Annotated in this window: 53 protein-coding genes and 4 pseudogenes (2 of these 57 only partly in view); 30 read left to right on the top strand and 27 right to left on the bottom strand. The window is 60.1% G+C overall.

Annotated elements, in window-relative coordinates:
- The 4 genes from rsmI to OEG84_RS17920 all read left to right on the top strand — a co-directional run.
- Positions 1 to 227, top strand: partial view of a 16S rRNA (cytidine(1402)-2'-O)-methyltransferase gene (rsmI, locus tag OEG84_RS17935; protein WP_267654996.1) — the 3' portion only. 736 nt of this gene lie to the left of the window's left edge; the window shows 227 of its 963 coding nt (coding positions 737-963); its start codon lies beyond the left edge, outside the window; its stop codon occupies positions 225 to 227.
- Complete coding sequence (locus tag OEG84_RS17930; RefSeq protein WP_267654995.1) at positions 224 to 592, top strand: YraN family protein; 369 nt, start codon at positions 224 to 226, stop codon at positions 590 to 592. The genes rsmI and OEG84_RS17930 overlap by 4 nt, the downstream gene beginning before the upstream one ends.
- Positions 593 to 941: 349 nt before the next feature.
- Positions 942 to 1889, top strand: coding sequence for a glutathione synthase (gene gshB, locus OEG84_RS17925; RefSeq protein WP_267654994.1), 948 nt, complete (start codon positions 942 to 944; stop codon positions 1887 to 1889).
- Between the two features lie 293 nt (positions 1890 to 2182).
- The gene (locus OEG84_RS17920; RefSeq protein ID WP_267654993.1) at positions 2183 to 3715 is read left to right on the top strand and encodes a YifB family Mg chelatase-like AAA ATPase; all 1533 of its coding nucleotides are present in this window, start codon (positions 2183 to 2185) and stop codon (positions 3713 to 3715) included.
- Between the two features lie 124 nt (positions 3716 to 3839).
- Here the strand turns inward: OEG84_RS17920 and cysK are convergent, their stop codons facing one another.
- The 3 genes from cysK to dut form a co-directional block, all read right to left on the bottom strand.
- Positions 3840 to 4814: a cysteine synthase A gene (cysK, locus tag OEG84_RS17915; RefSeq protein ID WP_267654992.1), complete on the bottom strand. Its 975-nt coding sequence runs from the start codon at positions 4812 to 4814 to the stop codon at positions 3840 to 3842.
- Positions 4815 to 4964: 150 nt separating this feature from the next.
- On the bottom strand, positions 4965 to 5981 hold the full coding sequence (locus OEG84_RS17910) for a proline racemase family protein (RefSeq protein ID WP_267654991.1): 1017 nt from the start codon (positions 5979 to 5981) through the stop codon (positions 4965 to 4967).
- Entirely contained in the window at positions 5978 to 6496 is a 519-nt protein-coding gene (gene dut, locus OEG84_RS17905) for a dUTP diphosphatase (RefSeq protein ID WP_267654990.1), read from the bottom strand. The genes OEG84_RS17910 and dut overlap by 4 nt, the downstream gene beginning before the upstream one ends.
- 93 nt (positions 6497 to 6589) lie before the next feature.
- On the opposite strand from dut, the gene OEG84_RS17900 reads away from it, so the two are divergent.
- Positions 6590 to 8179 (top strand): peptide chain release factor 3, encoded by a 1590-nt coding sequence (locus OEG84_RS17900; RefSeq protein WP_267656242.1) that lies wholly within the window; start codon positions 6590 to 6592, stop codon positions 8177 to 8179.
- A gap of 618 nt (positions 8180 to 8797) precedes the next feature.
- Positions 8798 to 9840, top strand: a pseudogene (locus OEG84_RS17895) (IS3 family transposase); the annotation flags it as partial.
- Positions 9841 to 9875: 35 nt separating this feature from the next.
- Here the strand turns inward: OEG84_RS17895 and OEG84_RS17890 are convergent.
- Positions 9876 to 10168: pseudogene (locus tag OEG84_RS17890) on the bottom strand (transposase); the annotation flags it as partial.
- A 53-nt stretch (positions 10169 to 10221) separates the two neighbouring features.
- On the opposite strand from OEG84_RS17890, the gene OEG84_RS17885 reads away from it, so the two are divergent.
- Together OEG84_RS17885 and OEG84_RS17880 are read left to right on the top strand one after the other, a co-directional pair.
- The gene (locus OEG84_RS17885; protein ID WP_267654989.1) at positions 10222 to 10836 is read left to right on the top strand and encodes a hypothetical protein; all 615 of its coding nucleotides are present in this window, start codon (positions 10222 to 10224) and stop codon (positions 10834 to 10836) included.
- 59 nt (positions 10837 to 10895) lie between these two features.
- Entirely contained in the window at positions 10896 to 11399 is a 504-nt protein-coding gene (locus OEG84_RS17880; RefSeq protein ID WP_267654988.1) for an ImmA/IrrE family metallo-endopeptidase, read from the top strand.
- 362 nt (positions 11400 to 11761) lie between these two features.
- On the opposite strand, the gene tnpC (OEG84_RS17875) is transcribed toward OEG84_RS17880, so the two are convergent.
- The 4 genes from tnpC (OEG84_RS17875) to tnpC (OEG84_RS17860) all read right to left on the bottom strand — a co-directional run bounded on the left by tnpC (OEG84_RS17875) (position 11762) and on the right by tnpC (OEG84_RS17860) (position 15545).
- Entirely contained in the window at positions 11762 to 13321 is a 1560-nt protein-coding gene (gene tnpC / locus OEG84_RS17875; protein WP_267653393.1) for an IS66 family transposase, read from the bottom strand.
- Between the two features lie 68 nt (positions 13322 to 13389).
- On the bottom strand, positions 13390 to 13743 hold the full coding sequence (gene tnpB / locus OEG84_RS17870; protein ID WP_267653392.1) for an IS66 family insertion sequence element accessory protein TnpB: 354 nt from the start codon (positions 13741 to 13743) through the stop codon (positions 13390 to 13392).
- Entirely contained in the window at positions 13740 to 14126 is a 387-nt protein-coding gene (locus OEG84_RS17865; protein ID WP_267653391.1) for a transposase, read from the bottom strand. The genes tnpB and OEG84_RS17865 overlap by 4 nt, the downstream gene beginning before the upstream one ends.
- A 141-nt stretch (positions 14127 to 14267) precedes the next feature.
- Complete coding sequence (gene tnpC, locus OEG84_RS17860) at positions 14268 to 15545, bottom strand: IS66 family transposase (protein ID WP_267651873.1); 1278 nt, start codon at positions 15543 to 15545, stop codon at positions 14268 to 14270.
- Positions 15546 to 15551: 6 nt separating this feature from the next.
- Here tnpC (OEG84_RS17860) and OEG84_RS17855 point away from each other — a divergent pair, with 6 nt between their 5' ends.
- Complete coding sequence (locus tag OEG84_RS17855; protein WP_267654987.1) at positions 15552 to 16475, top strand: beta family protein; 924 nt, start codon at positions 15552 to 15554, stop codon at positions 16473 to 16475.
- Here OEG84_RS17855 and OEG84_RS17850 read toward each other — a convergent pair.
- Positions 16472 to 17122, bottom strand: a complete 651-nt coding sequence (locus OEG84_RS17850; protein ID WP_267654986.1) for a sce7726 family protein — start codon at positions 17120 to 17122, stop codon at positions 16472 to 16474. The genes OEG84_RS17855 and OEG84_RS17850 overlap by 4 nt on opposite strands.
- Positions 17123 to 17479: 357 nt before the next feature.
- On the opposite strand from OEG84_RS17850, the gene OEG84_RS17845 reads away from it, so the two are divergent.
- Positions 17480 to 18520: a zinc-dependent alcohol dehydrogenase family protein gene (locus OEG84_RS17845; RefSeq protein WP_267654985.1), complete on the top strand. Its 1041-nt coding sequence runs from the start codon at positions 17480 to 17482 to the stop codon at positions 18518 to 18520.
- A 147-nt stretch (positions 18521 to 18667) separates the two neighbouring features.
- On the opposite strand, the gene OEG84_RS17840 is transcribed toward OEG84_RS17845, so the two are convergent.
- Entirely contained in the window at positions 18668 to 19153 is a 486-nt protein-coding gene (locus OEG84_RS17840) for a cytochrome b (protein ID WP_267654984.1), read from the bottom strand.
- 359 nt (positions 19154 to 19512) lie between these two features.
- Here OEG84_RS17840 and nirK point away from each other — a divergent pair, with 359 nt between their 5' ends.
- Positions 19513 to 20658, top strand: coding sequence for a copper-containing nitrite reductase (nirK, locus tag OEG84_RS17835; RefSeq protein ID WP_425602867.1), 1146 nt, complete (start codon positions 19513 to 19515; stop codon positions 20656 to 20658).
- A 97-nt stretch (positions 20659 to 20755) separates the two neighbouring features.
- Here the strand turns inward: nirK and OEG84_RS17830 are convergent, their stop codons facing one another.
- Positions 20756 to 22147 carry an HD-GYP domain-containing protein gene (locus OEG84_RS17830; RefSeq protein WP_267654983.1) on the bottom strand — a complete coding sequence of 464 codons (1392 nt, stop codon included), beginning with the start codon at positions 22145 to 22147 and terminating at the stop codon, positions 20756 to 20758.
- A gap of 153 nt (positions 22148 to 22300) precedes the next feature.
- On the opposite strand from OEG84_RS17830, the gene OEG84_RS17825 reads away from it, so the two are divergent.
- The 4 genes from OEG84_RS17825 to OEG84_RS17810 all read left to right on the top strand — a co-directional run bounded on the left by OEG84_RS17825 (position 22301) and on the right by OEG84_RS17810 (position 24917).
- Positions 22301 to 22600 (top strand): ArsR/SmtB family transcription factor, encoded by a 300-nt coding sequence (locus OEG84_RS17825; RefSeq protein WP_267654982.1) that lies wholly within the window; start codon positions 22301 to 22303, stop codon positions 22598 to 22600.
- Positions 22597 to 23631, top strand: a complete 1035-nt coding sequence (locus OEG84_RS17820; RefSeq protein ID WP_267654981.1) for a permease — start codon at positions 22597 to 22599, stop codon at positions 23629 to 23631. The genes OEG84_RS17825 and OEG84_RS17820 overlap by 4 nt, the downstream gene beginning before the upstream one ends.
- Positions 23632 to 23832: 201 nt before the next feature.
- Entirely contained in the window at positions 23833 to 24381 is a 549-nt protein-coding gene (locus OEG84_RS17815) for a helix-turn-helix domain-containing protein (RefSeq protein ID WP_267654980.1), read from the top strand.
- An 8-nt stretch (positions 24382 to 24389) separates the two neighbouring features.
- Positions 24390 to 24917: a GNAT family N-acetyltransferase gene (locus OEG84_RS17810; protein WP_267654979.1), complete on the top strand. Its 528-nt coding sequence runs from the start codon at positions 24390 to 24392 to the stop codon at positions 24915 to 24917.
- Positions 24918 to 25184: 267 nt separating this feature from the next.
- Here the strand turns inward: OEG84_RS17810 and OEG84_RS17805 are convergent, their stop codons facing one another.
- From OEG84_RS17805 to OEG84_RS17785, 5 genes are all read right to left on the bottom strand, one after another.
- Positions 25185 to 25538 carry a hypothetical protein gene (locus OEG84_RS17805; RefSeq protein WP_267654978.1) on the bottom strand — a complete coding sequence of 118 codons (354 nt, stop codon included), beginning with the start codon at positions 25536 to 25538 and terminating at the stop codon, positions 25185 to 25187.
- A gap of 201 nt (positions 25539 to 25739) precedes the next feature.
- Positions 25740 to 26363: a hypothetical protein gene (locus tag OEG84_RS17800; protein WP_267654977.1), complete on the bottom strand. Its 624-nt coding sequence runs from the start codon at positions 26361 to 26363 to the stop codon at positions 25740 to 25742.
- 150 nt (positions 26364 to 26513) lie between these two features.
- Positions 26514 to 26951, bottom strand: a complete 438-nt coding sequence (locus OEG84_RS17795; RefSeq protein WP_267654976.1) for an SRPBCC family protein — start codon at positions 26949 to 26951, stop codon at positions 26514 to 26516.
- Entirely contained in the window at positions 26944 to 27279 is a 336-nt protein-coding gene (locus tag OEG84_RS17790) for an ArsR/SmtB family transcription factor (RefSeq protein WP_267654975.1), read from the bottom strand. Before OEG84_RS17790 ends, OEG84_RS17795 begins: the two co-directional genes overlap by 8 nt.
- A gap of 186 nt (positions 27280 to 27465) precedes the next feature.
- Positions 27466 to 28377, bottom strand: a complete 912-nt coding sequence (locus OEG84_RS17785) for a pirin family protein (RefSeq protein WP_267654974.1) — start codon at positions 28375 to 28377, stop codon at positions 27466 to 27468.
- Positions 28378 to 28577: 200 nt separating this feature from the next.
- Here OEG84_RS17785 and OEG84_RS17780 point away from each other — a divergent pair, with 200 nt between their 5' ends.
- The gene (locus tag OEG84_RS17780; RefSeq protein ID WP_267654973.1) at positions 28578 to 28784 is read left to right on the top strand and encodes a hypothetical protein; all 207 of its coding nucleotides are present in this window, start codon (positions 28578 to 28580) and stop codon (positions 28782 to 28784) included.
- A 4-nt stretch (positions 28785 to 28788) separates the two neighbouring features.
- Here the strand turns inward: OEG84_RS17780 and OEG84_RS17775 are convergent, their stop codons facing one another.
- Complete coding sequence (locus OEG84_RS17775) at positions 28789 to 29274, bottom strand: Lrp/AsnC family transcriptional regulator (protein WP_267654972.1); 486 nt, start codon at positions 29272 to 29274, stop codon at positions 28789 to 28791.
- A 107-nt stretch (positions 29275 to 29381) separates the two neighbouring features.
- Here OEG84_RS17775 and OEG84_RS17770 point away from each other — a divergent pair, with 107 nt between their 5' ends.
- From OEG84_RS17770 to OEG84_RS17760, 3 genes are all read left to right on the top strand, one after another.
- Complete coding sequence (locus OEG84_RS17770; RefSeq protein ID WP_267654971.1) at positions 29382 to 29597, top strand: DUF6356 family protein; 216 nt, start codon at positions 29382 to 29384, stop codon at positions 29595 to 29597.
- Positions 29598 to 29603: 6 nt separating this feature from the next.
- A complete protein-coding gene (locus OEG84_RS17765; RefSeq protein WP_267654970.1) occupies positions 29604 to 30413 on the top strand; it encodes a class II glutamine amidotransferase in 810 nt (269 codons plus the stop codon).
- Between the two features lie 900 nt (positions 30414 to 31313).
- Positions 31314 to 34370 (top strand): peptidoglycan-binding domain-containing protein, encoded by a 3057-nt coding sequence (locus tag OEG84_RS17760; protein ID WP_267654969.1) that lies wholly within the window; start codon positions 31314 to 31316, stop codon positions 34368 to 34370.
- 161 nt (positions 34371 to 34531) lie between these two features.
- Here the strand turns inward: OEG84_RS17760 and coaBC are convergent, their stop codons facing one another.
- Positions 34532 to 35926, bottom strand: a complete 1395-nt coding sequence (gene coaBC / locus OEG84_RS17755; protein WP_267654968.1) for a bifunctional phosphopantothenoylcysteine decarboxylase/phosphopantothenate--cysteine ligase CoaBC — start codon at positions 35924 to 35926, stop codon at positions 34532 to 34534.
- Between the two features lie 97 nt (positions 35927 to 36023).
- Between coaBC and OEG84_RS17750 the strand changes: the two genes are divergently transcribed.
- Positions 36024 to 36473 carry a DUF6979 family protein gene (locus tag OEG84_RS17750; RefSeq protein WP_267654967.1) on the top strand — a complete coding sequence of 150 codons (450 nt, stop codon included), beginning with the start codon at positions 36024 to 36026 and terminating at the stop codon, positions 36471 to 36473.
- A 180-nt stretch (positions 36474 to 36653) separates the two neighbouring features.
- Here OEG84_RS17750 and OEG84_RS25545 read toward each other — a convergent pair whose 3' ends face one another.
- On the bottom strand, positions 36654 to 36758 hold the full coding sequence (locus tag OEG84_RS25545; RefSeq protein ID WP_425602866.1) for a FitA-like ribbon-helix-helix domain-containing protein: 105 nt from the start codon (positions 36756 to 36758) through the stop codon (positions 36654 to 36656).
- A 90-nt stretch (positions 36759 to 36848) separates the two neighbouring features.
- Positions 36849 to 39039, bottom strand: a pseudogene (locus OEG84_RS17745) (heavy metal translocating P-type ATPase).
- 65 nt (positions 39040 to 39104) lie between these two features.
- Here OEG84_RS17745 and OEG84_RS17740 point away from each other — a divergent pair.
- The gene (locus tag OEG84_RS17740) at positions 39105 to 39524 is read left to right on the top strand and encodes a MerR family transcriptional regulator (protein ID WP_267656241.1); all 420 of its coding nucleotides are present in this window, start codon (positions 39105 to 39107) and stop codon (positions 39522 to 39524) included.
- A 21-nt stretch (positions 39525 to 39545) separates the two neighbouring features.
- Here the strand turns inward: OEG84_RS17740 and OEG84_RS17735 are convergent, their stop codons facing one another.
- The 3 genes and pseudogenes from OEG84_RS17735 to ubiE all read right to left on the bottom strand — a co-directional run bounded on the left by OEG84_RS17735 (position 39546) and on the right by ubiE (position 42346).
- Positions 39546 to 39977 carry a GNAT family N-acetyltransferase gene (locus OEG84_RS17735; RefSeq protein ID WP_324288265.1) on the bottom strand — a complete coding sequence of 144 codons (432 nt, stop codon included), beginning with the start codon at positions 39975 to 39977 and terminating at the stop codon, positions 39546 to 39548.
- Positions 39978 to 39992: 15 nt separating this feature from the next.
- Positions 39993 to 41564, bottom strand: a pseudogene (gene ubiB, locus OEG84_RS17730) (2-polyprenylphenol 6-hydroxylase); the annotation flags it as partial.
- Positions 41565 to 41569: 5 nt separating this feature from the next.
- Positions 41570 to 42346 (bottom strand): bifunctional demethylmenaquinone methyltransferase/2-methoxy-6-polyprenyl-1,4-benzoquinol methylase UbiE, encoded by a 777-nt coding sequence (gene ubiE / locus OEG84_RS17725; RefSeq protein ID WP_267654966.1) that lies wholly within the window; start codon positions 42344 to 42346, stop codon positions 41570 to 41572.
- 242 nt (positions 42347 to 42588) lie between these two features.
- Between ubiE and mutM the strand changes: the two genes are divergently transcribed.
- The 7 genes from mutM (at position 42589) to OEG84_RS17690 (ending at position 50442) form a co-directional block, all read left to right on the top strand.
- Positions 42589 to 43485, top strand: a complete 897-nt coding sequence (gene mutM / locus OEG84_RS17720; RefSeq protein ID WP_267654965.1) for a bifunctional DNA-formamidopyrimidine glycosylase/DNA-(apurinic or apyrimidinic site) lyase — start codon at positions 42589 to 42591, stop codon at positions 43483 to 43485.
- Positions 43486 to 43516: 31 nt separating this feature from the next.
- The gene (locus tag OEG84_RS17715; RefSeq protein WP_267654964.1) at positions 43517 to 44290 is read left to right on the top strand and encodes an enoyl-CoA hydratase; all 774 of its coding nucleotides are present in this window, start codon (positions 43517 to 43519) and stop codon (positions 44288 to 44290) included.
- A 218-nt stretch (positions 44291 to 44508) separates the two neighbouring features.
- Positions 44509 to 44775, top strand: a complete 267-nt coding sequence (gene rpsT, locus OEG84_RS17710; protein WP_267654963.1) for a 30S ribosomal protein S20 — start codon at positions 44509 to 44511, stop codon at positions 44773 to 44775.
- 779 nt (positions 44776 to 45554) lie between these two features.
- Positions 45555 to 47102 (top strand): chromosomal replication initiator protein DnaA, encoded by a 1548-nt coding sequence (gene dnaA / locus OEG84_RS17705; protein WP_425602865.1) that lies wholly within the window; start codon positions 45555 to 45557, stop codon positions 47100 to 47102.
- Positions 47103 to 47322: 220 nt separating this feature from the next.
- On the top strand, positions 47323 to 48441 hold the full coding sequence (dnaN, locus tag OEG84_RS17700) for a DNA polymerase III subunit beta (RefSeq protein ID WP_267654962.1): 1119 nt from the start codon (positions 47323 to 47325) through the stop codon (positions 48439 to 48441).
- Positions 48442 to 48503: 62 nt separating this feature from the next.
- Complete coding sequence (gene recF / locus OEG84_RS17695; RefSeq protein WP_267654961.1) at positions 48504 to 49643, top strand: DNA replication/repair protein RecF; 1140 nt, start codon at positions 48504 to 48506, stop codon at positions 49641 to 49643.
- Between the two features lie 40 nt (positions 49644 to 49683).
- Complete coding sequence (locus OEG84_RS17690; RefSeq protein ID WP_267654960.1) at positions 49684 to 50442, top strand: molybdopterin-synthase adenylyltransferase MoeB; 759 nt, start codon at positions 49684 to 49686, stop codon at positions 50440 to 50442.
- A 98-nt stretch (positions 50443 to 50540) separates the two neighbouring features.
- On the opposite strand, the gene OEG84_RS17685 is transcribed toward OEG84_RS17690, so the two are convergent.
- Entirely contained in the window at positions 50541 to 51545 is a 1005-nt protein-coding gene (locus OEG84_RS17685; RefSeq protein ID WP_267654959.1) for a 2-hydroxyacid dehydrogenase, read from the bottom strand.
- Between the two features lie 275 nt (positions 51546 to 51820).
- Between OEG84_RS17685 and OEG84_RS17680 the strand changes: the two genes are divergently transcribed.
- Positions 51821 to 52378 (top strand): SH3 domain-containing protein, encoded by a 558-nt coding sequence (locus OEG84_RS17680; RefSeq protein WP_267654958.1) that lies wholly within the window; start codon positions 51821 to 51823, stop codon positions 52376 to 52378.
- Between the two features lie 266 nt (positions 52379 to 52644).
- On the opposite strand, the gene OEG84_RS17675 is transcribed toward OEG84_RS17680, so the two are convergent.
- From OEG84_RS17675 to irrA, 3 genes are all read right to left on the bottom strand, one after another.
- Positions 52645 to 52923: a GNAT family N-acetyltransferase gene (locus OEG84_RS17675; protein WP_267656238.1), complete on the bottom strand. Its 279-nt coding sequence runs from the start codon at positions 52921 to 52923 to the stop codon at positions 52645 to 52647.
- Positions 52924 to 53105: 182 nt separating this feature from the next.
- Positions 53106 to 54938, bottom strand: a complete 1833-nt coding sequence (gene ilvD / locus OEG84_RS17670; RefSeq protein WP_267654957.1) for a dihydroxy-acid dehydratase — start codon at positions 54936 to 54938, stop codon at positions 53106 to 53108.
- A 186-nt stretch (positions 54939 to 55124) separates the two neighbouring features.
- The gene (gene irrA / locus OEG84_RS17665; protein WP_267654956.1) at positions 55125 to 55556 is read right to left on the bottom strand and encodes an iron response transcriptional regulator IrrA; all 432 of its coding nucleotides are present in this window, start codon (positions 55554 to 55556) and stop codon (positions 55125 to 55127) included.
- A gap of 269 nt (positions 55557 to 55825) precedes the next feature.
- Between irrA and fabA the strand changes: the two genes are divergently transcribed.
- Positions 55826 to 56338: the 5' portion of a 3-hydroxyacyl-[acyl-carrier-protein] dehydratase FabA gene (gene fabA / locus OEG84_RS17660; protein WP_267654955.1), read on the top strand. 3 nt of this gene lie beyond the right edge of the window; the window shows 513 of its 516 coding nt (coding positions 1-513); its start codon is at positions 55826 to 55828; its stop codon lies off the right edge, out of view.

Below are 56338 nucleotides of genomic sequence, written 5' to 3'. Positions count from 1 at the left end.
AGTATGAAGACGAGAATGTGCGCGGCGAGATCGTGCTGGTGATCGGCCCCGGTTCGACGCCGTTGCCTTCGGAGACCGATGTCGATGCGCTGCTGGCCAAGCTCGCAGCGGAGCTACCCGCCGGCAAGGCCGCAACTGAGGCGGCGCGGCTGACCGGGTTTCCGCGCAAGGATCTCTATCAAAGGCTTCTGGACATGAAGGACCTCGCTGCGAAAGGTGAGGCGTGAGCGCGGGCGACAGGCTCGCTCGAAAACGGCGTTCCGAACGCATCGGCCGCCGCGCCGAATGGCTGGCGGCCCTTGCCCTGCTGCTCAAGGGCTACCGGATACTGGCGCTGCGCTACCGCACACCGGCAGGCGAGATCGACCTGGTGGCACGCAAGAGCGACCTGATTGCCTTTGTCGAGGTCAAGGCACGCCGCGATCTGGCTTCGGGGGTTGATGCCGTGAGCTACGCGGCGCAACGACGGATTCTGGCTGCGGGCGAGTTGTTCATCAGCCGACAGCCCGATTCAGCCCAGCTTTCCTGGCGTTGCGACATCATGGTGGTCAGCCGCTGGCGCTGGCCGGTACATTTGCAGGATGCGTTTTGAAGGTTGACCGCTTGCGGATTGCGTGACGGACCGGTGAAGCGCCGCGGCTCAGGCCCATGGCCGAAACTGACATGTGAAGATCTGTGCTCCGTGATTGCTGCGAGGTCGTCTGCGCCGCCAACCTGGTGCACCGCGTTTGCTGGCGGGCAAGGGTTTAGGCGCGCGCTCACAAGACCAAGTTTCCATTGATCCGTTGGGCAGCCTTCTGAAAAGACCGCCACGCGCTCGTACCCCTTGGATGATCTCCGCACGAAACGGGACTTTCCGAGCATTCCGACTGCTCCCCCGTTGCAATCCCCCCACCCACACCCTATGTGGAAGTCAGCAGATTGGTGGAGACTTCAGCCCTATGCCCAATATCCAGAATGTCGCGGTCCAGATGGACCATGTGCGCTCGATCAAGATTGCCGGCGATTCCACCTTCGCCATGTCGCTGGAGGCACAAAACCGCGGTTACAAGCTGTTCCATTACACGCCGGACCAGTTGTCGATGCGCGACGGGCGCATTGAGGCGGTGGCCGAGCCGATGCTCCTGCGTGATGTCGAGGGCGACCATTTCGAGCTCGGGCCGCAGGAAAAAATCAATCTGGCTGACATGGATGTGGTTCTGCTCAGGCAGGATCCGCCGTTCGACATGGCCTACATCACCTCGACGCATCTGCTCGAACGGGTTCACCCCAAGACACTGGTGGTCAATGATCCGGCGTGGGTACGCAATTCGCCGGAGAAGATCTTCGTCACCGAATTTCCCGACCTGATGCCAAAGACCCTGATCAGCCGCGATCCGGCGGCGATCAATGATTTCCGTGCCGAGGTCGGCGACATGATCCTCAAGCCGCTTTACGGCAATGGTGGCGCCGGGGTGTTCCACATCAAACCCGACGACCGCAATCTCGCCTCGCTTCTGGAAATGTTTGCGCAGATGTATCGCGAGCCGTTCATCGCACAGGAATACCTGCCGTCGGTGCGGGCCGGAGACAAGCGCATCATCCTGATTGACGGCGAGCCCGTCGGCGCGATCAACCGGGTGCCGGCGGAGACGGATGCGCGCTCCAACATGCACGCAGGCGGCCGTGCCGAGCACAGCGAACTGACCCCGCGCGAGCAGGAAATCTGCGCCCGCATCGGCCCGTCACTGAAACAGCGCGGCTTCATTCTGGTCGGTATCGACATCATCGGCGACCTGATGACCGAGATCAATGTGACCTCGCCCACCGGCTTGCGCGAAATCAAGAATTTCGGCGGCCCGGATGTGGCGGCATTGTTCTGGGATGCGGTGGAAGCACGGCGGGCGTAGGGCCCACGTTCCATTGCATTGATGGTTGACGAAAGGTTTTTGGCGTGGTGCACAGCGTGGCGGGGGATCCGCCCGGATTTGCCAAATATTTCCCTATATTTCAGTAAAAACCCGCATAGGCTGTGCCAAAAAGCGTTCTACGCGCACAACCTGACACAACCTGAAATCGCGTTATCGGCGCATGTGTTTCCATATTGTTCTTGTTTCATTCCCATTTCTGTGTTTTTGTGTCGAAATACTCGCGCATAGCGAGCAAGCTACGACATAAAGCGCGTCGGGAGGAAACAGGGAAAATGGTTGCGCGGGTCAGTACGGTTGCATTCGAAGGCATCGACGCGGTGCCGGTCGACGTCCAGGTGATGGTGGCGCCGGGCAAGGTCGGCATGCACATTGTCGGGCTGCCCGACAAGGCGGTGGCAGAAAGCCGCGAGCGGGTGCAGGCGGCGCTGCACGCCTCGGGGTTGGCGCTGCCCGCCAAGAAAGTCACGGTCAATCTGGCGCCAGCCGATCTGCCCAAGGAAGGCAGTCATTTCGATCTGCCGATCGCGCTGGGGCTGATGGCGACGCTGGGCGCCATCCCCGGCGACGCGCTCAACGGCTATGTGGTGCTGGGTGAACTCGCGCTGGACGGCACCATTGCCACGGTGGCCGGCGCGCTACCCGCCGCAATCGGCGCCAATGCGCTTGGCAAGGGGCTGATCTGCCCGGCAGGGTCCGGCCCGGAAGCCGCCTGGGCGGGTGCGGAGATCGACATTCTGGCGCCACGCTCGCTGATCGCCATGGCCAATCATTTCCGCGGCACGCAGGTGCTGGCGCGCCCCGAACCGGCAATGCGCGCAGCCCCGGCCAATATGCCGGACCTGTCCGACATCAAGGGCCAGGAAACCGCCAAGCGCGCGCTGGAAGTGGCCGCGGCCGGCGGGCACAACCTGATCATGGTCGGACCACCCGGATCGGGCAAGTCGATGCTGGCGGCGCGGCTGCCGTCAATCCTGCCGCCGCTGTCGCCAGCCGAACTGCTTGAAGTGTCGATGATCCATTCAATTGCCGGGCGGCTGGCGGGCGGCAAACTGTCCGACAGCCGGCCGTTCCGCGCGCCACATCATTCGGCCTCGATGGCGGCGATGGTGGGCGGCGGCTTCAAGGCGCGGCCCGGGGAAGTATCGCTGGCCCATAATGGCGTTTTGTTTCTCGATGAATTTCCCGAATTCACGCCGCAGGTGCTCGATTCACTCAGGCAGCCGCTGGAGACGGGCGAGAGCGTGATTGCCCGCGCCAATCACCGGGTCAGCTATCCGGCCAATATCCAGCTGATCGCAGCAATGAACCCGTGCCGTTGCGGCATGGCCGGCGAGCCGGGACACAGCTGCGCCCGCGGTCCGCGCTGCCAGAGCGATTACCAGGGCCGCATTTCCGGCCCGCTGATGGACCGGATCGATATCCGCATCGATGTGCCGGCGGTCACCGCCGAGGATCTGATCCGGCCGCAGGCAGCAGAGAAAAGTGCCGACGTGGCGGCTCGGGTGGCGCGTGCCCGGGCACTGCAACTGGACCGCTACCGAGCGCTCGGGCGCCCCGATATCCGCACCAATTCACAATGCTCGACGGCACTGGTTGAGCAGATCGCCAAGCCCGACGCCGGCGGCCAGGCACTCCTGAGCGATGCGGCCCAGAAGATGCGGTTTTCGGCCCGCGCCTATCACCGGATTCTCAAGGTGGCGCGGACACTCGCCGATCTTGACGGCGTCGACACCGTTGGCCGGATTCACCTGGCAGAATCGATCTCCTACCGGATCGCCACCGAGCGCGTGGCCGTGGCGGCGTAAGCGCCGTGGCACCACCTGCATTTATCACTGCCCGGATGATTGCCGGGCGGTCGGTTCGCCAATTGTTTGGCGGTGTTGTTCCGCAATATGACTAATCCGGCCAGGCGGAGAATCCTCTATCTGGTCAGTCGCCCAGTCCGTCAAACAGCGCTGTCGACAGGTAGCGCTCGGCAAAGGAGGGGATGATGATAACGATCTGCTTGCCGGCATTTTCTTCGCGCTGGCCAACCCGGATCGCGGCCACCAACGCCGCGCCCGAGGAAATGCCGACCGGCAGACCTTCGAGCCGCGCGACCTTGCGCGCCATGGCAAAAGCCTCGTCATTGCTCACCTTGACGACTTCATCATAGATCGAGGTGTCGAGCACCGCAGGTGCGAAGCCGGCGCCAATGCCCTGGATCTTGTGCGGACCGGGCGCGCCGCCCGACAGCACCGGCGAAACCGCAGGCTCGACGGCAATGATCTTGACATCGGGCTTGCGTTGTTTGAGCACCTGGCCAACGCCAGTGATGGTGCCGCCGGTGCCGATGCCGGAAACGACGATATCGACCTTGCCATCGGTGTCGTTCCAGATTTCTTCCGCAGTGGTCCGGCGGTGAATTTCCGGATTGGCCGGGTTTTCGAACTGCTGCGGCATCACCGCGCCGTCGATTTCAGCAACCAGTTGTTCGGCGCGGGCGATGGCGCCCTTCATGCCCTTGGCGCCCTCGATCAGCACCAGTTCGGCGCCGAGCAGCGCCAGCATCTTGCGGCGCTCGACCGACATCGTCTCGGGCATGGTCAGGATCAGCCGGTAGCCCTTGGCGGCGGCGGCAAAAGCCAGCGCGATGCCGGTATTGCCGGAGGTCGGCTCGACCAGCGTGGTCTTGCCCGGCGCAATCCGCCCCTCGGTCTCCAGTGCCTCGATCATGGCCACGCCGATCCGGTCTTTGACCGAGCCGATTGGGTTGAAGAATTCAAGCTTGGCCAGAAGATCGGCCTTCACGCCTTCGTCGGTACCGAGCTTCCCCAGCCGCACGAGCGGCGTATCGCCGATGGTGTCGATGATCGAATTGTAGACCCGGCCGCGACCGGGCTTGGCTGGCGAGAAAGCAGACATCGGCAAACTCCTGTTGAACCTGCCAGACTATAGGCCAGATGGCACGCCGGCGCGAATGATGCGCACCGGCGACGTGTGGAGAGGGGAGCAAATTTATTCCAACGAACACCTAAGGCTGAGATTCCAATTCCAGAATCCGCATCTGATCAGCTAGCGCAGGAGAAAACCTTCCGCCAGCGAGTCATCGGCCTCGACGGAAAATTCGCTGCGGCCGGTATAATGGGCCTTGCCGGAGACACGCGCGGTGATGGCCTGATGCGCGCCGGCGCGGGTCAGCGACGCGACTTCACCGGTAAAGCAGGTGTTGATGATGCTGGTAAAGACGCGTTGTTGGCCGATGCCAATCTGGCCACGCGCCTGCATGGCGGCGAGCCGGGCGGTGACGCCGGAGCCGGTGGGCGAGCGATCAACCTGACGGTCGGCAAAGACGCAGACATTGCGGGTCGGCTGATCGGAATATGCGTCGCTGCCATCGGTCAGGATAGAGCCGTAGAGAAAGGCCAGATCGGCGGCATCGGGATGGCTGAGCGGCAGCGCCTGCTTGACCGCGCGGGTGAGTGCGTCGGCGGCCTCGACAAAGGCTGCGGCCGGGTCACGGTCAAACTCAAGCCCGAACTGAGGGGCATCGGCAAGCGCATAAAAGGCGCCGCCATAGGCGACGTCGAAACTGATCGCGCCCCAGCCGCCGACCTCAAGCACCTGATCGCGCGCGAACAGGAATGACGGCACGCTTTCAAAACTCACCTCGGCGGGTTTGCCGTCGCGCATTGTCACCTCGGCGCGCACCAGGCCGCAAGGGCATTCGATGTTGACGAGGGTCACATGCTCGTCGGGCGGCACCAGCCCCTGATCCACCGCATACCGGCCCAGCGCGATGATGGCGTGGCCGCACATGGTGGAATAGCCCTCATTGTGCATGAACAGAACCGCCAGATCGGCCCCCGTGAGATCGGGCTCGACCAGCAGGGCGCCATACATGTCTGCATGGCCGCGCGGCTCGAACATCAGGATCTTTCGCAGGTGATCGAGATGATCGCGGACATGGGCGCGTTTTTCGAGGATCGTGCCTTTCGGCAAATCCGGATAGCCGCCGGTGACGATCCTGAGCGGCTCGCCGGCGGTGTGCATGTCGACAACCGTGAGACTGCCTGCAGCCGCGGTGCTCATGCGGTGCCGGTCGAACCGAAACCGCCAGTGCCGCGCTCGGTCGAGCCGACGCTTTCAGCCAGCCGGATGCGGGCCTGGGTGACCGGGGCGATGACCAGTTGCGCAATCCGCATGCCGCGGCTGACGGTGAAAGGTTCGGCGCCGAGATTGGCGAGGATGATCTTGACCTCGCCGCGGTAGTCGCTGTCGATGGTGCCGGGCGTGTTGAGGCAGGTGATGCCGGATTTGAGCGCCAGCCCCGAGCGCGGGCGGACCTGCCCTTCGAAGCCTGCGGGAATTTCCATGATCAGCCCGGTGGGCACCGCAAAGCGGCCGCCGGGGGCGATTTCCAGCGGCGCATCTTCGGCAACAGCGGCACGCAGATCCATGCCGGCAGAACCGGGCGTTTCATAGGCTGGCAGATCGAGGCCCTGACCATGCGGCAGGCGGACGAGAACCAGTTCCGGGCCGGAATCGGGGAGAGGTGCGGAGCGCTGATCCAGCGCCGAGCGGGCGAGGCTATCAAGGTGGGTCATGGCGGCAGCTTTTCCTGTCCTTGCGCCAAGGTCAATTGCATGGCGGGCGGCAAGACGTTAGAACGCATCGCCATCAACAGGAATCCGCCATCGATGCCCGATACGCTCACCGAGGAAGTCGGCCGCCGCCGCACCTTCGCCATCATCTCGCACCCGGACGCGGGCAAGACCACGCTGACCGAGAAGCTGTTGCTGTTTGGCGGAGCGATTCAGCTGGCGGGCGAGGTGAAGGCTAAAAAGGACCGGATCCAGACGCGGTCGGACTGGATGAAGATCGAGCGCGAGCGCGGCATTTCGGTGGTCACCTCGGTGATGACGTTCGAATACAACAACCACGTGTTCAATCTGCTCGACACGCCGGGCCATGAGGACTTTGCCGACGACACCTACCGGACGCTGACGGCGGTGGACGCGGCGGTGATGGTGATCGATGCGGCCAAGGGCATCGAGCCCAGAACGCTGAAACTGTTCGAGGTCTGTCGGCTGCGCGACATTCCGATCATCACGTTTGTCAACAAGATGGACCGCGAGGCGCGCAATCCGTTTGATATTCTTGACGAGGTGGAACAGAAACTGGCGCTTGATACCGCACCGATGACCTGGCCGATCGGCCAGGGCCGGTCGTTTGCGGGCACCTATCATCTGGCCAAATCAGCGATCCGCAAATCCGACAGGGAAACCGAGCTGACGCCGGTCAACGGGCCGGAATCCGACGCGGTTGCCGGGCTGCTGCCGGAGAACGAGCGCGCCACCTTCATCGAGGAAGCGAGCCTTGCTGCGGAAGCCTGCAAGCCGTTCGATCTCACGGCGTTTCGCGAAGGTCATCTGACGCCGGTCTATTTCGGCTCGGCGCTAAAGGCGTTCGGCGTGCGCGACCTGATCGATGCGCTGGGCGAATTCGCGCCGCCGCCGCGGGCGCAGGTTGCCGATACCCGCACGGTGGAGGCCACCGACCCGAAAATGACGGCGTTCGTGTTCAAGATTCAGGCCAACATGGACCCCAACCACCGCGACCGGATTGCCTTCGTACGGGTGTGCTCGGGCAAGCTCGAGCGGGGCATGAAGGCCAGGCTTTCGCGCACCGGCAAGCCGATGAGCCTGTCGGCGCCGCAGTTCTTCTTTGCCTCGCAGCGGCAGATTGCCGACACGGCTTACGCCGGCGACGTGGTCGGCATCCCCAACCACGGCACCTTGCGGATCGGCGACACGCTGACCGAGGGCGAGGCGCTGGTGTTCCAGGGAGTGCCGAATTTCGCGCCGGAAATCCTGCGCCGGGTGCGGCTCGAGGACGCGATGAAGGCCAAAAAGCTGAAAGAGGCGCTGCAGCAGATGGCCGAGGAGGGCGTGGTGCAGCTGTTTTCGCCCGAGGACGGCTCGCCGGCGATTGTCGGCGTGGTCGGCGCGCTGCAGCTCGATGTGCTCAAAGAGCGGCTGCACGCGGAATACGGGCTGCCGGTGAGCTTCGACCTGGCGCGGTTTTCGATCTGCCGGTGGATTTCGACGGCTGACAAGAACGATCTCGAACGGTTCGTCACCAGCCATCGCGGCGACATTGCCCGCGATCTCGACGGCGATCCGGTGTTTCTGGCGTCCGACCAGTTCTCGCTCAATTACGAGGCGGAGCGCTGGAAGATGATCGATATGGTGGCGATCAAGGAATACCAGGTGGCCAAGGCCGCCTGAGCGGGCCGCCCGAGGGGTGGCCGCGCGGGCGCGCTGCCCGCGACACGCCAAGGCACCGCGCGCGAAAATCTCGCCGACGGTTTGGGGGCATTTCAGGGTCCGGTTGAAAAATCGGATTGCTGGGGCGCGGGCCGCTGGCCCGTGGTGGTGGAAGATGTGGGTTGGCGCAGTTGCCCGCACCCCACTGGCGAGAGGAAGCCCGACGCCTTCCGGGCGCGGGCCGGCATCCTTCCCGGCAAAAAATCATCTCGAGCCCTGGGGCGGTTTCGTATTGTTCGGTCCCGTTACAAACCGAACCCGCCGTTTCCCGATGTGGCCCCCGCGAACAATGTCCGCGATGGTCGCTACCGGGATGGGTCAGGCCGGCGTCTGGAGTGGTGATGCGGCGCGCGACCGGCCTGCCCGCCGGGCCGCGCACCGCATTGCAGACGCCGCCGGGTGCCTGGAACATGACCGGGGCACCCGGTTCCGGCTTTCGCGCGTTTGGCTTTTTATCAGATCCACTTCGACCTGACAGGCCGCCCGCGCTGGCCGGGATGCTTTCTTCGCCAGTTTCTGGCCCGCGATACGGCCCCGCGCGCCAAAACTCACCACCTTCCGCCGGCCAAAGCTCCGTGGGCCCCGGCCGTGCGCCAGATCGGCGTGACACAGCAGACGTTTTATCGATGGCGGAAGCTCTATGGCGGGATGCAGCGATCTCAACTCACTCGGCTGAAAGAGCTGGAGAAGGAGAACCAGCGGCTTCGGCGGGCGGTGTCTGACCTGACACTGGACAAACTCATCCTGACCGAGGCGGCAAAGGGAAACTTCTAAGCCCTTCGCGTCGGCGCAAGTGCATCGACCATGTGCGGCGGGAGCTCGGCGTATCAGAACGCCGCGCCTGCCGCACGCTCGGACAACACCGATCCACACAGCGCAAGGTGCCACAGGGCCGGGCAGATGAAGAACGGCTGACCGATGATATCATCGAACTGGCCGACAAGTACGGGCGCTATGGGTATCGCATGGTCACCGGTCTGCTGAACAACGCGGGCTGGCAGGTAAACCATAAGCGGGTTGAGCGCATCTGGCGGCGTGAAGGGCTGAAAGTGCCACAAAAGCAGAAGAAAAAGGGGCGGCTTTGGCTGAACAACGGATCATGTGTGCGTCTCAGACCGGAACGGCCAAACCACGTCTGGTCCTACGACTTCGTCCAGGATCGAACCGCTGACGGCCGCGTCTATCGGACGCTGAATATCATCGACGAATACACCAGGGAGGCACTCATGATCCGCGTGGACCGCAAGCTCAACTCAACGGACGTGCTGGATGCTCTGACAGACCTATTCATCCTGCGCGGCCCGCCGGAATACATTCGGTCGGACAATGGGCCGGAATTTATCGCCCAGAAAGTGCGGGATTGGATTGCAGCTGTTGGAGCCAAGACGGCCTACATAGAGCCAGGCTCACCATGGGAGAACGGATACTGCGAAAGCTTCAACGCCCGGTTCCGCGACGAGCTGCTGAACGGCGAAATCTTCTACAGCCTAAGGGAGGCGCAAATCCTGATCGAGCAATGGCGTATCCACTACAACACCGTCAGGCCGCATAGCGCTCTGGGCTACCGCCCGCCCGCGCCGGAAAGCATTGTCCCGATGGACCAGACGCCCATGATGCACTAACAATCAAACCGGACCACCTGATGGGGGCACGCCACCACAAGTTCCCGCTTGCGGGCAGGCCTCAAAGCTTTTTTGACAGCACGTCCTGGAGCATGGCTTTGTCGAGCGACAGGTCCGCAACGATCTTCTTCAGCCTGTTGTTCTCATCTTCCAGCTGTCGCAGCCGCTTCATCTCCGACGGCATCAGGCCTGCATACTTCTTGCGCCAATTGTAAAACGTAGCGTCAGAAATCCCGGCCTTTCGGCACACGTCAGCGACAGCGGCTCCTTCTTCAGCCTGCTTCAAGACAAAGGCTATTTGCGCTTCGGAAAACTTAGATGCCTTCATGGAACTCTCCTTCTGTCCCCACAGGGATCATAATTGGAAAATTCCAGCTTCAAATGGTCCAATTTATTGGGAGCACGTCACTTGTGATCGTTGCATTTTTGTTTCTTCTGGCAGTCCACTTGGTGGACTTCTCCTTCCTTTCCGACGCTGCATGCCGAAAGGTGGAGGCAACAAAGTACTTTGATGAATACACCTATTGTTTCTATGGTAGCAATTGGAATGAAGAGACTTATTTGTCTGCTATAAGCGGATTCTACTCTACATTGGTTGCTGTTCTTGTCGCGGTTCAAGCACTTATATCTTGGCTGGCCTTTACAGTGATCAGAAGCTCTAACAAGCAAGCTATTGGGGAAGAGGTTGAAAAAGAAGTGCCTTATTTCTTTAAGACGAAAGACGCTGACCGACTAATGCATGAGGCACTTCAGGATATTTCATATAAGGCTGCAAAAGCTGCGCTCACGGAAATTCGAAAAGATGAAGACAAGTCTACCGAGGAGCTGCAACAAGCTGTGTACGACGAAATTCAACCTGCGCTTGAAGGTGTACGCGGAGATATTGAAGAACTCCGCGTCAAGTTGGAGAGCTACGTGAACGGTGACGATGAGGATGAGGATGAGGATGAGGATGAGGATGAGGATGCCGCCGGGCAAGAAGGGAAAATATCCTAATGAGAAAAGCGCCTAGACGACCGATTAGTCGCCCTGCCCCAGCATTGCCAGACCTTGACGTGGACGCTCTCGATACGACCGAGCGCGTTGTTCAATATTGTGTCCGACACGGACTAATTGATGGTGTCGAGCTGGATATCGAACGCCTTATCGAAAGAAACCAATATCTCACTCTGAAGAAGAAGCCGCTCCCTGATGGAATAGACGCATACATAAAGGAAACCAAACCCAACCATTTCGAGATCGGTGTAAATGCAAAACATAGCCGTACTCGGCAACGGTTCTCGATGGCTCATGAGTTTGCGCACTACCAACTTCACCGTGAAAACTTGAACGGCCTTGCAGAAGGAGAACGAATTCTTCATCGGTCGGACGAACGGAATCACTTGGAGTATCAGGCCAACGACTTTGCTGCATCTATGCTTATGCCGGAAGAACTCTTCCGTAGCGAAGTGATTAGAATGAATGGTGACGTCACTGAGTTGGCGAAGCGTTTTGGAGTTTCCCCCTTGGCGCTTAGGTATCGTGCGAAGAGCCTTGGGATGAAGGGTCATGGTGTCTGAGGTGGACGAAAACTATTTCCTCCTTTTCAAGACTGCGGATGCGGAAAAAGAGCTTGGCGGAACCTGGACGCTCAACGCCGTTCAGCAGTTACCCCGATTGTCGAACTTTCGCGAGGAAAGAAAAAGAGAAACGCGGGAAAGGATAACTCCGGAAAGCCGCTCACAGCCGAGCAGCTTCTATCAACGCTTGACGTGTACAGTTTTGAACGGAACTGGCAAACCTCTCTAGAATTGATGGGAGACTGTAATTGGTTCTTTCTTGATCTCACCCGCGAGCCTAGCTTGAGTTGTGCCGAGATTGAGGCACTGGGGAACTCAGCCAACGGGTACGAAAGTTGGACGTCTTGTAAGCGGTGTTCCGCTCACACCTTGGCAGGATAATTCCAAGGAAGCAGCTCATCGATCCGGCTCTGTTTATGACCGTTGACGATGGCGGTAAGTGTCCTGGTCAGATAGGCCTGCGGATCAACGGCGTTGAGTTTGCAGGTCTCAACGAGCGAGGCGATGATGGCCCAGTTTTCGGCTCCAGCGTCATGGCCGGCGAAGAGTGCGTTCTTCCGATTGAGGGCTATCGGCCGGATGGTTCGCTCCACGCTGTTGTTGTCGATTTCGATGCGGCCGTCGGCGAGGAAGAGAAGCAGACCCTCCCAGTATTTGGCGATGTATTTCAAGGCTTCGCCAAGCGGCGATTTGGCCGCAACACGGGCACGGTGATGAACGAGCCATGTTTCCAATTCGGTTACCAGCGAGGCTGATCGTTCCTGTCGCCCGGCGAGGCGAGCCTGCGGATGAAGGCCGCGCAATTCGGCTTCGATCCGGTAGAGTTCGCCGATCCGTTTGACGCCGTCCTCGGCAATCGGTGCTGCTCCGTTGCGGGTGATCTCCACCAGCTTGCGACGAGCGTGGGCCCAACAATAGGCAAGCCGAATGTCCGGGCCAATCCGGTCTGGCGCGATCAGCCTGTTGTATCCGGCATAGCCATCGACCTGCAGAATGCCCGAGAAGCCCTGCAATATCCGTTCGGCATGAATGCCCCCGCGACCGGGAGTGTAGGTGAAGGCGACGCCTGGTGGCGCACCACCGCCCCATGGACGATCATCACGAGCCAAGGCCCAGAAGTATCCTGTCTTGGTTTTACGGGAGCCGGGATCAAGCACGGGGGCACGGGTCTCGTCCATGAAGAGCTTGCTCGAACGCTTCAGGTCGGAGATCAGCGCATCAAAGACGGGACACAATTCGAAGGCTGCGCGACCGACCCAATCGGCAAGTGTGGACCTGTCGAGATCAATATCTTGGCGGCTCATGATCTGAGCCTGCCGATACAAAGGAAGGTGATCGGCATATTTGGAGACCAGCACATGGGCGACCGTCGCTTCCGTCGGCAACCCAGCCTGGATCAGACGTGCAGGAGCTGGGGCCTGAACGACGCCGTCGGTGCAGGCGCGGCAGGCATATTTGGGGCGGCGTGTGACGATGACGCGGAACTGGGCCGGGATCACGTCCAGCCTCTCGGACACATCGTCGCCGATGCAATGCAGGCATCCGCCGCAGGCGCAGATCAGGCTTTCCGGCTCGATCACCTCTTCGACACGAGGAAGATGCTTTGGAAGAGAGCCGCGATTGGTCGCTCGTGGCTTGATGAACCGCTTGCCCAAGGGGGCGTCCGCCTCATCCTCGGCATGGATCGCGGCCATTGCCGTTTCCAGGTCTTCAAGTGCCAGATCGAATTGGTCGGGATCGGTCTTCTCGGACTTGCGCCCGAAGGCCGCTTGCTTGAAGGCGGCAACCAGTTTCTCCAGCCGTTCGATCCGCTCATCTTTGCGGACAATCTGGGCGTCCTTGCCTGCCTCGCGTGCCTGCGCCGCAATCAGCATCGCCTTCAGGGCGGCAACATCATCGGGAAGATCGGCGGCGTTCAGCATGGCCGGAATCTACTAAATCCCGCTTCGAATTGCCTTTGGTATTTGCCACCCGAGTCATCGTGCCGCAGCTATTCGATGGCCTCCGGTGCTCTCGTTTCCACGGAACGAACGCGTCGCCAGTCGAGGCCCGCAAACAGCGCTTCGAACTGAGCATGGCCCAATGTCATTAGGCCATCTCTGATACCCGGCCAAGTGAAGGTGTGATCTTCCAGTCGCTTGTAGGCCATCACAAGACCGCTGCCATCCCAGTAGATCAGCTTCAACCGATCCGCCTTGCGTGACCGGAACACGAACACCGTTCCAGTGAACGGGTCTTTGCGCAACTCGTTCTTCACCAGCGCAGCCAAGCCGTCATGGCCCTTGCGGAAGTCCACAGGCTTCGTCGCCACCATGATCCGCACGCGGTTTGATGGAAAGATCATGCCGAGGTCGCAAGCGCACGTGCAACAGCCACGACCCGAGCGGTCGATGCACCTTCCTCCAGGCGGATCGTGACAGGGCCGACAATGATCTCGGGACGGCTGACTTCTTTGGCCGGCGGTTCGGCAGATGGCGTCTCGACGACCATCGCTGCGAATTCCATCGCATCTTCGGGCGCAGGCAAAACCAATTTGCCCTGCCGTGCCATCGCGCGCCAAGCAGACAAATGGTTGGGCTTCAACCCGTAGCGCTCTGCCACCTGATTCACCGTCACGTCCGGGCGCAGACTTTCCGAAACGATCTTGGCCTTGACCGCATCAGGCCAACGGCGATGTCGCTCACGACCGGTCTTCCCAGTCGTGAGTATCTCCAGTGTAGTGTCCATGGAGAAACTCCCTTCGCTCATCCATGGAAAGCCGATCACAGATCAGCGATGACAGGGCAATGTGGGGACAGAACACCGCTTACGACGTCTTTTATGTAATTACCCACCCCCGAATTCGTGATTTCCGGTTCTTCTACCGGCCTATGCCAGGACGGATGCGATGACCTGGAAGGGGTTTGCGCCTTTGAGGCGGGCGGTGTCGATGGTCGTGCGTACATCCGCCTCGGCTTGGGCGGCCCACATGGCGCGATATCCGTTTGTCACCTTTCGCTGAATGACCCATGGACGGAGCTTTCGCTCAGATGTGTTGTTGGTGACATCGACTTCTCCGGGATAGTCGCAAAACGTCAGCAGCTGATCGCGGGCCCGCCCGATCTTGGCCTGGAGCTTTTGGGCCAGGTCGCACGAAGTCGGGGCGCATAGAAGCCCGGCAAGCTGTTTATCGAATTTGCGCTTCTTGCTTGCGACGGTAGACGCAGCGAATGTGCTTATGGCTCTGGCGAAATCAAACACACGGCCAAACCAAAGCTGGAAGCGAAGAGGGAGATCATCCTCGCCATGTTCCAGCGCAAAGGCTGTATCACGCGCCAAATGTGCAAGGCAGGTTTGATGTCGATGGCCGTGAGATTGCTGGGCTGAATACCGATCAGATATCCATACCTCGGGGACATGGCCGCCCATGGTCTCGTGAACGACCCGTGCTGCACGGGAGTAATCGGGCTGGTGGACAACAGCATCCTTGCAATGAAAAACCCAGTGTTGGGCATTTGTGCCCTCGATACGCACACCGGTTTCGTCGCTGGCGACAACGCGGGCGGCTCGAAGGCTGGCCTTGGCGGCCTGTGCTGTGGCCTGGAAGCTCGGACGGGAGCGGGAAAACATGTTCATGATCGCGCCCTCGCTCACATTAAGGCCGAAGATATCCATGAACACACCGCTCAGGCGTTCGTAAGACAATGCATGGAAACTCTTGAGGTAGATCGCCAGCGCGTGAATGCCTGGCCCGAACGGCGTTGCGGTTGCCACGGCAGGTGCGGTGGCTTTTGTTGTCGTGCCGCATTGCGGGCAATGACAGGAAAAACGCCGATGCCGGGTGACATGAGGACGGATCGCAGGAATATCGATCTCGTCATAGGCCCCGGCCAGCACCATCGTATCATCACCGGAAAACGCATGGCCGCATCTCTTGCAGGCGGTCGGTTCATGATCGCGAAACATGTCGGCAAAATCCGCCAGCACCCTATTGTGGGGTTCATGCCCGGGCTTGGCTCCACCCGGTCGTGAGTTGACGCGTTTCTCTTTCTTGTCCGTCGAGGGCGGCTTGGAAGACGTCCGAGAATCCTTGGAAGGCCGTTGGAGCCGAAGCACCATCTCGATCAATTCGTCCTTGCTCAGCTGCTGCAAATCAGTCCGATCCATATCATCATGGATTCAGACATTGTGGTGCATGGCAAGGGGGTGGGTAATTACTCTTTTATCTTTGAGCGTCAACAAGAGGGGCTGCGGTTAAGGCCAACGCTCATTGTGAACCCTGCTGAAGATGACGACGAAGCGACCTACGTATCTGACTTGAAATCTCAGTTCACCGCCTTCGCCAAAGCCTTCGAGGAGATCGCATATCGTGTTGCCGTCACCGAGGATGACCAGTTTCTGTTCGATCTTGTCTCTCTAAAGTCTGAAATTGATGCTTATCAGAAAAATGGGGGACGGTTCTTCGTTGTCCTCGACCATGAATATGTGCGTCCAGGGAACGGTCTTGTTCACGCTAAGCGCTCGACGCAGGTAATTAACTCAATTTACGCAGAACTGGGGCAGGTCGAGGTAATAGTCTTGGCAACATCTTTCCCGAAATCGGTGACAGATGTTGGAGATGAGGAGCATGACATTTTCCGTGTTGAAGAGGTTTTCGTTTATGAGGAGATCAAGAAAACCCACACAAACATCAGGTATGGGGATTACGGCTCCATCAATCCAATTCGGAATGACGAGATCATCATCACCCGAGGCTGGCGTCCAAGGATCGATTTTGTATCCCGGCATGACGGGATGCATACCTACTACTTTCGTGAGAAGCGAAAAGTTGTTGGGACAAAAGTAGTTGAGATGAATGGTGAGAAGAAAACCGAGAAAATTTTGGCGCCGTACTCAATCCACTATCAATCCGTTGCCAATAAAGTCATGGGGTTTTCCCCTTACTATCAGTCAGTGTCCTCAAGCTGGGGCAGCGATGAGATTATTGCGGCGGCAGCAGGCAAAGTAGGAAGCAATTCGCCATCACATTGGATTTCGGTTCGGATGGAAATTCACATCTCGCAAGTGCTGAAGTACTTCGGTTGCGATCCCGTCTAGACAAACAAGCGGGAACTGCGTTGCAGCAGTAGCAGGTCTTCGGCTGCAATCTGGGCATCGGTTTCTGAAAAAAACGCCGCCGAGCTTTCCGAAAACCTTTCTGCCAGCTCTGAAAGGAACAAGCTTCTCAGTACCTTGGTGGTCAGCAATTTAACCGCTGCTGCTCGCACCTCATAGACGCCTCTGCTTCTAAGAGAACTTGGTAATGCTTTAAGCAAGCGTGACTTGGTTGTTCCGCTCGCCAAGTGAAATTTCGAAAGCTGTTTGTTGATTACAGGCTTGCGTATCGGCTCGACAAAATATCCATCGAAAACCACCAAACCAACCCTTTTCGGAGCTATTCCGCGAACATTTGGTAGATGTTTTGGTGTTGTGACCACGGTTACAAAGTCGAAGGTCTTTAGGTATTCAGCAAGTTGGCCCGGCAATCTTGAGGTGTTGTCATAGTCCGATTTAATCTCGAACGCATGACTTTGATCGTCCAGCTCTAGCACGTCGGCTCTGCGGTTTTCAAAGCCGTATACTGCTTCTGTCGCAAGGATACAGTTTTTTGATCTAGCTTCTCGCGCCAAGTGGTGCACCAACGCAGTCCGGATTTCGACCTCGGTGGCGTAACGGCGTTCTTCTAAATCGAGATGGTCTTTCATGTGGTGCCTATAGCCCAAATCAGAGGATTGCGCGAGAACAAATAGGGCACATGCACTCGTTGATCAATCTGATGGATGTTGGTTTCTTGCGCCTTTCTGCTTCACTCTACGCGGACACCTACCTCATGTCGGTCATAGAAATGCTGCATGGTGCTGGATAATCCGATTTGAGGGGCGGCGCTGCGACGAAGGTAAGATGCGGTCAAAGGCGACCTTGGGCAGAAAGCCGCCGTCCGTATGACGCCAATCAAAATACCGGGCCTGCGCTATTTCAAACCTGACGCCCCTCTCCCCAAGCCCCTTTCCCCGGTGTAAACCTCTCCCCCTGCCCTCCCTCCACATTTCCGGGATTCCGTCATGAAAGCCATTCTCTACGAAGCCTTTTCCGCACCGCCGAAGCTGGTGAATTTGCCGGATCCCACGCCGGAGCCGCACGGGGTGGTGATCGAGGTGATGGCGACCGGGGTTTGCAGGTCGGACTGGCATGGCTGGGTGGGGCATGATTCCGATATCGTGCTACCGCATGTGCCCGGCCATGAGCTTGCGGGCAGGATTGCGGCGGTGGGGCGCGAGGTGACGCGGTGGAAGGTGGGCGAGCGTGTGACGGTGCCGTTTGTCGGCGGTTGCGGGCATTGCCCCGAGTGCCATGCCGGGCATCAGCAGGTGTGCGACAACCAGTTTCAGCCAGGCTTTACGCATTGGGGATCGTTTGCGGAATATGTGTCGATCCACCGGGCTGATCTGAATCTCGTGTCTCTGCCCGAGACAATCGATTTTGCCACGGCGGCAAGCCTCGGGTGCCGGTTCGTCACCTCGTTTCGCGCCGTCATCGACCAGGGCCGTGTTTCGGCCGGGCAATGGTTAGCGGTGCATGGCTGCGGCGGGGTCGGGCTGTCGGCGATCATGATCGCGGTGGCCGCCGGCGCGCAAGTGGTGGCGGTGGACATTGCCGACGACAAACTGAAGCTGGCGCGTGAGCTCGGCGCGGTGGCCACCATCAACGCGCGCGACGTGGCGGATGTGGCGGGGGCCGTGCGCGAGATCACCGGCGGCGGGGCACATGTGTCGCTCGATGCGCTCGGGGCGGTGACGACGTGTGTGAATTCGATCAACTGTTTGCGCAAGCGCGGGCGGCACATCCAGGTGGGGCTGATGGCGGGGACGGAGAGTTTTCCGCCGGTGCCGATGGGGCGGGTGATTTCGCACGAGCTGGAAATTCTGGGCAGTCACGGCATGCAGGCGCACCGCTACGGGGCGATGCTGGCGATGATCGAGGCGGGGCGGCTGAAGCCGGAATTATTGGTGGGGCGGACGATTTCGCTCGAGGACTCGATTGCGGCGCTGATGGGGATGGACCGGTTCGAGGGCGTCGGGGTGACGGTGGTGACGGAGTTTTGAGGCTCGAAAAGGGCCGGCTGGGACACGAGGGTTCGGAGCGCGGGTGACATCGCTGCCGCTCCCCAACCAGGGGGCGGGGCTTAACCTTGCCGCTGGCGCTTTGGCCGGGATTGAGCCCGGGGGCTAATCGGGTTTCAGGCGGCCGCTTCAGCCGGGGCGGACCATGCGGGTGATCAGGCCGGTGCGCAGCACGAATTGCTGGTAGAGCGCGGCCAGGACATGCAGCGCCACCAGCACGAGCAATGGCAGCTTCAGCGTGGTGTGGATGAAATCGGCGATCTGAACGCCGCCGAACCAGGCCGCGAGCCCGGTCAGCGGCAGGATCAGGATCAGCGCATAAAGGGTGAAGTGGGTAAAATGGGCGATGCCCTTGAGCGCGGGGTGCTCACGCGCCGGCAGCGCCGGGGCGCCACGTTTATACCGCAGCAGCAGCCGCCAGATTGTGAGTGCCAAGATCACACTGCCGCCGATCACGTGGGACCTGACGAGCAGGTTGATGTCGGCGGGCTGGCCCTTTTCGAGTGCCTCCCAGGCGGCGACGATTTGTTCATGGAACACGAATTGGGCTACGACCAGCGCGGCGATGACCCAGTGCAGCCAGATCTGGCTCAGTGAATATCCTGCGGGTTTCATTTTCAAGGTTCCTTGTTGCTGGATGCCCCCCTGCCCCGGCAGGCAGGCCGTATTGGACCTGTGCATTTGCCGCCTGGCAGACACTTTACCGATAGGGCCGGAAACCTCGATTTACCTTGATCTAACGCAAAGAGCGGGCCGCCGGTCGGCCTAGGCTCCGGGCAGCCAAACAACACCCCTTGGGGCTGGTTTGGCTCAGCAAGCCCAGCTGCCGCAGCATCGGTCCTAAAGATCGGATCGCGCGGTGGCCAAGGCTGGCGCCGTCCGCCGAACCGGTGGCAGCGCAACCTTCCGGACTTTCTGAATTCACCGTGATCGAGCAATTCCGCGAGGGCATGGTGTCACACAGGAAAAAGACGATGACTGACAACAAAACCAAACATTCCGGACTTTCCCGCAGAGAAATGCTTTCCTGGACTGCCGCGATTGGCGCGGGTCTGGCATTGACGGATGGCGTGACAGGTGGCGTGAGCAGCGCCGTGGCGATGACCCAGGATGACGTCGACACCCTGCCGCGCGTGACGCAGGCAATGGTCAAGCCGCCTTTCCTGCCCGAGCACGAACAGATTGCCAGCGGCGGTGCCAAGGTTGTCGTGGTGCGCTTTGATATCGAAGAAAAGAAGATGATCATCGATGACGAGGACACCGAGATCTGGGCGCTGACTTTCAACGGCTCGGTGCCCGGCCCGATGATCGTCGTGCATGAAGGCGATTACATCGAGCTGACGCTGGCCAACCCGGCCACCAGCACGATGGAGCACAATATCGACTTCCACGCCGCAACCGGCGCGATGGGCGGCGGCGATCTGTCGCTGGTGGCCCCCGGCGAGGAAGCCACGTTCCGCTTCAAGGCAATCAAGCCCGGCGTGTTCGTCTACCATTGCGCACCCGGCGGCATGATGGTGCCCTACCACATCACCCACGGCATGAACGGCGCCATCATGGTGCTGCCGCGCGACGGGCTGAAGGATGGGCATGGCAAGCCGATAACCTACGACCGGGCCTATTATGTCGGCGAGCAGGACTATTACATCTCCAAGAACGAGGACGGCGAATATCTCAGCTACGAGACCCCTGGCGAGGATTTTGCCGATTTCCTCACCGCCGCGGCAACGCTGACGCCCAGCCACGTCGTGTTCAACGGCGCCGTCGGGGCGCTGACCGGCGACAGGGCCATGAAAGCCAATGTCGGTGAAACCGTGCTGATCATTCACGCCCAGGCCAACCGCGACACCCGTCCGCATCTGATCGGCGGTCACGGTGACCATGTCTGGGGCTCCGGATCGTTCGCGGATGCGCCGCAATCCGGGCTTGAAACCTGGTTCATTGCCGGCGGTTCTGCGGGGGCGGCTGTCTACACGTTCAGGCAGCCGGGGCTCTACGCCTACGTCAATCACAACCTGATCGAGGCATTCCAGAAGGGGGCCGCGGCGCATTTCCAGGTTGAAGGCGAGTGGAACGACGATCTGATGACCCAGATCAGGAAACCCGCCGCGATGATGTAACGATGATCAAAACTCCCGGGCGTCCTTCGTATTGCGGACGATGCCCGGGGGTACGCATTTCAAACAGAAGGGCTGCAATCGAGATAGATAAGGCGGCTCAGGCCGCCTCGGATGCGCGCTGGAGTTTGGCGAGACCGGATTTGAGGGCGGCGATGCAGTCAGGATCGAAGGCCGTGCCGGCGTCGTGATCGAGAATTGCAAGCGCCTTGGCGATCGGCATGGCGGCACGATAGGGGCGCTCGGCCGAAAGCGCGTCGAATACATCGGCGACGGTGAGGATTCGCGCCTCGAGACAGATCGCTTCGCCCGCGAGCCCGTAGGGATAGCCCTTGCCATCAAGCCGCTCGTGATGGGCGGCGGCGATCGGGGCGATGTCGGCAAAGGCACTGACGCGGGCGAGGATAGCCTCGCTGTGGCCGGGATGGCTCTTGATCGCCACCCATTCAGCTTCATCGAGCTTGCCGGGCTTGTCGAGGATCTGGTTGGAAACGGCGAGTTTGCCGAGATCATGCAGCAGGGCGGCGCGCCTGAGCCAGCGACGATGCGCCTGCCCCAGCCCCATCTCCTCGGCTATCATGTCGGTGTAGAGTGTGACGCGGTTGGAATGGTCGGCGGTAAACGGGCTCTTTGCGTCAACCACATCGGCAAAGGCAGCGGCAATGTCGTCGAGGAAGTCCTCGTCAACCAACCCGGATTGCTGTGCCGGCTTCATCGCGAAAACCTGCGCCGCAAGATCATCTGAAGTCAGGACCGGCCAGAAGTCAGCTGATCGCTGTGCGCTGGAAAACGCCGCGACAAGGGCTGGATCGAACCAGCTGCCGGAACGCGCGGAAACCTCCTTGAGGGCAGTATCAGCATCGTTTTCCGTATAAAATACATCAACCACCTGGGCCAGCAGGGCGATGTTGGCAATGGCCGGTATCTCCTGGTGTTTGAGCCCCAGCGGCAGGCCGGAGCCGTCCCAATGTTCATCGAGCGCCAGAATGCCGTTCTGCACGGTTTGCGAGAAGTGCATGCGCGCAGCGATATCGGCACCGCGATGGCAGCGGGTTTCCATCAGTTCGCGGGTGACCTTGCCACCCTTCTGGATGACCGTGACCAGTGCCCGGATCCGCTCGCTGAGACCGGATTCGAGCCCGGTCCTGGCGAAGACAAAGCGCAGCGCGGCGCTCATGCTGGTGTCGATGGTCTTGAAATCGCGCTTGAAGGAAATGTCGTCGGTCAGGAACAGCTCACAAATCCGCGCCGCGTTGCTGGAGCAGCCCAGATCCTTGAGCAGCAGCGTGTAATAAAGATCGCTGAGCGCCTCATCGGGCAGGTTCATCACCTCGCCAATGCGTGTGCCGATCCAGCAGCAGCGCATGCAATGACCTGCCGGCTGTCCTTCGGTCAGATCCAGCGCATAGCTGAGTGCGCCGAGCAATTCGGCCAGCTTAAAGGCTTGCGGGCTGTCACCTGACTTGCGGGACAGAAAGAGGCTTTTGCTCAAAATGACGGCTCCGGTTTCAGTTCTGTGTAGCAGCCGCTGATTAACGAGTTTTCACTACACCAGTTCAAACGTCTGCGGGGATTCCGGTCGGGTCTTGATTCTCAATTTATTTCGATATAACTAGTTTTATCGAATTTAGGAGAAGATGAAACCATGGATGCGATCGAAGCGGCACAAGGTTTTTCGGCGATGGGGTCGGAATCGCGGCTCGAAGTGCTGCAGGCGCTGGTCCGCGCCGGCAATGCAGGCTTGCGGGTCGGCGAGATCCAGGAACGCACCGGCATCACCGCGTCCACCCTCGCCCACCATCTCAAATTCCTCAGTGCCGCCAACCTTATTGTCCAGCACAAGCAGGGCCGCGTGATCATGAACACCGCCAATTTCGAGCATCTGAATTTGCTGGCCGGGTTCATTCTCGAAAACTGCTGCAGCGACGCGGAGACCCGGCCATGACCGATATTGCCGATAATCCCTGGCCCATCGGACGCGACCTCAAGGCCTGGCTATTTACCCCCTGGGCATTCATCGCACTGATGCTGCTGGCGGTTCTGGTTGCAGACGCCACGCAATTTGTACCGGTTATCGGCTTTGCCGTTTCGGCGCTGCTGAACACCTTGCCCTACATCGTCTTCGCGGTGCTGCTGATTGCCGGACTGAAGGCGGCGGGCGCGGAAACCGTCATCGCCGAGGCTTTCAAGGGACGGGAAACCCGGATGATCCTGATGGCGGCGATGTTTGGCGGGTTGGCGCCGTTTTGCTCCTGCGAGGTGATCCCTTTCATTGCCGGACTGCTGGCGCTGGGCGCGCCGCTATCGGCGGTGATGGCATTCTGGCTGTCGTCGCCGCTGATCGACCCGCCGACGTTGCTGATCACGGCGGCAGCCCTGGGGTGGCCATTTGCCATCGGCAAGGCGGTGTCTGCGGTGGCACTTGGCCTGTTCGGCGGCTTTGCTATCAAGGCGGCGATGGGGGCGGGCTGGTTTGCCGAGCCTTTGAGGGCAATCAAACAGTCGCGCTGTGGCTGCGGCCCGGACCCGTTTACCGGCAAGCCGGTCTGGCGTTTCTGGCAGACGCAGGAACGCCGAGAGACATTCAGGGCCGAATTTATTGCCAACGGCATCTTCCTGATCAAATGGCTGGCGCTGGCCTATGTGCTGGAGGCGCTGCTCGTTACCTATGTTCCTGCCTCGGCAATTGCCGGGCTGGTGGGCGGCGAAGGCATCGTACCGATCGGGATTGCCGCGCTTGTCGGTATGCCTGCCTATCTCAACTCCTATGTGGCGCCGCCGCTGCTGGCAGGCCTGATCGATCAGGGCATGAGCAACGGCGCGGCGATGGCTTTCATGATCTCCGGTGCGGTCAGCTCGGTGCCGGCGATGGCGGCGGTCTGGTCGCTGGTCAAGAAACCGGTGTTTGCCGCCTATTTCGGGCTTGGTGTCACCGGCGCGGTTGTGTCAGGCGTAATCTTCCAGACGCTGGTGTGAGGCAGGGCCGTGCCGGAAACAATCCGGCACGGCGACGCATCTTACAGGATCTGCTTGAGCACCTGGTTTGATTGAAGTTGACACCGCTGCAGCCCGCCTCAGAGAGTGACGGCGCCCTGAGCGTGCCGGTCGAGGCTTGATTACACGAAACAATTACGGTATCCTGTATATGGGATTTTTTCTCGTATACGGAATTACGAATTGCCAAACCTCAACAACAGGCTGGCCGAGCGGATCAAACGGGTGCGAATGGCACGTAGCTGGTCTTTGCAGGATCTGGCGGAGAAGAGCACGGTCAGCCGCTCAACCCTGTCGCGCATCGAAAACGCCGAGGTCAGCCCCACGGCAGAAACGCTGGCCAGCCTGTCGGCCGCTTTTCAAATGAGCATCTCGCAATTGCTGGCGCCGGTAGAGACGCCTTTTCAACCGCTGGTGCGGCGCAACCAGCAAAGCCTTTGGGAAGACCCTGCGCACGGCTTTACCCGCAGGATGGTGTCGCCACCCAGCGGCGGACTGTCAGCGGAAGTGGTGGCGTGTGCGCTTTCACCAGACCAGAGGATTACCTATGAGGCGCCCTCGGTTGCAGGCCACGAGCACCATCTGGTGATGTTGTCGGGCGTGCTTGCGGTGACGCTGGGTGACGAGGTCCATGTGCTCGAGGCAGGCGATTGCCTGCGCTACCAACTCCACGGCGCATCGCGCTTTCAAACCGGCGATCAGCCGGCCTCCTATCTGATAGTTCTTGTGTGAGATCGATGATGACCGACATCTCCATCCATTCGCTCGGCCCTGACGACTTCGACGCCCACGCGCCAGCGCTCGCCCGGATCATGGCTGACACGGTCGAAGCGGGGGCCGCGATCGGCTACATGCAGCCGTTCCACGTGGCTGACGGGCTTGCCTTTTTTACCGACCAGGTTTTTCCCGAGGTGCGCGCCGGGCGCCGGCGGTTGCTGGTCGCCCGACTGGATGGCGACACGGTGGGCTCGGTGCAATTGATCGTGGCACTGCCGCCCAACCAGCCGCACCGCTGCGAAGTTGCCAAGATGATGGTAGCGCCCGAGGCACGGCGCAGGGGGATTGGCGCCGCCCTGATGCAGGCGCTCGACGCCGAGGCACGGGCGACAGGCAAGAGCCTGATTACGCTCGACACCCGGACCGGCGACGCAGCCGAGCCGCTGTACCGAGCGGCGGGCTTCAAGACAGCAGGTATGATCCCGGGCTTTGCGCTCGATCCGGACGGGCGCGCGGTGCATGCGACCACCTATATGTACAAGGTGGTTTAAGGCGCGGTGTTGGCGGAAAGCCGTCTTGCGTCCCCGCCAACGGGACAGTAGCTAGAGCTTCGCTTGGTCAAAAGGATGCTCAAGCGAAACTCCTCCAACATCCATCAGCTCACCAACTTTGTCCGATCGCCACATCTGCGAAGCAAACGGGTTGGTGAAAACTGGAAGTCCGAATGATGTTGTCAGTCTTGCTGGAAACTATCGGCTCGCTGTCGAAGCTAAACGCAAGACCGGCTGGATCTAATGCGCGTACGGAGCAATCAGGTTTTAAGTGAAGATTTCATAGAGTTCCGCCACAGCGGCCAGGCCCAACAGTACAGCCGATATCATCTTAAGCGCCGGGAGATTCCTCGCCATCAGCGACTTGCCAAAATGGGTGTTCGCCGTTTCCTCATCCATGTCGTCGCGAAGGCTGCCAATATCATCGATGGCAGTTCCCCCGGCGATAATGCCATAAACCGCAGTGACAATTACGAGCATGGTGAGAGCCGGTGAATAGCCATCAGGGCCAAATTCAATGATCGCAGCAATGCCGACAAAGGCGAAAACAGTCGTTCGCATTATGTCGTAGTAATGCGCTGAACGATTTATGCTGAGATAGTTCCTATTATCCTGCGTCATAACTTCCTCCCTGTGTGATATTGAACAAAGCGATTAATCATCAGGTTATCCTCATTTGGATAGCCATTTTGCATGGTAATATTATCCCAATCGGACTGCCAAATCTTTTGTTGACGCTAACAAAACAAATATATGACGGGCGAAATTCCCGCTTCAAACTGAACAAGGGACGCTTTGCCTCGACTTAAGCCGCGGAGCGCTTCAACGACCAGATTCTGTCTCCGAAGGGCCTGCGGACTTATGTTTGCGGCCTTTGGCGAGCCAGTCGCGATAGGTTTCCGCATCGCCAAATTCCATGAACCCGGCAAAGGAGGCATGCGGATCGGCTACCCGCTGGGCGTGTTTGATCGGACACCAATAGGCTTCCGTGCGGCCGGCAATCTCGCGCGCATAGGCGATGACGCCATTGCCGTAGCCGCAATAAACGCAATTGAATTTCTCGATCAGATTGAGATAGGCGAGCATGTGGCGGTCGATGATGACGTGGTCGGCGCGCCGGACCAGGTCAATGCCGTAGATCCGGAAGCAGATGTGCTGATAGATCGTCACCGAGAGATCGAGCAGGGCGAGCGGGATCGCCAGAGAATAGATCAACGGAGCTGTCAGAACGGTGGCGATGCGAGCGCCGGTAATGTAACGCCACAGGCCGACACGGTAGGTTATCTGCAGGGCCTGAAACTCGCGATCAAAACGCACCTTGCCGCGGTGCAGCTGATAACGGAATTGTTCGCGCCTAGCCTCCAATTGCCGGTCGAGCTCCTGCTCCAGCTCCTGGCGGGTGGCACGCAGCCGGTCCTGAAGGTCTTCGAGTACAGATCTGTGCATGGCGCGGTCCCCTGATTGCGTGGAGACAACTCTAGCACCGGCGCATGATCTGCCGACATGCGGCAGATCAAACGGTACGTGAGCGGCATTCGGACGCCGCAAGCGACACCGGGCGGGACCGGCTGGTCTCCGCCCGATGACCGGACCCGTTCAGCCGAGGGTATCTTCCAGGGCTTCCAGGATAGCGGTCCAGCCACCCCTGTGGCCATCACGCGCCTGTTCGCTGTGGAATTTGACCTGATGCAGCGTGACTTCAGTGATCCCCGGTTCGAGCTCGGCGAAATCGATGGTGACGACGCTGTCATCGCATGAATGCGGCGATTCCCAGGTGAAGGCGAGGCGCGAATGCGGGTCGATTTCCAGATAGGTGCCTGCGTGCGGGATCTCCTTGCCGTCATCGGTCATGACGATCGAAAAGCGGCCTCCCTTGACCGGGTCGTTGCTGGCTTTGGCGGTCATATCCTTGCCGCCAGGGCGCATGAATTTCGCCAGCATCGATGGCGACAGCCAGGCGTCGAACACCTTTTGGCGAGGCGCGGGAATTTTGCGGCTTACGGTCAATTCAAGTTCATTGAGTGTTTTAACCATTGTCATCGTCCTTTGAAACGAGTGCTTCTTCGAGCGCCACAAGGCGCAGTTCCCAGATGGACTTGAGTTGCTCAAACCAGCTTTCAGTCAGCTTCAATGGCTCAAGCTCGGCGGCGATGAAATGTTCGCGGCCCACAGTCCGGCGGGTGACAAGCCCTGCCTCCTCCAGCACCTTGATATGCTTGGAGACGGAATTCAGCGACATGTCGAAATGGGCTGAAAGCGCAGTCACTCTCAATGCTCCTTCCTGAACAAGCAGCGTCAGGATCTTGCGCCGGGTGGTGTCCCCGGCGGCTCTGAGAGTTTTCGACAGCGCATCTTCGTCCATATATTCACCCCTGTGGTTGAATATGCCATTGCAGCACATTAGTCAACCACATGGGTGAATAATGTGCTGTTATGTCAATGCCCGCTTCCACGTACCGCCACAACCGGCCAAGGCGGCAAACGCAAAAATGCCGGGACAATGCCCGGCATTTGATGTGCAAAGATCCTGCGATACTTCAGCAGCGGCCTATTGCACCGGCTTGATGAAGGTGCCGTTTTGCAACTCGGTGACGGCCTGGATCAGCTCCGAGCGCGTGTTCATGACGATCGGACCGTGCCAGGCCACCGGCTCCTTGATCGGCTTGCCGGAAACCAGCAGGAAGCGGATGCCTTCGTCGCCCGCCTGAACCGTGATCTCGTCGCCGGTGTCAAACACCACCAGCGTGCGGTCACCCGACATGTCGCGGATCTGGATTTCCTCGCCTTCGACTTCCTTTTCAACGAGGATGCCAAAGGGTTTGGAGGCATCGCGGAACGTGCCGGAGCCGGCGAAGATATAGGCAAATGCCGAGCGGTAGGCGTCGACCTTGAAGGTCTTCTTCTTGCCCGGCGGCACCGAGATATCGACATAGGACGGTTCGGCGGCAATGCCGTCGACCGGGCCGCGCTTGCCCCAGAACTCGCCGCAGATGATGCGCGCGGCGGTGCCGTCGTCATCGACCTCGACCGGGATATCGGCAGAGGTGACGTCCTGGTAGCGCGGTTCGGTCATCTTCATCGAGGCCGGCAGGTTGGCCCAGAGCTGGAAGCCGTGCATGCGGCCACTCTCGTCACCCTTGGGCATTTCCTGGTGCATGATGCCGCGACCTGCGGTCATCCATTGCACGTCGCCGGCGCCGAGCGAGCCGGTGTTGCCGAGGCTGTCGCCATGATCGACCGTGCCGGCCAGCACATAGGTGATGGTCTCGATGCCGCGATGCGGATGCCAGGGGAAACCCTTCACATAATTTTCCGGCCGCTCGTTGCGGAAATCGTCAAACAGCAGGAACGGATCGGTGAGCGACGGATCGTCGAAACCGAAAGCGCGCTGGAGATGCACGCCGGCACCTTCAAGATGCGGCACAGCGGTGGATAGATGGCGGACTGGTCTGATGGACATGGCAGTCTCCTCGATAGCGGGCCCGGCAATGCCGGCCGGCAGTGTTGAAGTTACCCCATAAATAGCTGTTTTTGACGTTCACAATAAGTAGGCCAAACAGAACGCACTGTTCACTGGCAGGCGACGACACCGGTCGCCGATGGTGCGGAACCTGGAAGCGCCTGCCCGCGTTGGCCTCTCATCTGTAAAAGGAGAAAGCGATGACCAGCCAAACCGATCCGACCGTCAAAACACCCGAAGACGTGTGTGCACATCAAACCCTGACGCAGAAAGAAAAACTTTCCCGGCTCAGCGACATGAAGTTCGAACTCGAACGCCAGACCGGCCGCGGCACCGCGGATCTCGAACAGGTCGAGGCGCGGATGGCGTCGATCAATCTTGCGGTTGACCGGGTGAAAAACAAATAGCGCGCTATACCGCCGGACCGCGCCCCAGCCCGGAGAGCGGGATCGCGGTTGTCTCCTTGATCTCCTCCATGACGAAAGAGGCGGAGACATCGGCGAGCGGGACCCGGGCGATCAGCCGCTGATAGAGCCGGTCATAGGCCTTGACGTCGGCAACCCGGGCGCGGAGCACGTAATCGAGATCGCCCGAGGTGCGGTAGACGCCGACGATTTCCGGGAACGCACCGACCGCCTCGCGGAACTGCTTGAGCCAGCCCGGATCGTGGCTGGCAGCGCGGACAAAAACGAACACCGACAGCCCGCAGCCGGCGGCTTCCGCGTCGAGGATGGCGACCCGATCCTTGATCAGGCCACGCTCCTCCATGATTTTTACCCGGCGCCAGCAGGCATTGCGTGACAGGTTGACCCGCTCCGACAGCGAATCAACCGACAGCGTGCCGTCGCGCTGCAACTGGCTGAGAATTCGGACATCCATATCGTCAATCTGGTGCATGCCGGATATATATCCCAATTTATAGCTTAAGATAAGGACATTCGGGACATTTTCACTCCTTGAGCGGGTTATTCTCTCTCCAACAGACACCAAGGAGGGACAACATCATGGCCACACCCATCATCCGGCTGTTTACCGAGCACCCGCAATCGGTCGATGAGACCTATTTCGAACATTTGCTGTTTGCCGGAAAGTTCGCCGGCACCTTGTTTGCCGCCGGCTTCTGCGCGCTGGTGCATGCGATCCTGCCGTTCACCTTTGAGAAAACTGCAAGTCGTATGATCAACGACATGCATCACCGGATGCACAACCGGAGCAAGTAGCAGATCATGTGTCGTTGGGCCGCCTATCGTGGAACACCAATCCCGCTGGAACAGATCGTCTCCGCGCCGGGGCATTCGCTGATCGAACAATCCCACCAGGCGACAGAAGCCAAGACCGCCACCAATGGCGACGGCTTCGGCATCGCCTGGTATGGCGAGCATACCGAGCCGGGGCTTTACCGAGACGTGCTGCCGGCATGGTCGGACTGCAATCTGAAATCCCTGGCGCGGCAGATCCGCTCGCGGCTGTTTCTGGCGCATGTGCGGGCTTCGACCGGCGGCGCCACCAGCCGCGACAATTGCCACCCGTTCGTGCTTGGCAAATGGTCGTTCATGCACAATGGCCAGATTGCCGGTTTCGAGCAGATCCGCCGGCCGATGGAGGCCGCGCTTTCGGACCGGCTCTACCGGGCCCGTCACGGGGCCACCGATTCGGAACTCTTGTTCCTGCTGGCACTCGAATTCGGGCTGGAAACCGACCCGACCGGGGCTTTCGGCGCGGCGATCCGGTTTGCGCTGGCAGAGGCTGCGCGGGCCGGGGTGCGCGAGTTGGTGCGGTTTACAGCCGCGTTCTCCGATGGCGAGACGCTCTATGCGATCCGCTATGCCACCGATGCCCATGCCCCGTCGCTTTACTCCGCCCCGACATGCGGCAATGCGGGCCACTGCCTGGTCTCCGAACCATTCACCGACACCCAGACCAAGTGGCACGAGATCCCGGCGGGCAGCATCGTCACCCTCAGAGCCGGCGGCATTTCCTCAGCGCGGTTTTCACCGCTGCGGGTGGACGCGGTGAGGGTTGCGGAGGTGGCGTGAGAGGCAGGGCAGGCTGCATAGATGCGTAGTGCTCAATGGCGGCTTCGGGCCATTTTAGGCCCTACGACATGGCGCAGGGCACTGGGACTTCCGGCCCTAAGCGGACCCCTGTTCTCGGCGCAACATCGGTGGTAACTGGCACCCCCAAACCTCGCCAGAACGAGCTCACCGGACGGTGAGTATTTACCGCCACCTGTTTCTGCGACTCACCCGGAACGCACGCTTGAGCCAGCCCGCAATCTGCTCAGGCGACTATTTCTGCTGCAGTTTAGCGGATACTGCGCGGCTCAATGCTGGGTGACAAGCCAGCTTACACACCTTGGGACGCAAGGCGCGATCCCACGCGGCTTGGTCGGAAGCAGCCGCGCGATATCCAGCAGCCCCACCGTTGCGCTGAACCTCGCGGCTGATGGTTGATGCCGAGCGATTCAAGGCCAGCGATCGACCGCAAAGAATGCTGGGCAATCAGACCTCTTGATATCTCTTCGCGCTCCGCCAGCGTCAGCGCACGTTGGGACCTGGAGCGGTCGGGCGAACGAATACCTCCAGTACGCGCGAGGAGTGGAAAAATCGAAGATGAGGTACGGTCGAACCCGCGTCCAATCGAGCTCATGGATTCGCCACGCCGCCATCGATCCCAAATCTGCGACTTCTGCTTGTCCGTAAAAATCTGCGACGCCGATATTTCATTGCTGACACTCCATCTTCCATCAAAGATTAAAGTGTTGCGACGATCTGTTGAATCCACCGCCCAATCCCCATTTTGGAACGTACCGCATTAACTTCACTACTGTTTCTGTAGCAGCAAATAGGTTGTTGGAGGGACAATCTGTTGCACAAGTCCCCATCGGTGATACAAATGGATAATACAAAATCTTCAAAGAATTTTCGAGGCCCTAGATGCAAGTTCAGTTTCACTTTCCCAAAGTTGTTGTGTTCATTGCTATCTCGTTATTTTTTGTGAGCTTCACTGAAGCGCAAGCGAAGAATGTCTCAAGCGATCAAGTTAAGGTTCTTCAATCTCACCTTCTGGAAGAGGGGTACTTGAACGGTGAAATAGACGGAGAAATAGGTCCCAAAACCATTGCGGCGATTGCTGCCGCTGTTGAAAGAGCCAAATTACCGCCCAGATTTCTAGAACCAAGCGTATTTTTCGAGTGGGTTCTCAGCAATGGAACATCATTGTCGGCCTTGCTGGATTCGGGGCGCTCATTTGAGATGTACGGTAAGATTAAAGATCGGGGTCGGAGTAAAAAATACGATATCAATATTACCAGTCGCAATTCGCGTATCAGCGTGAATTATCCTTCTTTCCCTTGTGGAGGTTATTGGACTCTCCAGTCAATCGATGGAAAGACCATAAGGTTTAGCGAGCGAATTACCAAGAATTCAAAGTGCATGAAGTTTGGGCATGTTGTTTTACGTCGTACAGGAGATTCCTACGAATTTTCATGGCACAGCGATAAAAAGAAGAAACCACTTGCTACCGGTCAAATCGCGTTCGTGCAAGTAAACGACCCGAAAATTGGTCAGTCTGAAACAGCAACGAAAAACCCCGATCAACATGATTCGACGCGCACTGACAAATCTTCTAATACTGCCAAGCTGAGCAATGGCGAATCGAAAGAGAAATCGAAAAATGTGGCGAAAGCGTTTGCGGGCGTTGCTGCCGATGAGGACATTGCTGGGGTCTGGCACGGGACATTTTATTGCGGCAGGCGGACCCAGGATGTTGAGATCCAAATATTCAACCGCAATGGCCGCTATCTGGGTTTTGTGCGTTCATTCAATGACTTGAAGTTGCGCTTTGAGAAGCTGGGTGCTGCTCAGTATGAAATTCTGGTTGGAGAGAACAAGAAGGGCACTCAGTTGACCCTTCATTCCGGCGAAGGAATGCCGCGAATTATGGTGGCGAAATTTCGAGGCGATTGCACCAAGGCAATTGCCATTCGCCATGATGTGATTCCAGATTTGGCTGCATTTCGCCCATATAACACACGCAGCGAAATGTGGCCCGGACAGCAAAGGATGTTTTGCAAGAAGGTGGTTGAAGAGTGGGCGCGGGTGGCGAGTGACTTCTATGAAGAGTCACAGACAATTCGCTTTCAATTCGATCCCTATCTTGCCAATTTTAACCCGAACCGTTCTCTCTCTGCAGCCATGTTTTCTGATGAGGCATTTTCGAAATATTTTGGAATGAAGTCGAAGGACATGCCAGTTGAGGCGTTTGATAGTTTGATAGGGCAGCTAAAGGGCTGCTTGATTTCTACCGATGAGATTTATTCGAAACGAATTGCCTCTGAACGATCTGTGGTGGCGGCGCGCAGGAAGCTGCTGAATGGCGAAACAGTGACCGGTGAGGATGTGGTTCTTGCCCCGGAGTTCCAGGCATTTATTGAAAATCGCAGCGCGGGACGACCGACCGTTGCCTCTATTATCGGGGATTGGCGGCAGGCTCTTTCAGCGCCCGACCCAATTGCTGCGACAGGCGCTGTGATTGCGGCAAAGGCCGGAGCATTGAGCGATGTGCCGCCTGCTGATGTGAAGGCAGCGCTATCCGCGATGTTAGAGGAGGCGTCGGGGGTTGCCTCTGCTGGGCTTGCCACCGCGTCTTTGCCAAAGGTGGTGGCGGTGGCGGACCATATGCCTGGACATGTTTTGATTAGCCCTCGATTTGGTGACTATATCTATTTGCCCGAGAAATGGGCGTCACCCGACAAGTGCTCAAAGGACATGCGGCTTTATGTCGAATTGCGCAGCCTGCTTTCGTTATCTCAGTTGCACCGACCGGCTTATGTGAAGGGGCAGTTCTGGCCGGCGTTGAACACGCTGAGTGATGTGTGCGCAGGGCGGCATGTCTCGAAAAAGAGACGTTTTACCGTGGGCGCGGACTTTTATTATGGTGATGAACTGGTTGGACAGGCGCAAATCGGGCGCGATGAATGGGATTTTTGGGCGGACGAAATCAAATTGTTCCGTGATCCGCTGCCGCGGGCAAAGGACGACCCGGATTATCTCTATGACATGGCATTTGGCCTCCGCATTCCCGAGACAGATATGCTTTCCGGACTGGCTCTTGAGCGGCCCGAGGACGACGGAATGGCTTTGCTCCGAACGCTCGCCGAGCGGGGCGACCTGCAGGCGCAGGTGCATCTCGCAGCCGGGAGTATTGGGGTGAGTTTGGCGCGGTCGCCGGAGATCGTTAACGTTGAGATGATGAAGGATGCGGCAGACAAAGGCAGCGCTGTTGCCTCTTATCTGCTTGCCCTGGAGCTGGCTAACCGCACAAACTTTATTCCGAGTAGGCGGATTGCAGCAACGGACTTTGCGACAATACCAGCGCGCGACCAGTCTGATTTCAAGCTTTGGTATGCCAAGGCAAAACTTGGAGGCGTCTATTATGCAGTGTTCTTTGATCATGCAGCGGAGGAATGGGGCATTGATGCCACGGCTGCACTGGAATTTGCACAGGCAAACGACCTGAAGGGAACTGCAGATCAGGTTGTTGAGCGGGGCGGTGGTGCGGTTGCCCTATCAAGGGAGCGGGCGCGGGTCGCCTTGCTGCAGCACATTCAGAAGGACCGCTGCAACAAAATCGGGGCCTATATGAATGCGCCGTCTGACATGGCGATAGGTAATCTGTTTTTGGATTTTGAAGTGTCGGGTCGGTGGTGCGTTATTTCGCAAAATCTTGCGATGGGCGCATATGAACTTCGGCTATCCATTGACCGAATCGACCAGTTTTCTTGCACTGGTTCCGAGAGTGCGCAGGACTGTGCTCTGGATTTCTATTGGGAATATCGCCTTGAGTCCTCCGGCACACCATCTGACAAATCAGCAATTGATTTGATTGTTGGCGGCGGGATGCGCGCATTGACGGCATTGCCAGTGCGTGCGCGCGGAAAATTTGCACTTAATGACGGGGTTTGGGCGCTCGTCGGTGAGCTTGATTACTAGATGAGGGATCAAAGTGTGGATGCCTGATCATGTTGGGCTGCACAACAAAAGTCGGCTTTCCGCCCGTTCTTGCCTCCGACCAACGCCAGTGTATCGGTCATTTGGTCAGCATTGCCGCCGTTCGCAGTTTCCGGATAATCGGGACCTTAGCCGGCCCTTGCTCAGAACGCCTCAGCAATCCGTGCCGCCAATCGATCAGCAACCTCACCCTTGCTCAGGTCCGGCCAGTCCTCAACACCGTCTTTCGAAACGATGCGAACACGGTTGCGGTCGCCGCCCATGATGCCGGTGGCGGGCGAGACGTCGTTGGCGACGATGAAATCAGCGCCCTTGCGGGCGAGCTTGGCCTGCGCGTTGGAGACCACGTCGGCGGTTTCGGCGGCAAAGCCGACCACGAGGTGGGGGCGGTCGGCATGGTGGCCGATGGTCTTGAGAATGTCGGGGTTTTCCATGAGCTGCAGCGGCGCGGGGCCCTCGCCTTCCTTCTTCTTGATCTTGTTTGCGGCGGAAGTTGCCACCCGCCAATCAGCAACGGCGGCAACAAAGACGGCGATGTCGGCAGGCAGAGCGGCGGTCACGGCTTCAAGCATATTGGCCGCACTCTCGACCCGGATGACAGTGACGCCAGCGGGATCGGCAATGGTCACCGGTCCGGAGACCAGCGTCACCTCGGCACCTAGCCGGGCGAGTGCGCCAGCGATGGCGTGGCCCTGCTTGCCGGACGAGCGGTTGGCGATGTAACGCACCGGGTCGATCGGCTCGTGGGTCGGCCCGGAAGTAACGATGGCGCGCCTGCCGGCGAGCGGCCTGGGGCTGTTGTCCAGCAGCGCCTCGATGCCGGCGACGATCTGCAGCGGCTCGGCCATGCGGCCCTTGCCGGCCTCGCCTGATTCGGCCATTTCGCCTGCCATCGGGCCGATGAAGTGGATGCCGTCCCGCCCGAGCGTCTCGACATTGCGGCGGGTGGCCTTGTGCGCCCACATCGCCGGGTTCATGGCAGGTGCGATCAGCACCGGCTGGGTGGTGGCAAGCAGCACGGTGGAAGCGAGATCATTTGCCATTCCGTTGGCCATCTTGGCCATCAGATCGGCGGTGGCGGGTGCGACGCAGATGAGATCGCAATCGCGCGCTAGGCGGATATGGCCGACATCCTGTTCATCCTCACGGGAAAACAGATCGGTATAGACGTGATCGGCGGCGAGCGCGCCAACGGCCAGCGGTGTGACGAACTCCTGTGCGGCGGCCGTCATCAACGGCCGGACCTGCGCGCCGCGCTCACGCAGGCGGCGGATCAGATCGAGCGATTTGTAGGCGGCAATGCCGCCGGAGATGATCAGCAGGATGCGTTTGCCGGCAAGCGTCTGGCGTTCAGCAGCGCTTGGCGCGAGCGGTACTGGCGCGGTTCTGGATCCAGAAGCCAGCGTATCGGGACCAGCCTCCAACCCGGCCAGGATAGAGCGCATCTCCTCTTCCATCGAGCGGCCGTTTCTGGCGGCCCTTTCGCGCAGCATCTGCTTGGCAGATTCGTCCAGATTGCGAATTGTCAGACTGGCCATGGGCTCTCTCGCAGATACATCATGATTTCATTGCAATCAAGATAGAGCAATAGTTGCAATCATTGCAATCCAATTGGATAACTCGACCTGACAATGAGTGGGGGCTATCATTCCGCTCAGAATTCCAGATATTGAACATCAAAACAGTAATTGGGATAGGGCAGTGGGAAAATACGGCGAAGCCGCTACCGCCGCGGCAATTCTTCTTTCTCAAAATCAAGCAATGCCTCCGCGGCTCGCATGGGAATCGGCCGTCAGGGACATTTTCCCAAACAGCAAATCTTCACGGATGAAGGGGTGTCCTCGGGATGCCTTTCTCGCGCTCTGCGGCAATGGTGATATTCGAAATGTTGCATCGGGTAGCTACACTCGATCCATAAAGAACAAAGGATACGTGGAACGCGCCTTGGCAGCAATCCGCTCAGATCCTAACCTCGCGCTAAACCAGAAAGCACTATGGTTGGTTGTAATGAACGGCACGAAAAAGATGGAAAATTCACAAATGGACGTATTGTCCGCTTTATACCTAAATGGGCACATCAAATAGAGTCCAAAAAATCATTCATCTTCCAGCCGTGGGAAGACGGCGCGTTCTCCTGCAATCACCGTCCGCGGTGGAATTCCCGGCCCAAAAGCACCGCATCTCTCCCGCAGTCTGGAGATCCTGCCCGAGAAGCTTTCCCGCCCTTCCAGCTGTGACTTCGTCGGCTTTGGAATGACCGGTGCGCTACAGCACGCGGGCCGTCTGCATGGACACACCATGCCGCACTGCGCGAGCGCGCGACGCCTGTTTCACCGAGTCATTGAGATTGCGAATGATCAGTTTTGCCACAGGGCACATCCTTGGTAAGGAGACTAACTTTAATGCCTGCAATGTAGGCATTACAGGCAAATTTGCACGCACTTTCGCGCGGTCCGTGGCTCATGCTCTGCCGTTCACTGAGTGCCCGGTCACCACCGATCGGTCAAAACGAATACCGAGCAGCCGCAGGGCGTTGAGGGTGACGATCACGGTGGCGCCGGTATCGGCCAGAATGGCAGGCCAGAGGCCGGTGTAGCCAAGGATGGTTGTCACCAGGAACACGCCCTTGAGCCCCAGCGCGATGGTGATGTTCTGCCGGATATTGGCCATGACCTGGTGCGACAGGCTGATCATGTTGGCGATGTCGGCGACGCGCCCATGCAGGATCGCCGCATCGGCGGTTTCCAGCGCCACATCGGTGCCACCGCCCATGGCAATACCTATATCGGCGGCAGCCAAGGCCGGCGCGTCATTGATGCCGTCACCGATCTTGGCAACTTTTCTGCCCTCGGCCTGCAACTCGCGGACAATGCGCTGCTTGTCTTCGGGCAGCAATTCGGCCCGCACATCGATGCCGAGGTTCTTGCCGATGGCAGCTGCGGTGCGGCGGTTGTCGCCGGTCAGCATGACCAGGCCGATGCCCGAAGCCCGGAGCGCTTCAAGGCCCTGGATGGCGCCAGTGCGCGGTTCGTCGCGAATGGCCAACAGGCCCACCACGGCATCGTCAACAAGCAGCACGGAGACGGTTTTGCCGTCATCGTTGAAAGCATCGATGCAGGCTTTTTGTGCGTCGGTCAGGACTGTCTTTTCCACCGCAGCGCGCGCCGAAGCGAGATAGACCGTCTCGCCGCCAACCGTGCCGGACACGCCCTTGCCGGGCACAGCCTTTGCGTTGGCAGCCGGGGGCACAGGCGCCTTGTCGGCCTTGGCGCGGGCAAGAATGGCGAGGGCCAGAGGATGGCTCGATCCGGTCTCGAGTGCTGCGGCCAGTGACAGCACTTTCTGTTCGCTGCGGCCATAGGCGACGATATCGGTTACCACCGGCTTGCCTTCGGTGAGCGTGCCGGTCTTGTCGAGCGCCACCATGTCGATATCGCGCAGTGCTTCGAGCACGGCGCCGCCCTTGAGCAGCAGACCACGCCGGGCACCGGCCGAAAGGCCTGCGGCAATGGCCGCGGGTGTCGAGATCACCAGCGCGCACGGGCACCCGATCAGCAGGATCGCCAGCCCCTTGTAGATCCACTCGGACCAGCCCCCCCAACAGCAGCGGTGGGAGGATGGCGACCAGCGCGCCAACAACCAGAACGGCGGGCGTGTAGACGCGCGAAAACCGGTCAATGAACCGTTCGGTCGGGGCCTTGCTCTCCTGGGCCTGCTCGACCAGCTTGACGATGCGGGCAATGGTGTTGTCGCTGGCTGCGGCCGTGACCCTTATGCGCAGCACGGCATCGGTGTTGATGGTGCCGGCAAAGACAATCTCGCCGGGGCCTTTGCGTCTGGGCACGCTCTCACCAGTCACCGGCGCCTCGTCGATCGAGCTTTGCCCGTCGATGATCTCGCCATCGGCCGGGATCCGGTCACCCGGACGGACCAGAATGGTCGCGCCGACAACAAGGGTTGCCGCCTGCACTTCGGTGGTTACGCCATTCTCCTCGACCAGCGCGGTTTTCGGCACCAGCGCGGTCAGACCCTGGATACTCGCCCGGGCACGGCTTGCGGCCACGCCCTCAAGCAATTCGCCGATCAGGAACAGCAAAACGACAATTGCCGCCTCTTCGGTGGCGCCGATGAAGATCGCGCCGATGGCGGCAATGCTCATCAGCGTTTCAATCGAGAATGGAGTTCCGGTTAGAGCTGCGGCAATGGCGCGCCAGGCAATGGGCACGAGGCCGACGGCCATGGCAGCGATGAAGGCCCAATGGCCGATGGCGGGCATTACCTGCCCGGCGAGATAGGCAGCCGCCAGCGCCGCGCCACAGGCCCATGTCAGGACCGCCTTGCGGCTCGACCACCAGGCGCCTTCGCCCAGTTCGAAATGCGAATGCGCAGCCCCCTCGGGGTCACCATCGGAGGCATCTCCCGGCGTATCGGCGGGTGCTACCGAATAACCAAGCCATTTGACCGAGCGGGTGATGGCGGCTGACGGCGCCGGGCCATTGTGGGACACGCTCATGGTGCCGTTGCTGACCGAGACATCAACGGCGGTGACGCCGTCGAGCCTGGCAACGGCATTTTGAACCTTGGCGCCACAGGAGGCGCAATCCATTCCGCCGATGCGATAGCGGGTCTTACTGGCAATATCAGCTGTCATTTGAGGCCCTTTCGTCTATGTCAGGCCATGCTACAATCTCTAGTCACTACAGGTTCAAGAGGAAAATTATGAATATTTCAATCGGTGAACTGGCCAAGCGGTCGAGGGTCAAGATCCCGACGATCCGTTATTACGAGCAGATCGGCCTGCTGGCAGCGGCTGCGCGCACCGAAGGCAACCAGAGACGATACGAACGCGCCGACCTGGACCGGCTCAATTTCATCCGCCATGCCCGCGAACTGGGCTTCGAGATCGACGACATTCGCGAACTGCTGGCGATGACGGCGGAACCGCAGGCATCTTGCCACCAGGTCGACAGCATTGCCCGCAATCACCTGGCGGAAATCGATCAGCGCATCAAGCGGCTTCAGGCACTGCGCAGCGAATTGAAGCGGATGGTGTCGGAATGCGGCCATGGCCGTATCTGCAATTGCCGGATCATCGAGGTTCTGGCCGACCATGGCCAATGCGAGACCGAGCACTGACGCTGCGGGAGGCCTTGACGCTCACCGCAACGATTTGGAATGCGTCGCCTCAGGTTCATCCACCGGCACAAAACCGAGACGCTCATAAAATTTTCGCGACTGGGGCGTGGCACGCAGGCGAATGCGGGGAAACCAGGCCTCGGCGCCATCGAGCGTTCGGGCTTCCAGCGCCCGGGCGATGCCTCGGTGACGATGGCTAAGACTGACATAGAGGTGGCGGATGCGTCCGGCATTTTCGCTCAGATAGGGATCGCGGTTGAGGCCGCAGAAACCAATCAGCTTGCCATCATCGAAAGCGCCGATCAGCCGCTCGCCGGGTCCGTCAAATCGGTTGGCGCCGGACTTCCAGTCATGCAGCATCCTTTCCACGAATGGATAGCCGTCGCTCCATGCTTCATCGGAGAGCGGCTGAGCGTCGTGGTCATCGAGCGAAATCGGACGATAGGTGATCATCCAGCTACCATAGCGGATGAATCGCCAAAGCCCCCATACTGATGCGGCGGCGATGATCCACAATGCCAGTCGGCCGGAGCGGGTGTGGCGCGCTTCGGCCTTGCCGATGGCTTCCGAGGTGGCGGCATCAAAGCGCAGGCCATGCTCGGCCATGTCGCTGACATCACCGGCCAAACGTTCTGCGCGGGCAGCGAGATCAGGCAATTGCTCGGCAAGTTTGAGCGCTGCGATGGCGCCAGCCTTGATGTCGACGGCAATGCGCTTAGGGCCGAGATTGTCGCGGATCCAGCCGCCAACCACCGGTTCGGCCGCTTTCCACATGTTGAATTTGGGGTTGAGCGTGCGGGCCACGCCCTCGACCACCACCATGGTTTTTTGCAGCATCACCAGTTCTGGCCGGGTCTGCATGTCGAACAATTCGGTGACTTCGAACAAAAGCGTGAGCAGCCGCGCCATCGAGATGGTTTCGGCAGGCTGGCCATGGATCGGCTCGCCGATGGCGCGGATGGCCTGGGCGAAACTCGCAGCATTGTGCTCGGCCGACACGTAACCGGCCTCAAAATGCACATCGGCGACGCGTTGGTAATCGCGGGTGATGAAACCGTAGAGGATTTCGGCAAGGAAGCGGCGCTCCTTTTTGCCGAGCCTGCCGACGATGCCCATGTCGACGGCAACAACCATGCCAGCGGGATCGACGAACAGGTTGCCCTGGTGCATGTCGGCATGGAAAAAACCGTCCCGCAGTGTATGGCGCAGAAACGACTGGATCAGTGTGTCGGCAATCGCATCAAGATCATGTCCGGCGGCGCGCAAGCCCGCGACGTTGCTCATCTTGATGCCGTCGATCCATTCCATGGTGACCACGTCGCGGCCGGTGCGCTCCCAGTCGACTGCAGGCACGCGGAAACCTGGATCGTCCCTGGTGTTGTCGGCCATCTCCGAAAGTGCTGCAGCCTCGAGCCTGAGGTCCATCTCGATGCGGGTGGTCTGTTCCAGCGTCTTGGTGATTTCCACCGGACGCAGCCTGCGCGAAGCGGGGATAAAGCGTTCCTGCAATTCGGAGACCAAATAGAAAGCCTCGAGATCGTGCTTGAAGCGCTGGCGCACGCCGGGCCGGATCACCTTGACGGCGACCTGACGGGTGCCGTTCTGGTCACTGACCTCGGCGGGATGCACCTGGGCGATGGAGGCGGCGGCGATCGGCGGGTCGAAACGCGAGAAAAGATCGTCGATGGTGCGCCCGAGCGAAGCCTCGATGGCCTGGCGAGCCAGGGCTTCGGGAAAGGTCGCCATCCGGTCCTGCAGGCCTGCCAGGTCATCGGCGATGTCGGCGCCGACCACATCGGGGCGGGTGGCGAGAAACTGACCGAGCTTGACCCAGGAGGGGCCGAGCCGTTCGACCGCACGGGCCAGCCTGTCGGTACGCTCGGCGCTTTTGGCGCGGCGCTTGGCGAGCAGCCCTGCAAGCTTGTGGCCGAAACGCAGCGAGGCCGGCATTTCATCCACCGGCAACGAGGAGACCACGCCTTCGCGCACAAGGATCAGGCCCGCCCGCATCAGGCGCAAATAGGTACCAAGGCTTGCCATACTGATCAGATCTTCCAGCCCGAATGCAGCGCTGCGACGCCGCCGGTGTAATTGGTGTAGCCAACGCGGGCAAAACCGGCACGCTCGATCATTGCTGCGAAATCGCGCTGGCGCGGAAACTTGCGGATCGATTCGACCAGATACTGATAGGGCTCGGCGTCACCGGCAATTGCCTTGCCCATGGCCGGAATGCCATTAAACGACCAGGCGTCATAGACGCGGTCAAGGATCGGCATTTCAACCTCGGAAAATTCCAGGCAGAGGAAGCGGCCGCCACGACGGAGAACCCGGTATGCTTCGCGCAGTGCCTTGTCGATATCGGGCACGTTGCGAATGCCGAAGGCGATGGTATAGGCGTCGAAACTGTTATCCTCGAAAGGCAGCTCCTCGGCGTTGGCTTCAACAAAATCAAGATTGTCGGCATAGCCATTCTTGACGGCGCGATCAGCCCCGACGGCGAGCATCGAGCCGTTGATGTCGAGAACCGTGCCGGTGGCCTGGCGGTCGGAGGCCTCGACAATACGGAAGGCAATGTCGCCGGTGCCACCGGCCACGTCGAGAAACCGGAAGCCTGGGCGCCGTGGCGGATTGAGGCTGGCGATCATGGCGTTCTTCCAGACCCGGTGCATGCCCGCCGACATCACATCGTTCATGATGTCGTAGCGCTTGGCCACCTTGTGGAAGACATCATTGACAAGGGTCTGCTTTTCACCGTCGGCGACGGTGCGGAACCCGTAACTGGTCTGCATTCCGCCTTGTGCGGAGACGCGTTGATCGGACATCGTTCATTCCTGTATCTGGCCACCACCACATCGCGCCGGACCAACCGGCCGCCCGTTGCAGCTTTGAAGATGGCGACCATAGCGGATCGGTCGGCTCCGCGCTATCTGAAGCATCGTTCGAATAATCGGCTCTGGACTGTTGCCCAGCGCGCCGCTTTATAGGGGAGAGACCGCGACAACGCCACCGGCAGATTGCCGCGCTGCGCCCGATCCACCACGCGCTTGCGAACCAGGAGACCCGTTTGCCCGAATTGCCCGAAGTCGAAACTGTCCGTCGTGGCCTGCAGCCGGTGATGGAGGATGCCCGGTTCACCCGTGTCGAGCAGCGGCGGGCCGATTTGCGCTTTGCCTTTCCCGAGGATTTTGCCAGACGGCTGGAAGGCCGGCGGGTGGTCTCTCTCGGGCGCCGGGCGAAATACCTGATCGCCGAGCTTGATGACGGCATGGCGCTGATCAGCCATCTGGGCATGTCGGGCTCGTTCCGGATCGAACCGGACGGCGCGCAGGAACTCAAGCCGGGCGTGTTCCACCATCCCCGCTCCAAGGACGGTCGGCATGACCATGTGGTGTTTCACATGGACGGGCCGGCAGGACGGGCGCGGGTGATCTACAACGACCCGCGCCGGTTCGGCTACATGGACCTGATCGTGCGGGCGACGCTGGCCGAGCATCCCTGGTTCCGCAATCTCGGCGTCGAGCCGACCGGCAACAGCCTGGACGCGCAAACGCTGGCTGACCGGCTTTCAGGCAAGGCAGCACCACTCAAAGCGGCGCTGCTCGACCAACGGGTGATCGCCGGGCTCGGCAACATATATGTATGCGAGGCTCTTTGGCGCGCCGGGCTTTCGCCGGTCAAGCCCGCGGGACGACTGGTGACCGCGAGCGGCCGTCCGCGCAAGGATCTGGAACGGCTGACGGCGGACATCCGCACGGTGATCAGCGAGGCGATCGCGGCGGGTGGCTCTTCGCTGCGCGACCACATCCAGACTGACGGAACGATGGGCTACTTCCAGCACGGATTTTCAGTCTACGACCGTGAGGGAAAGGCTTGCCCCCGGCCCGGCTGTGGCGATACGGTCCGCCGGATCGTGCAAGGTGGCCGCTCGACATTCCTGTGCCCGCGCTGCCAGAAGCACTGATCCCGCAATCGGGTGGAAAAGGAGAGACGCGATGGCGCTCAAGACACTGAAGACAGAAACACGTGGCCGGGTGGCCATCGTCACCCTCAACCGGCCCGACGCGCTCAATGCGCTCAATTCCGAGCTACTGGGCGAACTGCGCGAGACGCTCGCCCATTTCAGCGCCGACGACAAAATCGGTGCGATCGTGCTGACCGGCTCGGAAAAGGCTTTTGCCGCCGGCGCCGACATCAAGGAAATGCAGCCCAAGGATTATGTCAGCGCCTATCTCGAGGACCTGTTCGAGGGATGGAGTGCCGTCTCCAATACTCGCAAGCCGCTGATTGCCGCAGTGGCCGGCTATGCGCTGGGCGGTGGCTGCGAGCTCGCCATGATGTGCGATTTCATTATCGCCGCCGACACCGCCAAGTTCGGCCAGCCGGAAATCACCCTGGGCATTATCCCCGGCATGGGCGGCACCCAGCGGCTTACCCGCGCGGTGGGCAAGGCCAAGGCCATGGATCTGTGCCTGACCGGACGGATGATGGACGCCGAGGAAGCTGAGCGCTCCGGCCTGGTGGCGCGCGTGGTGCCGGCCGACGAATTGCTGGCCACGGCAATGAAGGCTGCAGAAAAGATCGCCGGCTTCTCGCTGCCGGTGGCCATGATGGTCAAGGAATCGGTCAACCGGGCTGACGAGGTGACACTTGCCGAGGGCCTGCGGTTTGAACGGCGGCTGTTTCATTCGCTGTTTGCAACGGAAGACCAGAAGGAAGGCATGGGCGCCTTCATCGACAAGCGCAAGGCTCAGTTCAAGCATCGCTGAGCCACCAGCGCCGGGAAGCCTATCGCTTTCCGGCGCGACACAGGCAGGTCTGAGCCATTTTCGCGTTGACGAAGACCGCGATTACCGGTATAGGCCCGCCATCGAATGGCAGCTTTCGAGGTTGCCGTGGTTTTTTCGCATTCCGGACTTTAAAGCGACAAGCCCTGCAAGGGGCGCTTTTCGGGCGGACTGACGCTAGTGACAACTGAGAGGCATTCATGGCCAATACAACTTCGGCGAAAAAGGCGACCCGCAAGATTGCCCGCCGCACTGACACCAACAAGGCGCGGCGCTCACGGGTTCGCGGTTTCCTTCGCACCGTTGAGGAAGCCATCAGCGCCGGCGACAAGACCGCCGCTGCAGAAGCTCTGAAGGCAGCACAGCCCGAGCTGATGCGCGCCGCCGGCAAGGGCGTATTTCACGCCAATACGGCATCACGCAAGGTTTCCCGACTGGCCAGCCGGGTGAAGGCAATTTCTGCCTAATCCAGCCAGATAAATCGTTAGTCGACTAAAAGCCCGGACCGTCCGGGCTTTTTTGTTTTTGTCGACAAGGACTTGCGCACCTGACCGCAAACCGCCAATTGGGCATCGTCACGGTTCCGTCACGTTCGCATCGATTATCGTTGTTTTTCAGTATGTTACGAGAGGTACTAGAATCTCGCTCGCAGACTGGAAAAAGAATCAGCGAGACTCCTGTCAAGTCCAAGATTTAGCTATTCACCGATTCCTGACCGGTCTGAAAAACCACAAAGCCGCGAAAAGGCAATGAATCCAATCGCCTGTTCCTGGAGGCCCTCGGCGGCCTTTTTTTGACCTTTTCGAGTCAAGCCCCAATGTGTGAATTATTCGTAAATAAGCTGCTTGATCTGCCCGTCTCATCCTGCCTAAATGCAATCAACAAGGGGCGCGGAACCCGGCGGTTCCAGGATGCGATGCTGCATCATTAGCAGTTGACTTTCCACCCCGTCCCTTGGTGCCCGGTTCTCTTATCGGGCCAACCCAAAAAAACTTCCGGTTGTATCGGCTTGTGGCCGTGCGGGGAGCTTTGACTGGCGAAACCCCAGTTTCGTCAGAACGAAGAAGACATGTCCTGATTGGCGTTACGAGGCCGCCGCGGGACCAAAACGAAGGAGATCGCCAGGCGGGGGACAACCGCAGCGAACGAGACGGAAGGAAGCGGGCAAGTCTCGCTTCATACAGGGGGCCGGAATGATTCCGGTCTTGATGCGGCAACAGGGGTTACGGCGGCGATGCAAGCACACATGATGACGACGCAAAAAGCGGCACAATGGGGCGACAACAAGAACAGTGCCCAACCGCTTGGCGGCGATGTTTGCCCGACGGCGAAAGAAGGGGCGGACATGAACAAGAGCAACGAGGCATTCGACCGGGTGACGGCGCGGTTGAAGGCACAGGTCGGACCTGAGGTTTTTACCAGCTGGTTCGGTCGACTGAAACTTCAGTCAGCTTCCAAGAGCGTGGTGAGGCTGTCGGTACCGACTGCATTCCTGAAATCCTGGATCAACAACAAGTATCTCGACCAGATCAGCGCCCTGTTCCAGGAAGAGGATCCGGGCATCCTTAAGGTGGAAATCGTGGTCCGGTCAGCGACCCGCGCCCACCGTGGCAGCGATGCACCGGCAGTAACCACCCGGGTTCAGGTCGAGGCGGCTCCGGCGGCAGCCCGCAAGGAACAAGCGGTTTCGTTCAAGAGCGTGAACGCCCATTTTTCAGCGCAATCGAAGGGTCAGCATGCGGCCAATGCGGTGATCGGCTCGCCGCTCGATCCGCGCTGCACATTCGACAGCTATGTCGAGGGCTCATCCAACCGGGTGGCGCTGGCAGCGGCCAAGACGATTGCCGAGGCCGGCACCGGCGCGGTGCGGTTCAACCCGCTGTTCATCCATTCCAATGTCGGACTGGGCAAGACCCATCTTCTGCAGGCGGTTGCCGCTGCGGCAAGCAGCCATGCCCGCAATCCACGGGTGGTGTATCTGACTGCGGAATATTTCATGTGGCGTTTCGCCACCGCGATCCGCGACAATGACGCGCTGTCATTCAAGGAATCACTGCGCAATATCGACCTGTTGGTGATCGACGACATGCAGTTCCTGCAGGGCAAGTCGATCCAGCATGAATTCTGCCATCTGCTCAACATGCTGCTCGATTCAGCCCGCCAGGTGGTGGTGGCTGCGGACCGGGCGCCATGGGAGCTGGAATCGCTTGATCCGCGGGTTCGCTCGCGGCTGCAGGGCGGCGTGGCGATCGAGATCGAGGCGCCTGCCTACGAGATGCGACTGGAAATGCTGCGCCAACGGCTTGCCGCGGCGCAGGCTGAGGATGCCACACTCGACATCAGCGAGGAGATCCTCGCCCATGTCGCCCAGAACATCACCTCAAGCGGGCGGGAGCTTGAGGGGGCGTTCAACCAGCTCCTGTTCCGGCTCAGCTTCGAGCCCAACCTGTCGATCGAGCGGGTGGACCAGTTGCTGGGCCACCTGGTCAATGCGGGCGAGCCGAAGCGGGTGCGTATCGAGGACATCCAGCGGGTGGTTTCGCGCCATTACAACGTCACACGACAGGAACTGGTGTCGGACCGACGCACCCGGGTTATCGTCAAGCCGCGGCAGATTGCCATGTACCTGGCCAAGACGATGACGCCGCGCTCGTTTCCGGAAATCGGTCGTCGGTTCGGCGGTCGCGACCACACCACGGTGCTGCATGCGGTGCGCAAGATCGAGGAACTGATCAATGGCGATACCAAGTTGGGCCATGAGATCGAGCTGCTGAAGCGGCTGATCATCGAATAGACAGGGGCGCAAGCTCCTTATCCCCAGAATCCCGGCCCGGGTGGCATGACCCGGGCCGGTTTTTGTTGCATGACAGGGGCATAATCTGCCATTTTGCCGGCCCAGGCCGGACGCGCGTCGCGTCGATTCACTGTGCCTGATCCTAGGCATAAGCCTGACAAGACAGAATTGACCGGCCCGCGCCGCCAGCGCTGGCCCCAAGCCAAGCGGTAACCAGATCATGCGTGTCACACTCGAGCGTTCCAACCTTCTGAAATCGCTGAACCACGTTCACCGCGTGGTCGAGCGTCGCAACACCATTCCGATCCTGTCGAATGTGCTGCTCAAGGCCGAGGGCGCGACGCTGGACATGAAAGCCACCGACCTAGATCTGGAAATCACCGAGGCGACGTCGGCGATGGTCGAACAGGCGGGTTCAACCACGGTGCCGGCACACCTGCTATACGACATCGTTCGCAAGCTGTCGGACGGTTCGGAAGTGCTGCTGGCAACCAATCCGGACGATGCCTCGATGACGGTGGCCTCGGGTCGCTCGAAATTTTCGCTGCAGTGCCTGCCGGAATCGGATTTCCCCGATCTTACCGCCGGCGCTTTCAGCCACACTTTCCGGCTGCCGGCGACGCAGCTGAAGATGCTGATCGACCGCACCCAGTTCGCGATTTCGACAGAAGAAACGCGCTACTACCTCAACGGCATCTATATTCACACGATCGAAAATGACGGAGCGCTGAAGCTGCGTACGGTTGCTACCGACGGGCACCGGCTGGCGCGCGCCGATGTCGACGCGCCCGCGGGCTCGGAAGGCATGCCCGGCATCATCATTCCGCGCAAGACTGTCGGCGAACTCCAGAAGCTGGTCGACAATCCCGACTTGACGGTGACGGTCGAGGTATCCGACGCCAAGATCCGCTTTACCATCGGCTCGGTGGTGCTGACCTCGAAACTGATCGACGGCACCTTCCCCGATTACCAGCGGGTGATCCCGACCGGCAACGACAAGGAATTGACGGTCGATTGCCAGAGTTTTGCGCAGGCTGTCGACCGGGTGTCGACGATCTCCTCGGAGCGCGGGCGCGCGGTCAAGCTGGCGATTGCCGACGGGCAATTGACGCTGACCGTCAACAACCCCGATTCGGGTAGCGCAACGGAAGAACTGGCTGTGGGCTATGATCGCGATCCGTTGGAAATCGGTTTCAACGCCAAATACCTGCTCGACATCACCAATCAGCTGTCAGGCACCGACGCGGTGTTCATGCTTGCCGATCCGGGCTCACCGACACTGGTGCGCGACACCGCCGGCGACGACGCATTGTATGTGCTGATGCCGATGCGCGTGTAGCGCCCTTGCCCTCCAATTCGGGAACCGGCCGGCTGCCGCGGCGCGGCTGAGCGGAGACAGGCATGGCCCCGAAAGTGCACATCGAGCGACTGAAGCTCAGCGGCTTTCGCAATTATTCGAGCCTGTCGCTGACGCTTGACGCCCGCCATGTGGTGCTCGTGGGCGATAATGGTGCGGGCAAGACCAACCTGATGGAAGCCGTGTCGCTGCTGACCCCAGGCCGGGGCCTGCGCCGCGCCGCCTATGGCGACATGATCATGGCCGGGTCGGCGCCTGGCGCCGGGTTCAGTGTTTTTGCGGGCCTCGAGGGCATGGCCGGGCCGGTCGACATCGGTACCGGGGTGGAGGGCGGCGAGGATTCCAGCTCCCGCAAGGTGCGGCTCAACGGTGCGCCGGCGCGTGCGACCGACGAATTGCTCGAACATTTGCGGCTGTTGTGGCTGACACCGGCGATGGACGGCCTATTCACCGGGGCTGCGGGCGACCGGCGACGGTTCCTGGACCGGCTGGTGCTGTCGGTGGACCCGACCCATGGCAGCCGGGCGCTCAATTACGAACGCGCCATGCGCGGCCGCAACCGGCTGTTGTCGGAGGGCCGGAGCGATCCGACCTGGCTTGACGGGGTGGAGACGCAGATGGCCGAGCTCGGTGTGGCGATGGCGATGGCACGGCGCGAGGTGGTGAGCCTGTTGTCGAACCTGATCGAAAGCAACGCCGCGCACAGCGCGTTTCCCGCCGCCGCAGTCCGGCTGGAAGGGTTTCTGGAGGACAGGGCGCTGCAATCGGCCAGCGACATGGAAGCAATGTTCCTTGAACAGCTAAAAACCGGGCGCAACCGTGACGCGGCCGCCGGACGAACCTTGTCAGGCCCGCACCGGATGGACCTGGTGGTCGAACACCGGGCCAAGGCGATGCCGGCAGCGCTCTCGTCGACGGGTGAGCAGAAGGCGCTGCTGATCGGCATCATCCTCGGTCACGCCCAACTGGTGGCCAGCATGACCGGGCACGCGCCGGTGCTGCTGCTCGACGAGATCGCCGCCCATCTTGACGAAGGCCGCCGGGCGGCGTTGTTTGATCTGGTCGAGGCGCTCGATTGCCAGGCCTTCATGACCGGGACTGATGCGGCGATGTTTGCAGCGCTGGGCGGGCGCGGTCAGGTGTTTTCGGTGGCCGGCAACCAGGTGACGCCGCACGAGAGCTGAGCGCCTGGGCGGTTGCCGCCCCGCAGGTTTGGAGAATGACATGGACGAACCCCATCTGAGCCCCGAAGAAGTTGCGCGCTACGCCCGCCACATCGTGCTCAAGGAGATTAGCGGCAGTGGGCAGCAACAGCTGAAAGCGGCACGGGTGCTGGTGCTGGGCGCCGGCGGGCTGGGGTCGCCGGTGCTGAGCTACCTGGCCGCCGCCGGTGTCGGGCTTTTGGGTGTAGTCGATGACGACAAAGTGTCGCTGTCCAACCTGCAACGACAGATCCTGCATGACAGTGCCAATATCGGCATGGCCAAGACCGAGAGTGCGGCGCAGGCAATTGCCCGGCTCAACCCGCATACCAGGGTAATCCCCCACACACTCAGGCTCACCGTCGACAACGCCGTCGATATCCTCACCGCCTATGACATGGTGGTCGACGGGTCGGACAATTTCGAGGTGCGTTATCTGCTGGCCGACACTTGCGAAGCATTGAACATTCCTCTCGTGACGGCGGCGGTGGGGCGGTTCGACGGCTCGGTCACGGTGGTCGCGCCCTATCAGCAGGACGCCAAGGGGCGGCCCTGCCCGCGCTTCCGGGATCTATTTCCCGAGGCACCGCCGCCGGGACTGGTGCCCAGTTGCTCCGAAGCCGGTGTTGTGGGGGCACTGACCGGGGTGATCGGCACCTTGCAGGCAATGGAAGTGATCAAGCTGATTACCGGCGCCGGTGAACCGCTGATCGGCCGTCTGCTGCTTTACGACGGGCTGGCCGCGAGCTTTCAGACCATCCGCTACAGCCGCAAAGAATGAGCGCTACGCCGCGCGTGTGGAGTTCGCAGATCGCCTAATTTTACCGGTCGGCTCAAGTTCGCGGATGCAAAGTAAACTGTCGCCGACTTCTCGACTATTCACCCCCTGAACGGCAGTACCCGGTCAGGTGGACGGTGGCCATCGAAGAAGGTGCGAATATTGATGATCACCTTGTCGCCCATGTCGATGCGGCCCTCAATGGTGGCCGATCCCATATGTGGTAGCAGCAGCACCTTGCCTTCGGCAGCCAGTTTCACCAGTTTCTTGTCGACCGCCGGCTCGTGCTCGAACACATCAAGGCCGGCGCCCGACAGCCGGCCTTCGCGCAACGCCTTGATCAGGGCATCTTCGTCGATAATACCGCCGCGGGCAGTGTTGACGATATAGGCCCCCGGCTTCATCAGGTTGAGCCGGCGCGCCGACAGCAGATGGAAGGTGGCCGGCGTCGACGGGCAATGGACCGAGACGATATCGACCCGCGCCAGCATCTGGTCGAGGCTGTCCCAATAGGTGGCCTCGAGCTGCTCTTCGGTGGCGGGATCGACATGACGGCGGTTGTGATAATGGATCGACAGGCCGAAAGCCTTGGCGCGGCGGGCGACGGCGGTGCCAATGCGGCCCATGCCGATGATGCCGAGCCGCTTGCCGCCGATGCGGTTGCCGAGCATCCAGGTCGGTGACCAGCCCTGCCAGCTGCCGCCATTGCCGACCAGCAACGACGCGCCTTCGATCAGCCGCCGCGGCACCGCCAGCATCAGCGCCATGGTCATGTCGGCGGTGTCTTCAGACAGCACATTGGGGGTGTTGGTGACGGTAATGCCGCGCTTCTGCGCCGCCTCGACATCGATGTTGTCGACGCCATTGCCGAAATTGGCGATCAGCTTCAACTGCGGGCCGGCCTGTTCGATCAGCGCCGCATTGATCTTGTCGGTGACGGTGGGGACCAGAACATCGGCTGAGCGGATGGCTGCGACCAGTTCGGGCTGGGTGCGCCGCTCGTCGGTGATGTTGAGCTCGGCGTCGAACAGCTCGCGCATACGGGTCTCTACCTGGTCGGGCAAGCGACGAGTGATATAGACCTTCGGTTTTTTTCGGTTTTGCATCTTGTTCAGGCCCGACGTTGAGAGCTCTTTAACCAAACTCGGCGACAGTGGGATTTGCGTTATGCTTTTTCTAACAGACCCTCCGGCGATGACAATCCGAACGCCCCGGGATTGCTGTTTAAAATGCAAAGGCAAACCGCGCGCCACCAAGGCCGCGGCTTGCAATTGACGCGCCCGACCGTACGAACGCCCGTTTGAGGGGCGTAATCCGGGCCCGGGCACCAGAAGTTTCGCGGCGTCACCAATATGGCGCCCCAACGAAAAAGGTGTGAGTCATGCGTCGCCTTTCCCTGATTTCCGCAAGTTGCCTCGCCATCGCCGCGCTGGCAGCGAGTCCGATGGTCGACGGCGGATCGACTGCCCTGGCGCAAGGCGCCGCCAGCGCCAAGAGCGGCACCGGGTTGCCATTGCCCCGGTTTGTCAGCCTCAAGGCCTCGCGGGTGAACTTGCGGATCGGGCCGGGCCGGGCCTATGCGGTGGCCTGGCTCTACACCAAGCCCGGCGTGCCGATGGAAGTGATTCAGGAATACGACAACTGGCGGCGGGTGCGCGACGCCGAAGGCACAGAGGGCTGGGTTTACCAGTCACTGCTTTCGGGACGCCGTACCGGCATTGCCGCGCCGTGGAAGGCCGAGGACGGCCAGGAAAACTTCATCAACATGCACCGCGAAGCCCGCCCCAACGCCAATATCGTGGCCCGGCTTGAGCCCGGCGTCGTGCTCGAGGTCAACGCCTGTGACGGCAGTTGGTGCGAAGCCAGCGCTGACGGTGTCGACGGCTACATCGCGCAGAACGAAATCTGGGGTGCCTACCCCGGCGAGGCATTCAAGTAGAGCGGCGCGCAATTTGAAGCCGGATTGGACGGGCTAACTCACCCTGAATGCTTCGAGGGACACCTTCGCGCTATCGAGTATCGGACGTTTCGCAAAACCGACGAGCATGATCGCGACCAATATCCGCAAGCCAGGCTGCAAAATTATCCAACGGTGGTCCGGTATTTCCGGGACTCCAGATCCAGCGGATCAGGCAACTCGGCAAAGCCGGATTTGAGCAAGACCCGCGACGATCCGGGATTGTCGCGGGTAACGCCAGCCAGAATTTATCCGCTCCAACCGAATTGATCGAGTTCCTGAACCAGGCCTTTCACCAGTTCCGTCGCATACCCGTGCCCCCAGGCAAATTGGCCAAACAGATAGCCCAGCCGCAGCGTCACCGTGGCGTCAAACTCCGAAGTGTCGGCCAGGATCATCAACCCCACGATCGCCGCCGTGTTTGCCTCGCGCACCGCGTAGAGGAAGCTTTCAGCCTGTCGCGCGGCCACCCAGCTTTCAGCCTGGTTTGCACCATCGGGCATTCGCAAGGGTTCCGGTAGATGCATGAGGACTGCGGGCGTCAATATCCTCGCAACCTCGATCAAGCCGGCCTTGTGCCCAACCCGATTCTCCGACTCTGGCGCCAAACGGTCAACCACCAGCCGCCGGGTCCGGAATTCGAGTTGCCCAATCAGGTTCGAAGCCGGCGTCACCTCGTCACTCTTTCACGGCTCACCGATCTCCCGCCTCAAAGAATGCGCACTGCGCCCTTTGAGGCACTGCTCGTCATCGAGGCGTAGGCCTTCAGTGCGGTCGAAACCTTGCGCTTGCGCGGCTTTTCGGGTTTCCAACCTTCAGCTTCGCGCTTGACGCGGCGCTCCGCCAGTGTCGCCTCGTCAACGGCAAGATGAATGCTGCGGCCCGGGATGTCGATTTCGATGAGGTCGCCATTTTCAACCAGCCCGATGGTGCCGCCCTCTGCCGCTTCGGGCGAGACATGGCCGATCGACAGGCCCGAAGATCCGCCCGAGAACCGACCATCGGTGACCAGCGCACAGGCTTTGCCCAGGCCCTTGGATTTCAGATAGCTGGTCGGATAGAGCATTTCCTGCATTCCGGGGCCGCCGCGCGGACCTTCATAGCGGATCAGCACAACCTCGCCCGGCTTTACCTTGCCGGTCAGGATGTCGGACACGGCGTCATCCTGGCTTTCAAAGATCTTGGCCGGGCCGGAGAATTTCAGGATAGATTCATCCACGCCGGCGGTTTTGACGATGCAGCCATCCTCGGCCAGATTGCCGAACAGAACCGCCAAACCACCATCCTGGGAGAAGGCATGCTCGGCGTCGCGAATCACGCCTTCAGCGCGGTCGAGATCAACATTTGCGTAGCGGCGCGATTGCGAAAACGCGGTCTGGGTGGGCACGCCACCGGGCGCAGCACGGTAAAGCGCATGCACCGCTTCATCGGACGACTGCGCCACATCCCATTTCTTGAGCGCATCCTTGAGTGTTTTCTCGTGGATTGTGCCCATGGATGTGTCGAGCAGACCCGCGCGGTCGAGTTCGCCCAGGATCGCCATGATGCCGCCGGCACGATGGACGTCTTCCATGTGAACATCACTCTTGGCAGGCGCCACCTTGCACAGGACCGGAACCTTGCGCGACAGCCGGTCGATGTCGCTCATGGTAAAATCAACCTCGCCCTCATGGGCGATGGCCAGCAAATGCAGCACCGTGTTGGTCGATCCGCCCATGGCGATGTCCAGTGTCATGGCATTTTCAAACGCCGGGAACGCCGCGATCGAGCGCGGCAGCACACTGGCGTCGTCGCCATCATAATATTGTCTGGCCAGACCGACGATCCGGCGCCCGGCTTCGCGGAAAAGACCTTCACGGTCGGAATGGGTGGCGAGTGTCGAACCGTTGCCCGGCAGCGCCAGGCCCATGGCCTCGGCCAGGCAGTTCATCGAGTTGGCAGTAAACATGCCCGAACAGGAGCCGCAGGTCGGGCAGGCAGAGCGCTCGATAGCGGTGACGTCGGCATCGCTGATGTTGTCATCGGCGGCGGCGACCATGGCATCGACCAGGTCGAGTGCCTTCTCGGTGCCGTCTTCGAGGATCACCTTGCCGGCTTCCATCGGACCGCCGGAGACGAAGATCACCGGAATGTTGAGCCGCATCGCCGCCATCAGCATTCCAGGCGTGATCTTATCGCAATTGGAGATGCACACCATCGCATCGGCGCAATGCGCATTGACCATGTATTCGACCGAATCCGCGATCAGCTCGCGCGAGGGCAGCGAATAGAGCATGCCGTCATGGCCCATGGCGATGCCGTCATCGACGGCGATCGTGTTGAATTCCTTGGCGATACCGCCGGCCTTGTCGATTTCGCCGGCAACCAGCTGGCCCAGATCCTTGAGGTGGACATGGCCGGGCACGAACTGGGTGAAGGAATTGACCACTGCAATGATCGGCTTGCCGAAATCGCCGTCTTTCACCCCTGTGGCGCGCCAGAGGCCGCGAGCCCCTGCCATGTTGCGGCCATGGGTGGATGTTCTCGAACGATAATGCGGCATAAGGCTTTCCTCTTTCGACCCGGCAACCGGGGGCGATTACGCGCGCCTGCCGGGGTGGCAAAACAATGTGCTGATTCTAGTAGTGGGAAATCGGCGTCATTTCCAGAGCGAACAGCCCCGGAGCGGCAGAGCCTGATCTGCCTGCGTGCAAATAAGGCGCGGGCGCCGTTACTGACTTAAGAAAAATCAGGCCTTGGGGCGGACGCGGATAACCACGTCGACATGGGTGATTTCCATGCCTTCGGGCGCCATCGGCAGATCGGTGACCGAAATATTGCCAACCGGGATATCGAGCACATCGTTGGAGCCCTCGACCACGAAATGGTGGTGGTCGGAAACATTGGTGTCGAAATAGGTTTTTGCAGTTTCCAGCGACAACACCCGCAGCAGGCCGGCTTCGGTGAATTGGTGCAGCGTGTTGTAGACGGTGGCAAGCGAGCAGGAGCAGCCGATGCCTGAGGCTTCCTCGTGCAACTCCTCTGCCGTCAGATGACGGTGGCCCTGCGCAAACAACAAATCGGCCAGTGCCACCCGCTGCCGCGTAGGACGCAGGCCGGCCTTGCGCAGGCGCAATGTCGCTTCGCGATCGGCTGATGGTGATAATTGCACAATTGGCATGGGCAAGCGTGTCCGGACCTTGAAACTCGTCCCCACCATATAACTTTTGTTGTCAATGCTTTCAATAGAGTGCCTGCGAAGCGCTTGCCCCCACTTTCCGCACTCTCGCCTCTTTCGTTTGCGAGCCTCATCCGCTATTCGAGGGTGCTTCGCGGGGCCGGTTTCACCAGTGCGTGACGGTGTGCTAGCGTGCACATCATACCGGGCTTACGTGCATAACAACGACGGAAGCCGCGCGGAAAGACGGCGAACTGGGAGACGCATTTTTCATGGTCGACAGGCAATCAAGCTACACCTACGAGGAAATCCTGCGCTGCGGCGAGGGCGAGTTGTTCGGACCCGGCAACGCGCAGCTGCCGCTGCCGCCGATGCTGATGGTGCACCGGATCACCGATATTTCCGAAACCGGCGGCGAATTCGGCAAGGGATATCTGCGCGCCGAGTTCGACATTACCCCGGATCAATGGTTCTTCCCCTGCCATTTCAAGGGAAACCCTGTGATGCCGGGCTGTCTCGGGCTCGACGGCATGTGGCAATTGACCGGCTTTTATCTTGGCTGGCTCGGCGAGCCAGGCCGCGGCATGGCGCTGTCGACCGGCGAAGTGAAGTTCAAGGGCATGGTGACGCCCGACGTCAAGCTGGTTGAATACGGGATCGATTTCAAACGGGTGATGCGCGGCCGACTGGTGCTGGGCATTGCCGATGGCTGGCTCAAGGCTGACGGCGAAACCATCTACACAGCCTCCGATTTGAAGGTCGGCCTTGCAAAAGACAAATCCGCC

The organism is Hoeflea algicola (genome assembly GCF_026619415.1).
GTDB lineage: Bacteria > Pseudomonadota > Alphaproteobacteria > Rhizobiales > Rhizobiaceae > Hoeflea > Hoeflea algicola.
The sequence above is the reverse complement of the archived record's forward strand: the minus strand, read 5'-3'. Positions and strand labels throughout refer to the sequence as shown.

Excerpts from the sequence above, each read along its gene's own strand:
- gshB (WP_267654994.1), top strand. The coding sequence starts at position 942 with ATGCCCAATATCCAGAATGTCGCGGTCCAGATGGACCATGTGCGCTCG.
- OEG84_RS17920 (WP_267654993.1), top strand. The coding sequence starts at position 2,183 with ATGGTTGCGCGGGTCAGTACGGTTGCATTCGAAGGCATCGACGCGGTG.
- cysK (WP_267654992.1), bottom strand. The coding sequence starts at position 4,814 with ATGTCTGCTTTCTCGCCAGCCAAGCCCGGTCGCGGCCGGGTCTACAAT.
- OEG84_RS17910 (WP_267654991.1), bottom strand. The coding sequence starts at position 5,981 with ATGAGCACCGCGGCTGCAGGCAGTCTCACGGTTGTCGACATGCACACC.
- dut (WP_267654990.1), bottom strand. The coding sequence starts at position 6,496 with ATGACCCACCTTGATAGCCTCGCCCGCTCGGCGCTGGATCAGCGCTCC.
- OEG84_RS17900 (WP_267656242.1), top strand. The coding sequence starts at position 6,590 with ATGCCCGATACGCTCACCGAGGAAGTCGGCCGCCGCCGCACCTTCGCC.
- OEG84_RS17885 (WP_267654989.1), top strand. The coding sequence starts at position 10,222 with ATGGTCCAATTTATTGGGAGCACGTCACTTGTGATCGTTGCATTTTTG.
- tnpC (WP_267653393.1), bottom strand. The coding sequence starts at position 13,321 with ATGCTGAACGCCGCCGATCTTCCCGATGATGTTGCCGCCCTGAAGGCG.
- tnpB (WP_267653392.1), bottom strand. The coding sequence starts at position 13,743 with ATGATCTTTCCATCAAACCGCGTGCGGATCATGGTGGCGACGAAGCCT.
- OEG84_RS17865 (WP_267653391.1), bottom strand. The coding sequence starts at position 14,126 with ATGGACACTACACTGGAGATACTCACGACTGGGAAGACCGGTCGTGAG.
- tnpC (WP_267651873.1), bottom strand. The coding sequence starts at position 15,545 with ATGGATCGGACTGATTTGCAGCAGCTGAGCAAGGACGAATTGATCGAG.
- OEG84_RS17855 (WP_267654987.1), top strand. The coding sequence starts at position 15,552 with ATGGATTCAGACATTGTGGTGCATGGCAAGGGGGTGGGTAATTACTCT.
- OEG84_RS17850 (WP_267654986.1), bottom strand. The coding sequence starts at position 17,122 with ATGAAAGACCATCTCGATTTAGAAGAACGCCGTTACGCCACCGAGGTC.
- OEG84_RS17845 (WP_267654985.1), top strand. The coding sequence starts at position 17,480 with ATGAAAGCCATTCTCTACGAAGCCTTTTCCGCACCGCCGAAGCTGGTG.
- OEG84_RS17840 (WP_267654984.1), bottom strand. The coding sequence starts at position 19,153 with ATGAAACCCGCAGGATATTCACTGAGCCAGATCTGGCTGCACTGGGTC.
- nirK (WP_425602867.1), top strand. The coding sequence starts at position 19,513 with ATGACTGACAACAAAACCAAACATTCCGGACTTTCCCGCAGAGAAATG.
- OEG84_RS17825 (WP_267654982.1), top strand. The coding sequence starts at position 22,301 with ATGGATGCGATCGAAGCGGCACAAGGTTTTTCGGCGATGGGGTCGGAA.
- OEG84_RS17820 (WP_267654981.1), top strand. The coding sequence starts at position 22,597 with ATGACCGATATTGCCGATAATCCCTGGCCCATCGGACGCGACCTCAAG.
- OEG84_RS17810 (WP_267654979.1), top strand. The coding sequence starts at position 24,390 with ATGACCGACATCTCCATCCATTCGCTCGGCCCTGACGACTTCGACGCC.
- OEG84_RS17805 (WP_267654978.1), bottom strand. The coding sequence starts at position 25,538 with ATGACGCAGGATAATAGGAACTATCTCAGCATAAATCGTTCAGCGCAT.
- OEG84_RS17800 (WP_267654977.1), bottom strand. The coding sequence starts at position 26,363 with ATGCACAGATCTGTACTCGAAGACCTTCAGGACCGGCTGCGTGCCACC.
- OEG84_RS17795 (WP_267654976.1), bottom strand. The coding sequence starts at position 26,951 with ATGGTTAAAACACTCAATGAACTTGAATTGACCGTAAGCCGCAAAATT.
- OEG84_RS17790 (WP_267654975.1), bottom strand. The coding sequence starts at position 27,279 with ATGGACGAAGATGCGCTGTCGAAAACTCTCAGAGCCGCCGGGGACACC.
- OEG84_RS17785 (WP_267654974.1), bottom strand. The coding sequence starts at position 28,377 with ATGTCCATCAGACCAGTCCGCCATCTATCCACCGCTGTGCCGCATCTT.
- OEG84_RS17780 (WP_267654973.1), top strand. The coding sequence starts at position 28,578 with ATGACCAGCCAAACCGATCCGACCGTCAAAACACCCGAAGACGTGTGT.
- OEG84_RS17775 (WP_267654972.1), bottom strand. The coding sequence starts at position 29,274 with ATGCACCAGATTGACGATATGGATGTCCGAATTCTCAGCCAGTTGCAG.
- OEG84_RS17770 (WP_267654971.1), top strand. The coding sequence starts at position 29,382 with ATGGCCACACCCATCATCCGGCTGTTTACCGAGCACCCGCAATCGGTC.
- OEG84_RS17765 (WP_267654970.1), top strand. The coding sequence starts at position 29,604 with ATGTGTCGTTGGGCCGCCTATCGTGGAACACCAATCCCGCTGGAACAG.
- OEG84_RS17760 (WP_267654969.1), top strand. The coding sequence starts at position 31,314 with ATGCAAGTTCAGTTTCACTTTCCCAAAGTTGTTGTGTTCATTGCTATC.
- coaBC (WP_267654968.1), bottom strand. The coding sequence starts at position 35,926 with ATGGCCAGTCTGACAATTCGCAATCTGGACGAATCTGCCAAGCAGATG.
- OEG84_RS17735 (WP_324288265.1), bottom strand. The coding sequence starts at position 39,977 with ATGATCACCTATCGTCCGATTTCGCTCGATGACCACGACGCTCAGCCG.
- ubiE (WP_267654966.1), bottom strand. The coding sequence starts at position 42,346 with ATGTCCGATCAACGCGTCTCCGCACAAGGCGGAATGCAGACCAGTTAC.
- OEG84_RS17715 (WP_267654964.1), top strand. The coding sequence starts at position 43,517 with ATGGCGCTCAAGACACTGAAGACAGAAACACGTGGCCGGGTGGCCATC.
- rpsT (WP_267654963.1), top strand. The coding sequence starts at position 44,509 with ATGGCCAATACAACTTCGGCGAAAAAGGCGACCCGCAAGATTGCCCGC.
- dnaA (WP_425602865.1), top strand. The coding sequence starts at position 45,555 with ATGATGACGACGCAAAAAGCGGCACAATGGGGCGACAACAAGAACAGT.
- dnaN (WP_267654962.1), top strand. The coding sequence starts at position 47,323 with ATGCGTGTCACACTCGAGCGTTCCAACCTTCTGAAATCGCTGAACCAC.
- recF (WP_267654961.1), top strand. The coding sequence starts at position 48,504 with ATGGCCCCGAAAGTGCACATCGAGCGACTGAAGCTCAGCGGCTTTCGC.
- OEG84_RS17690 (WP_267654960.1), top strand. The coding sequence starts at position 49,684 with ATGGACGAACCCCATCTGAGCCCCGAAGAAGTTGCGCGCTACGCCCGC.
- OEG84_RS17685 (WP_267654959.1), bottom strand. The coding sequence starts at position 51,545 with ATGCAAAACCGAAAAAAACCGAAGGTCTATATCACTCGTCGCTTGCCC.
- OEG84_RS17680 (WP_267654958.1), top strand. The coding sequence starts at position 51,821 with ATGCGTCGCCTTTCCCTGATTTCCGCAAGTTGCCTCGCCATCGCCGCG.
- OEG84_RS17675 (WP_267656238.1), bottom strand. The coding sequence starts at position 52,923 with ATGCATCTACCGGAACCCTTGCGAATGCCCGATGGTGCAAACCAGGCT.
- ilvD (WP_267654957.1), bottom strand. The coding sequence starts at position 54,938 with ATGCCGCATTATCGTTCGAGAACATCCACCCATGGCCGCAACATGGCA.
- irrA (WP_267654956.1), bottom strand. The coding sequence starts at position 55,556 with ATGCCAATTGTGCAATTATCACCATCAGCCGATCGCGAAGCGACATTG.